The sequence below is a fragment of the Homoserinibacter sp. YIM 151385 genome (genome assembly GCF_027912415.1).
Taxonomy (GTDB): domain Bacteria; phylum Actinomycetota; class Actinomycetes; order Actinomycetales; family Microbacteriaceae; genus Schumannella.
Genome location: NZ_CP115175.1, coordinates 2,080,134 through 2,134,407, shown reverse-complemented (window position 1 = coordinate 2,134,407; position 54,274 = coordinate 2,080,134). Strand labels below are relative to the sequence as shown.

At 72.9% G+C, this 54,274-nt stretch carries 58 protein-coding genes and 1 tRNA gene (2 of these 59 only partly in view); 21 read left to right on the top strand and 38 right to left on the bottom strand.

Annotated elements, in window-relative coordinates:
• The 6 genes from OF852_RS10420 to acs form a co-directional block, all read left to right on the top strand.
• Positions 1-587 carry the 3' portion of an arginase family protein gene (locus tag OF852_RS10420; RefSeq protein ID WP_271119094.1) on the top strand. Its footprint begins 235 nt before the window's first position, so only the last 587 of its 822 coding nucleotides appear in the window; its start codon lies off the left edge, out of view; the stop codon is at positions 585-587.
• A 126-nt stretch (positions 588-713) separates the two neighbouring features.
• Entirely contained in the window at positions 714-2,126 is a 1,413-nt protein-coding gene (locus OF852_RS10415) for a DUF6421 family protein (RefSeq protein ID WP_271119093.1), read from the top strand.
• On the top strand, positions 2,123-2,746 hold the full coding sequence (locus tag OF852_RS10410) for an SDR family NAD(P)-dependent oxidoreductase (RefSeq protein ID WP_271119092.1): 624 nt from the start codon (positions 2,123-2,125) through the stop codon (positions 2,744-2,746). Before OF852_RS10415 ends, OF852_RS10410 begins: the two co-directional genes overlap by 4 nt.
• A gap of 59 nt (positions 2,747-2,805) precedes the next feature.
• On the top strand, positions 2,806-3,873 hold the full coding sequence (locus OF852_RS10405) for a threonine aldolase family protein (protein ID WP_271119091.1): 1,068 nt from the start codon (positions 2,806-2,808) through the stop codon (positions 3,871-3,873).
• Between the two features lie 61 nt (positions 3,874-3,934).
• A complete protein-coding gene (locus OF852_RS10400; RefSeq protein ID WP_271119090.1) occupies positions 3,935-4,840 on the top strand; it encodes a TerC family protein in 906 nt (301 codons plus the stop codon).
• Positions 4,841-4,948: 108 nt separating this feature from the next.
• Positions 4,949-6,949, top strand: coding sequence for an acetate--CoA ligase (acs, locus tag OF852_RS10395; protein WP_271119089.1), 2,001 nt, complete (start codon positions 4,949-4,951; stop codon positions 6,947-6,949).
• A 52-nt stretch (positions 6,950-7,001) separates the two neighbouring features.
• On the opposite strand, the gene OF852_RS10390 is transcribed toward acs, so the two are convergent.
• Positions 7,002-9,659, bottom strand: a complete 2,658-nt coding sequence (locus OF852_RS10390; RefSeq protein ID WP_271119088.1) for a fibronectin type III domain-containing protein — start codon at positions 9,657-9,659, stop codon at positions 7,002-7,004.
• A 186-nt stretch (positions 9,660-9,845) separates the two neighbouring features.
• Here OF852_RS10390 and OF852_RS10385 point away from each other — a divergent pair, with 186 nt between their 5' ends.
• Together OF852_RS10385 and OF852_RS10380 are read left to right on the top strand one after the other, a co-directional pair.
• Positions 9,846-11,537 (top strand): long-chain-fatty-acid--CoA ligase, encoded by a 1,692-nt coding sequence (locus OF852_RS10385; protein WP_271119087.1) that lies wholly within the window; start codon positions 9,846-9,848, stop codon positions 11,535-11,537.
• Positions 11,534-12,031, top strand: coding sequence for a hypothetical protein (locus OF852_RS10380; RefSeq protein WP_271119086.1), 498 nt, complete (start codon positions 11,534-11,536; stop codon positions 12,029-12,031). The genes OF852_RS10385 and OF852_RS10380 overlap by 4 nt, the downstream gene beginning before the upstream one ends.
• Before the next feature lie 35 nt (positions 12,032-12,066).
• On the opposite strand, the gene OF852_RS10375 is transcribed toward OF852_RS10380, so the two are convergent.
• A complete protein-coding gene (locus OF852_RS10375) occupies positions 12,067-13,326 on the bottom strand; it encodes a CPBP family intramembrane glutamic endopeptidase (protein ID WP_271119085.1) in 1,260 nt (419 codons plus the stop codon).
• Positions 13,327-13,437: 111 nt separating this feature from the next.
• Between OF852_RS10375 and OF852_RS10370 the strand changes: the two genes are divergently transcribed.
• Positions 13,438-14,322 (top strand): LLM class flavin-dependent oxidoreductase, encoded by an 885-nt coding sequence (locus OF852_RS10370; RefSeq protein WP_271119084.1) that lies wholly within the window; start codon positions 13,438-13,440, stop codon positions 14,320-14,322.
• A gap of 11 nt (positions 14,323-14,333) precedes the next feature.
• Here the strand turns inward: OF852_RS10370 and OF852_RS10365 are convergent, their stop codons facing one another.
• The 8 genes from OF852_RS10365 to dnaK form a co-directional block, all read right to left on the bottom strand.
• Positions 14,334-14,816 (bottom strand): heme-degrading domain-containing protein, encoded by a 483-nt coding sequence (locus OF852_RS10365; RefSeq protein WP_271119083.1) that lies wholly within the window; start codon positions 14,814-14,816, stop codon positions 14,334-14,336.
• Positions 14,817-14,855: 39 nt separating this feature from the next.
• Entirely contained in the window at positions 14,856-17,060 is a 2,205-nt protein-coding gene (locus tag OF852_RS10360; protein WP_271119082.1) for an ATP-dependent Clp protease ATP-binding subunit, read from the bottom strand.
• A gap of 39 nt (positions 17,061-17,099) precedes the next feature.
• Positions 17,100-17,849 carry a DUF2510 domain-containing protein gene (locus OF852_RS10355; RefSeq protein WP_271119081.1) on the bottom strand — a complete coding sequence of 250 codons (750 nt, stop codon included), beginning with the start codon at positions 17,847-17,849 and terminating at the stop codon, positions 17,100-17,102.
• Complete coding sequence (locus OF852_RS10350) at positions 17,842-18,543, bottom strand: hypothetical protein (protein WP_271119080.1); 702 nt, start codon at positions 18,541-18,543, stop codon at positions 17,842-17,844. Before OF852_RS10350 ends, OF852_RS10355 begins: the two co-directional genes overlap by 8 nt.
• Positions 18,540-18,968, bottom strand: coding sequence for a heat shock protein transcriptional repressor HspR (locus tag OF852_RS10345; RefSeq protein WP_271119079.1), 429 nt, complete (start codon positions 18,966-18,968; stop codon positions 18,540-18,542). The genes OF852_RS10350 and OF852_RS10345 overlap by 4 nt, the downstream gene beginning before the upstream one ends.
• A gap of 66 nt (positions 18,969-19,034) precedes the next feature.
• The gene (locus OF852_RS10340) at positions 19,035-20,030 is read right to left on the bottom strand and encodes a DnaJ C-terminal domain-containing protein (protein WP_271119078.1); all 996 of its coding nucleotides are present in this window, start codon (positions 20,028-20,030) and stop codon (positions 19,035-19,037) included.
• A 9-nt stretch (positions 20,031-20,039) separates the two neighbouring features.
• Positions 20,040-20,696 carry a nucleotide exchange factor GrpE gene (locus tag OF852_RS10335; RefSeq protein WP_271119077.1) on the bottom strand — a complete coding sequence of 219 codons (657 nt, stop codon included), beginning with the start codon at positions 20,694-20,696 and terminating at the stop codon, positions 20,040-20,042.
• A 2-nt stretch (positions 20,697-20,698) separates the two neighbouring features.
• Positions 20,699-22,567, bottom strand: a complete 1,869-nt coding sequence (dnaK, locus tag OF852_RS10330; protein ID WP_271119076.1) for a molecular chaperone DnaK — start codon at positions 22,565-22,567, stop codon at positions 20,699-20,701.
• 242 nt (positions 22,568-22,809) lie between these two features.
• On the opposite strand from dnaK, the gene OF852_RS10325 reads away from it, so the two are divergent.
• The 3 genes from OF852_RS10325 to OF852_RS10315 are packed head-to-tail and all read left to right on the top strand — an operon-like array spanning position 22,810 to position 24,868.
• Complete coding sequence (locus OF852_RS10325) at positions 22,810-24,105, top strand: MFS transporter (protein WP_271119075.1); 1,296 nt, start codon at positions 22,810-22,812, stop codon at positions 24,103-24,105.
• 34 nt (positions 24,106-24,139) lie between these two features.
• On the top strand, positions 24,140-24,457 hold the full coding sequence (locus tag OF852_RS10320) for a putative quinol monooxygenase (RefSeq protein WP_271119074.1): 318 nt from the start codon (positions 24,140-24,142) through the stop codon (positions 24,455-24,457).
• Between the two features lie 9 nt (positions 24,458-24,466).
• Positions 24,467-24,868 (top strand): MarR family transcriptional regulator, encoded by a 402-nt coding sequence (locus OF852_RS10315; protein WP_271119073.1) that lies wholly within the window; start codon positions 24,467-24,469, stop codon positions 24,866-24,868.
• A 20-nt stretch (positions 24,869-24,888) separates the two neighbouring features.
• Here OF852_RS10315 and OF852_RS10310 read toward each other — a convergent pair whose 3' ends face one another.
• A complete protein-coding gene (locus OF852_RS10310) occupies positions 24,889-25,536 on the bottom strand; it encodes a MarR family winged helix-turn-helix transcriptional regulator (RefSeq protein WP_271119072.1) in 648 nt (215 codons plus the stop codon).
• Between the two features lie 70 nt (positions 25,537-25,606).
• Between OF852_RS10310 and OF852_RS10305 the strand changes: the two genes are divergently transcribed.
• Positions 25,607-26,368, top strand: a complete 762-nt coding sequence (locus OF852_RS10305) for a hypothetical protein (protein WP_271119071.1) — start codon at positions 25,607-25,609, stop codon at positions 26,366-26,368.
• 346 nt (positions 26,369-26,714) lie between these two features.
• Here the strand turns inward: OF852_RS10305 and OF852_RS10300 are convergent, their stop codons facing one another.
• The 6 genes from OF852_RS10300 to OF852_RS10275 are packed head-to-tail and all read right to left on the bottom strand — an operon-like array spanning position 26,715 to position 31,746.
• A complete protein-coding gene (locus tag OF852_RS10300; RefSeq protein WP_271119070.1) occupies positions 26,715-27,584 on the bottom strand; it encodes a prenyltransferase in 870 nt (289 codons plus the stop codon).
• Positions 27,581-27,904, bottom strand: a complete 324-nt coding sequence (locus OF852_RS10295; RefSeq protein ID WP_271119069.1) for a lycopene cyclase domain-containing protein — start codon at positions 27,902-27,904, stop codon at positions 27,581-27,583. Before OF852_RS10295 ends, OF852_RS10300 begins: the two co-directional genes overlap by 4 nt.
• On the bottom strand, positions 27,901-28,260 hold the full coding sequence (locus OF852_RS10290; protein ID WP_271119068.1) for a lycopene cyclase domain-containing protein: 360 nt from the start codon (positions 28,258-28,260) through the stop codon (positions 27,901-27,903). The genes OF852_RS10295 and OF852_RS10290 overlap by 4 nt, the downstream gene beginning before the upstream one ends.
• Positions 28,257-29,810: a phytoene desaturase family protein gene (gene crtI / locus OF852_RS10285; RefSeq protein WP_271119067.1), complete on the bottom strand. Its 1,554-nt coding sequence runs from the start codon at positions 29,808-29,810 to the stop codon at positions 28,257-28,259. The genes OF852_RS10290 and crtI overlap by 4 nt, the downstream gene beginning before the upstream one ends.
• Complete coding sequence (locus tag OF852_RS10280; RefSeq protein ID WP_271119066.1) at positions 29,807-30,667, bottom strand: phytoene/squalene synthase family protein; 861 nt, start codon at positions 30,665-30,667, stop codon at positions 29,807-29,809. The genes crtI and OF852_RS10280 overlap by 4 nt, the downstream gene beginning before the upstream one ends.
• An 8-nt stretch (positions 30,668-30,675) precedes the next feature.
• Entirely contained in the window at positions 30,676-31,746 is a 1,071-nt protein-coding gene (locus OF852_RS10275; RefSeq protein ID WP_271119065.1) for a polyprenyl synthetase family protein, read from the bottom strand.
• A 20-nt stretch (positions 31,747-31,766) separates the two neighbouring features.
• On the opposite strand from OF852_RS10275, the gene idi reads away from it, so the two are divergent.
• Positions 31,767-32,315, top strand: a complete 549-nt coding sequence (gene idi, locus OF852_RS10270) for an isopentenyl-diphosphate Delta-isomerase (RefSeq protein ID WP_271119064.1) — start codon at positions 31,767-31,769, stop codon at positions 32,313-32,315.
• 99 nt (positions 32,316-32,414) lie between these two features.
• On the opposite strand, the gene OF852_RS10265 is transcribed toward idi, so the two are convergent.
• Positions 32,415-33,437 carry a serine/threonine-protein kinase gene (locus OF852_RS10265; protein ID WP_271119063.1) on the bottom strand — a complete coding sequence of 341 codons (1,023 nt, stop codon included), beginning with the start codon at positions 33,435-33,437 and terminating at the stop codon, positions 32,415-32,417.
• 139 nt (positions 33,438-33,576) lie between these two features.
• On the bottom strand, positions 33,577-34,182 hold the full coding sequence (gene dcd, locus OF852_RS10260) for a dCTP deaminase (RefSeq protein WP_271119062.1): 606 nt from the start codon (positions 34,180-34,182) through the stop codon (positions 33,577-33,579).
• A gap of 67 nt (positions 34,183-34,249) precedes the next feature.
• Between dcd and OF852_RS10255 the strand changes: the two genes are divergently transcribed.
• Positions 34,250-34,320 (top strand) — tRNA-Gly (locus tag OF852_RS10255).
• Between the two features lie 21 nt (positions 34,321-34,341).
• Here the strand turns inward: OF852_RS10255 and OF852_RS10250 are convergent.
• Positions 34,342-35,235: an alpha/beta hydrolase family esterase gene (locus OF852_RS10250; RefSeq protein WP_271119061.1), complete on the bottom strand. Its 894-nt coding sequence runs from the start codon at positions 35,233-35,235 to the stop codon at positions 34,342-34,344.
• Between the two features lie 79 nt (positions 35,236-35,314).
• On the opposite strand from OF852_RS10250, the gene OF852_RS10245 reads away from it, so the two are divergent.
• Positions 35,315-35,668 carry a MerR family transcriptional regulator gene (locus OF852_RS10245; protein WP_271119060.1) on the top strand — a complete coding sequence of 118 codons (354 nt, stop codon included), beginning with the start codon at positions 35,315-35,317 and terminating at the stop codon, positions 35,666-35,668.
• 16 nt (positions 35,669-35,684) lie between these two features.
• Here the strand turns inward: OF852_RS10245 and OF852_RS10240 are convergent, their stop codons facing one another.
• A complete protein-coding gene (locus OF852_RS10240) occupies positions 35,685-35,975 on the bottom strand; it encodes a DUF1905 domain-containing protein (protein WP_271119059.1) in 291 nt (96 codons plus the stop codon).
• A 44-nt stretch (positions 35,976-36,019) separates the two neighbouring features.
• A complete protein-coding gene (locus OF852_RS10235) occupies positions 36,020-36,403 on the bottom strand; it encodes a hypothetical protein (protein ID WP_271119058.1) in 384 nt (127 codons plus the stop codon).
• A gap of 135 nt (positions 36,404-36,538) precedes the next feature.
• On the opposite strand from OF852_RS10235, the gene OF852_RS10230 reads away from it, so the two are divergent.
• From OF852_RS10230 to OF852_RS10220, 3 genes are read left to right on the top strand one after another with little or no spacing between them, the layout of a single operon-like run.
• Complete coding sequence (locus OF852_RS10230) at positions 36,539-37,042, top strand: SRPBCC domain-containing protein (RefSeq protein ID WP_271119057.1); 504 nt, start codon at positions 36,539-36,541, stop codon at positions 37,040-37,042.
• Between the two features lie 3 nt (positions 37,043-37,045).
• Complete coding sequence (locus OF852_RS10225) at positions 37,046-37,699, top strand: dienelactone hydrolase family protein (RefSeq protein WP_271119056.1); 654 nt, start codon at positions 37,046-37,048, stop codon at positions 37,697-37,699.
• A 42-nt stretch (positions 37,700-37,741) separates the two neighbouring features.
• Complete coding sequence (locus OF852_RS10220; protein ID WP_271119055.1) at positions 37,742-38,158, top strand: DUF4383 domain-containing protein; 417 nt, start codon at positions 37,742-37,744, stop codon at positions 38,156-38,158.
• Between the two features lie 207 nt (positions 38,159-38,365).
• Here the strand turns inward: OF852_RS10220 and OF852_RS10215 are convergent, their stop codons facing one another.
• Positions 38,366-39,673, bottom strand: a complete 1,308-nt coding sequence (locus OF852_RS10215; protein ID WP_271119054.1) for an ATP-dependent DNA helicase — start codon at positions 39,671-39,673, stop codon at positions 38,366-38,368.
• Positions 39,674-39,731: 58 nt separating this feature from the next.
• Between OF852_RS10215 and OF852_RS10210 the strand changes: the two genes are divergently transcribed.
• Positions 39,732-40,715, top strand: coding sequence for a hypothetical protein (locus OF852_RS10210; protein ID WP_271119053.1), 984 nt, complete (start codon positions 39,732-39,734; stop codon positions 40,713-40,715).
• Here the strand turns inward: OF852_RS10210 and OF852_RS10205 are convergent.
• From OF852_RS10205 to OF852_RS10145, 13 genes are all read right to left on the bottom strand, one after another.
• A complete protein-coding gene (locus tag OF852_RS10205; RefSeq protein WP_271119052.1) occupies positions 40,712-42,700 on the bottom strand; it encodes a cytochrome c oxidase assembly protein in 1,989 nt (662 codons plus the stop codon). The two genes, OF852_RS10210 and OF852_RS10205, sit on opposite strands and share 4 nt — an antisense overlap.
• A 220-nt stretch (positions 42,701-42,920) precedes the next feature.
• On the bottom strand, positions 42,921-43,205 hold the full coding sequence (locus tag OF852_RS10200) for an HU family DNA-binding protein (protein WP_271119051.1): 285 nt from the start codon (positions 43,203-43,205) through the stop codon (positions 42,921-42,923).
• A gap of 113 nt (positions 43,206-43,318) precedes the next feature.
• A complete protein-coding gene (gene rpsN, locus OF852_RS10195; protein ID WP_271119050.1) occupies positions 43,319-43,624 on the bottom strand; it encodes a 30S ribosomal protein S14 in 306 nt (101 codons plus the stop codon).
• 4 nt (positions 43,625-43,628) lie between these two features.
• The gene (gene rpmG / locus OF852_RS10190) at positions 43,629-43,796 is read right to left on the bottom strand and encodes a 50S ribosomal protein L33 (RefSeq protein ID WP_271119049.1); all 168 of its coding nucleotides are present in this window, start codon (positions 43,794-43,796) and stop codon (positions 43,629-43,631) included.
• A gap of 1 nt (position 43,797) precedes the next feature.
• Positions 43,798-44,034 carry a 50S ribosomal protein L28 gene (gene rpmB / locus OF852_RS10185; RefSeq protein ID WP_271119048.1) on the bottom strand — a complete coding sequence of 79 codons (237 nt, stop codon included), beginning with the start codon at positions 44,032-44,034 and terminating at the stop codon, positions 43,798-43,800.
• 192 nt (positions 44,035-44,226) lie between these two features.
• Positions 44,227-44,679: a Fur family transcriptional regulator gene (locus OF852_RS10180; RefSeq protein WP_271119047.1), complete on the bottom strand. Its 453-nt coding sequence runs from the start codon at positions 44,677-44,679 to the stop codon at positions 44,227-44,229.
• Positions 44,680-44,702: 23 nt separating this feature from the next.
• The gene (locus OF852_RS10175; protein WP_271119046.1) at positions 44,703-45,575 is read right to left on the bottom strand and encodes a metal ABC transporter permease; all 873 of its coding nucleotides are present in this window, start codon (positions 45,573-45,575) and stop codon (positions 44,703-44,705) included.
• Positions 45,575-46,423: a metal ABC transporter ATP-binding protein gene (locus OF852_RS10170; RefSeq protein WP_271119045.1), complete on the bottom strand. Its 849-nt coding sequence runs from the start codon at positions 46,421-46,423 to the stop codon at positions 45,575-45,577. The genes OF852_RS10175 and OF852_RS10170 overlap by 1 nt, the downstream gene beginning before the upstream one ends.
• Complete coding sequence (locus OF852_RS10165) at positions 46,420-47,454, bottom strand: metal ABC transporter solute-binding protein, Zn/Mn family (RefSeq protein ID WP_271119044.1); 1,035 nt, start codon at positions 47,452-47,454, stop codon at positions 46,420-46,422. Before OF852_RS10165 ends, OF852_RS10170 begins: the two co-directional genes overlap by 4 nt.
• A gap of 170 nt (positions 47,455-47,624) precedes the next feature.
• Positions 47,625-49,082, bottom strand: coding sequence for a dihydrolipoamide acetyltransferase family protein (locus OF852_RS10160; protein ID WP_271119043.1), 1,458 nt, complete (start codon positions 49,080-49,082; stop codon positions 47,625-47,627).
• 22 nt (positions 49,083-49,104) lie between these two features.
• Complete coding sequence (locus OF852_RS10155; protein ID WP_271119042.1) at positions 49,105-50,082, bottom strand: alpha-ketoacid dehydrogenase subunit beta; 978 nt, start codon at positions 50,080-50,082, stop codon at positions 49,105-49,107.
• Entirely contained in the window at positions 50,079-51,194 is a 1,116-nt protein-coding gene (locus OF852_RS10150; RefSeq protein WP_271119041.1) for a thiamine pyrophosphate-dependent dehydrogenase E1 component subunit alpha, read from the bottom strand. The genes OF852_RS10155 and OF852_RS10150 overlap by 4 nt, the downstream gene beginning before the upstream one ends.
• A 23-nt stretch (positions 51,195-51,217) precedes the next feature.
• Positions 51,218-52,285, bottom strand: coding sequence for a histidinol-phosphate transaminase (locus OF852_RS10145; protein ID WP_271119040.1), 1,068 nt, complete (start codon positions 52,283-52,285; stop codon positions 51,218-51,220).
• 60 nt (positions 52,286-52,345) lie between these two features.
• Here OF852_RS10145 and OF852_RS10140 point away from each other — a divergent pair, with 60 nt between their 5' ends.
• The gene (locus tag OF852_RS10140) at positions 52,346-52,753 is read left to right on the top strand and encodes a phage holin family protein (protein WP_271119039.1); all 408 of its coding nucleotides are present in this window, start codon (positions 52,346-52,348) and stop codon (positions 52,751-52,753) included.
• On the opposite strand, the gene OF852_RS10135 is transcribed toward OF852_RS10140, so the two are convergent.
• Entirely contained in the window at positions 52,728-54,245 is a 1,518-nt protein-coding gene (locus tag OF852_RS10135; protein WP_271119038.1) for a hypothetical protein, read from the bottom strand. The genes OF852_RS10140 and OF852_RS10135 overlap by 26 nt on opposite strands.
• Positions 54,238-54,274 carry the final stretch of a hypothetical protein gene (locus OF852_RS10130; protein ID WP_271119037.1) on the bottom strand. The gene runs 272 nt beyond the window's last position, so 37 of the gene's 309 nt are visible here — the last part of the coding sequence; its start codon lies off the right edge, out of view — the gene reads right to left on this strand; it ends in the stop codon at positions 54,238-54,240. The genes OF852_RS10135 and OF852_RS10130 overlap by 8 nt, the downstream gene beginning before the upstream one ends.

Genomic DNA, 54,274 nt, shown 5'->3' with positions numbered 1-54,274 from the left:
CGGTCACGGCGCTCGGCCGGTGCGCGGCCGCGATCGCGACGCTCCCCGCCGTCGCGCAGGCGGAGCCGGATGCCGTCGTCGTCTGGTTCGACGCGCACGCCGACCTCAACATCCCGACGTCGACCCCGACCGGCTACCTCGGCGGGCTGGCGCTCTCGGCCGCGCTCGGGATGTGGGAGTCCGGCCTCGGCTCGGGGCTCTCGCGGCACCAGGCGATCCTGGTCGGCGCCCGGGATCTCGACCCGGCCGAGCTCGAGCTGACCGCCGTCGGCGGCATCCAGCTCGTCCCGGTCGGCGACGGGATGGCGGAGCGCCTCGGCGCGCTCGTCGCGGGCCGCCCAGTGTACGTGCACCTCGACTGCGACGTGCTGGAGCCGGGCCTCGTGCCCACCGAGTACCGCGTCGACGGCGGCATGCGGCTCGAGGAACTGCGCGCCTGCGCCGCGGCACTGGCCGCCGCTCGCGTCATCGGCGTCGAGATCGCCGAGCTGGAGGCGGAGCCGGGGGAGGACGCCATGGCGGCCGTCCGCGTCGTCGACGCGCTCGAGCCGCTCTGGGGCGCGCTGGGGGCGCCGGACGCGGACTGATCGCGCGATCCGTGCGATCGGCGCACGGGACGCGCGCAGATCGTGCGTCGACGCACGAAGCGTGCGTCGAACGCAACCCTCGTCGCGGCCTCCGTCCATAGGCTCGATGGCGGAAGGAGGCGCTTCATGACATCCATCGCCCAGACCCCGTCCGTCGTCGGCCAGCCGGAGGTCGTCGAGGACGCCTCCGCCGCCGAGCACAGCGCCGCCTGGCAGCAGCTCAAGGCCGCCGCGACCGCGATCCAGCTGCTCCAGATCAAGGACGGCAGCATCCCGGAGCCGGGCGACCACGTCGCCGCGCGCGAGCACGTCGCCGCGATCGTCGCCGGCATCCGCGCGCTCGCGCCCGCCTTCCCGCACGACGCCGAGTACCTCGCGCAGACCGTCGCCGACCTCGAGCGCTGGGCGGGCGAGGGATTCGGCGTGCCCGACTTCCACGACGCGCTCGTCGCCTTCCGTCCCGAGCTGCACCGCGAGGACGGCCTCCGCCACCTCGTCCTGTTCCCGATGACGACCCAGAACGGCAGCCCCGACCGGCTCGTCGAGGCGCTCATCGTCGAGGTCATCTGGCCCGAGTTCATCGCCGAGCTGGAGGCGGGGGAGTACGGCAACAAGCTCTTCGTCTCGCTGAAGCTCGTCGACTTCACGCCCGGCTACGACACGAACTCGGCCGTGCTGTTCCCCGAGACGGTCGCGATGCGGCAGCTCCCCGCCTTCACCTGGGGCGCGATCTTCCAGGACCGCGAGGCCGCACGGTTCCGCCGCGTCACCCGCGCCGCCGCCGACATCACGAAGCTCGAGCTCACGCCCGACGCCGAGCGACTCATCGGCGACCAGCGGCTCGCGGAGGAGACCTTCGTGCTGTGGGACATCATCCACGACCGCACCCACATGCGCGGCGACCTCCCCTTCGACCCCTTCATGATCAAGCAGCGGATGCCGTTCTTCCTCTACTCGCTCGAGGAGCTGCGCTGCGACCTCACCGCCTTCCGCGAGTGCGTGCGCCTCGTGCGCGACGAGGCGACCGACGAGCTCACCCGCGACCGCGCCGCGCTCGCGCAGCTCGCGATCCTCTTCGACCGGCTCTTCCGCTTCCCGCTGACGGGCACGCGCGTCCGCAACTACGACGGTCTCGGCGGCCAGCTGCTGTTCGCGTGGCTGCACCAGCGGGGCGTCCTGCACTGGACGGACACGCAGCTCGCCTTCGACTGGGACGCCGTGCCGGACGTGGTCGTCGAGCTGAGCGACGCCATCAACGAGCTCTACTGGCGCTCCATCGACCGCCCGAAGACGGCCCACTGGCTCGCCGCCTACGAGCTCGTGCGGGCGACGGTCGCGCCGCACCCCGCATCCCGCTGGGCGCGCGGGCTGCCGGACGAGGTGCTGAGCGGACCGCCGAAGGGCTTCACCGACGCCGTCCTGGATGACGAGTTCCCGCTGTCGATGTTCTACGAGGCGCTGTCGAAGAAGATGACCGAGGTCATCGAGTCGACGCGCGGCATCACCGCCCGCGACGCCGACGCGCCCGCGGCCGCGTGAGCGCGCGCGTCGTCGTCCTCCCGGGGGCGACCGGCACGACCGGGCGCGCCGTGGCCGCGGCGCTGCGGGATGCCGGTCACGAGGTCGTCGCGGTCGGGACGGATGCGGAGCGCCTCGCGACCGTGCCGGCCGCCTCCCGGGAGGTCGCCGACCTCGTGGATGCGGAGCAGGCGGCCCGCCTCGCCGAGCGCGTCCTCGAGCGCCACGGCCGGGTCGACGGGCTCGTCCACCTCATCGGCGGCTGGAAGCCGGGCTGGAGCGACGAGACCGCGGACTGGCTGAACGCCCGCCTCGTGACGAGCCTGCTGCACGCCTCCGCGGCGTTCGAGCCGGCGCTGCTCGCCTCGGACGCCGGGCGTCTCGCGATCGTCTCCTCCACGGCGGTCACGCACGACGGCCCGCCCGCCTCCGCCTATGCGGCGGCGAAGCTCGCCGCCGAGTCGTGGGTCGGGCAGCTCGCCACGCGCTGGCGGGAGACGCCGGCCGCCGCCGTGACCTGGGTGGTGCGCTCGCTCGGCGACGGCGAGCAGGACACCGCACCCGCGGTCGTCGCGGCAGCGGCGGTCGACCTGTGGGAGGCGCCGCTCGCCTCCATCGCCGGGGCGCGCATCCGGCTCTGAGCCGGCCGCCGCCCGCGGCGCCGTGCGCGACGCCGCACCAGACACGAGAGGATGGCGGGATGCAGCGACTGCACGACACCGAGACCCGCGGCTTCGCGAGCGACAACTACGCGGGCATCCACCCCGAGACCCTCGAGGCGATCGCCGCCGCGAACGGCGGCCACCAGATCGCCTACGGCGAGGACCATTACACGGCCCGCCTGTCCGAGGTGGTGCGCGAGCACTTCGGCGACGCCGCCGAGACCTTCCCGGTGTTCAACGGCACCGGCGCGAACGTCACCGCCCTCACCGCCCTCATGCCGCGCTGGGGCGCCGTCATCGCGACCGGCACCGCCCACATCCACACCGACGAGGCGGGCGCGCCCGAGCGGGTGCACGGCCTGAAGCTCCTCACCGTGCCGACCCCCGACGGCAAGCTCACGCCCGAGCTCATCGAGACGGAGGCCTGGGGCTGGGGCGACGAGCACCGCGCCCAGCCGCTCGCCGTGAGCATCACCCAGACCACCGAGCTCGGCACCCGCTACACCGTCGACGAGGTGCGGGCGATCGCCGAGCTCGCCCACGCGAAGGGCATGGCCCTCCACATGGACGGCGCCCGCATCTGGAACGCGGCCGCGGCGCTCGACGTGCCGTTCCGGGAGTTCACCACGGAGGCCGGGGTCGACATCCTGAGCCTCGGCGGCACCAAGAACGGCCTGCTCGGCGTCGAGGCGATCGTCGCCCTCGACCCCTCCCGCGCGCCCGGGCTCGTCTACCTCCGCAAGCTCGGCATGCAGCTCGGCTCCAAGATGCGGTTCATGAGCGCGCAGCTGCTCTCGCTCTTCGACGACGGGCTCGGGCTCCGCTCGGCCGCCCACGCGAACGCGATGGCCGCGCGCCTGCGCGGCGCGCTCGAGGCGGGCCTCGCCGACGGCACGATCAGCGGGCTCGGCTTCAGCCAGGCGACCGAGGCGAACGCCGTGTTCGCGGTGCTCGACAACGCGGTCGCGGACCGCATCCGCGAGCGCGTGCGCTTCTACGACTGGGATCGCGCGGCCGGCGAGGTGCGCTGGATGACCTCGTGGGACACGACGGAGGCCGACATCGACGCCTTCGTCGCCGTCATCCGCGAGGAGCTCGCGCGCTAGCGAACCTGCACCCACTGCACGATCCGGGCGTTCCCCCAGCCGGCCTCACCAGGATCGCCTGGTGGACCTCGCATTCGAGCTGACCCCCGACCTCGTCGTCGCCTTCCTCACGCTCTTCATCCTCGAGATCGTGCTCGGCGTCGACAACGTCATCTTCATCTCCATCCTCGCCTCCAAGCTCCCCGTGGAGCAGCAGGCGAAGGCGCGGAACCTGGGCCTCCTGCTCGCGCTCGTGACGCGCATCGGCCTCCTCTTCGCGGCCTCCTGGATCATCGGCCTCACCGACGACCTCTTCGCCGTGTTCGGCATGGGCTTCTCGGGCCGCGACCTGATCCTCATCGCGGGCGGCCTCTTCCTCGTCTACAAGGCGGTGAAGGAGATCCACGAGAAGCTGGAGGGCACGGAGTCCGGCCACGGCCCGAAGGCCGGCTCGGTGAGCTTCGCGGCGATCATCCTGCAGATCGTGCTGCTCGACATCGTCTTCTCCTTCGACTCCGTCATCACCGCGGTCGGCATGGTCGACGAGATGGCGGTCATCATCGCGGCCGTCGTCCTCAGCTTCGGCATCATGATGCTCTCGGCGAAGGTCATCTTCGGCTTCGTGAACAAGCACCCCTCGGTGAAGATCCTCGCGCTCGCCTTCCTCGTGCTCATCGGCGCCTTCCTCATCGCGGAGGGCTTCGACGTGCACGTCGACAAGGGCTTCATCTACGGCCCGATGGCCTTCGCGGTCGTCGTCGAGGGCCTCAACCTCGCGTACCGCGCACGCCAGCGGAAGGCGCACGGGGAGGCGGATGCGCCGGTCGCGCTCCGGCAGTCCACCTCGCGCGCGGACGACGCCGACGCGACCGCCGCCGCCCTCCACCTCGGCGAGGGCCGGGTCGAGCTCTCGCGGAAGCCGATCAGCTCGGCCGGCACGCGTGGCACGGACGGCGGATCGGCTCAGGCGGCCGACCGCGACGCCTGACGCCGCGGCTCGCCGTCTGAGCCGGCGTGCGGTACGGCGGCGGCTCGACGTGACGCCCCATGACGCCCCCGCCCACGGCCCCCGCGCCGCCGCCCTAGCGTGGGAGCGATGACGACCGACGCGCCCTTCCGCGAGCTCCTGCCCGAGACGCGGTCCTTCCCGCCGCCCGCCGAGCTCGCCGCGACGAGCAACGTCGACGCCGGCGCCTGGGATCGCGCCGCGGCCGACCCGGTCGCGTTCTGGGAGGAGGCGGCCCGCCGCCTCGACTGGGCCGAGCCGTGGACGACCGCGCACCGCTGGAGCCCCGCGCTGCAGGCCGACGGCACGCTCGCGCCGCCGGAGGCCGAGTGGTTCGCGGGCGGCCGGCTCAACGTTGCCGTCAACTGCGTCGACCGCCACGTGGAGGCGGGCCTCGGCGAGAAGGTCGCCTACTACTTCGAGGGCGAGCGCGGCGACCGCCGGGTGCTCACCTTCGCCGAGCTGCGGCGCGAGGTGTCGAAGGCGGCCCACGCGCTGACCGAGCTGGGGATCGGGCAGGGCGACCGCGTCGTCGTCTACCTCCCCGTCATCCCCGAGACGGTCATCATCGCGCTCGCGGTCGCGCGCGTGGGCGCCATCCACTCGCTCGTCTTCGGCGGCTTCTCGGCGGAGGCGCTGCGCTTCCGCGTCGAGGACACGGCGGCGAAGCTGCTCGTCACGAGCGACGGGCAGTTCCGGCGCGGCAAGGCGGTTCCCGTGAAGGCGAACGCGGATGCCGCGGCCGCCGGGCTCGAGCACCTCGAGCACGTGCTCGTCGTGCGGCGTACCGGGGAGGAGACCCCCGACCTCGCCTGGACGGACGGCCGCGACGTGTGGTGGCACGAGCTCGTCGACCGCCAGCCGGAGGTGCACGAGGCGGAGGCCTTCGACGCCGAGAACCCGCTCTTCATCATCTACACGAGCGGCACGACGGGGAAGCCGAAGGGCCTCGTGCACACGAGCGGCGGCTACCTGACGGGCGCGAGCTGGACCCACTGGGCCGCCTTCGACGCGAAGCCCGACGACGTGCACTGGTGCACGGCCGACCTCGCCTGGGTGACGGCGCACACCTACGAGCTCTACGGCCCGCTTGCGAACGGCACGACGCAGGTCATCTACGAGGGCACGCCGGATGCGGGGGAGGCCGGGGCCGCCGACCGCGAGCGGCACCTGCGCATCATCGAGCGCTACGGCGTGACCGTCTACTACACGGCGCCGACGCTCGTCCGGACGCTCATGACCTGGTTCCCGGACGGCGTGCCCGACGGCCACGACCTCTCCAGCATCCGCCTCCTCGGCTCGGTGGGGGAGTCGATCAACCCCGAGGCGTGGATGTGGTTCCGCGAGCAGCTCGGGCGCGGCGAGACGCCGATCGTCGACACCTGGTGGCAGTCGGAGACGGGGGCCGCCGTCATGGCGCCGATCCCGGGGCTGTCGACGCTCAAGCCGGGTTCTGCGACGAAGGCCCTTCCCGGGCTCCGCACGCTCGTCGTCGACGATGCGGGCCGCGAGGTGCCGCCCGGCGCCGGCGGCTACCTCGTCGTCGCCGGCACCTGGCCGTCGATGGCGCGCACCGTCTGGGGGAACCCGCAGCGCTACCTCGACTCCTACTGGGCGCGCTTCGCCGAGCAGGGCTACTTCTTCTCCGGCGACGGCGCGAAGGCGGATGCCGACGGCGACATCTGGCTGCTGGGCCGCGTCGACGACGTCATCAACGTCTCCGGGCACCGCCTCTCGACGATCGAGATCGAGTCGGCGCTCGTCGCGCACCCGCTCGTCGGGGAGGCCGGCGTGACCGGCGCCGACGATCCGACCACGGGGGAGGCGGTCGTCGCCTTCGTGATCCCGGCACGCGAGGGGCTCGACGAGGATGCGGTCGCGGCCGAGCTGCGCGCCCACGTCGCGCAGGTGATCGGCCCCATCGCGAAGCCGCGCGCCATCCACCTCACGCCAGAGCTCCCGAAGACCCGCTCGGGGAAGATCATGCGGCGGCTCCTCCGCGACATCGTCGACGGCCGCCCCCTCGGCGACACGACCTCCCTGCAGGAGCCCGAGGGCCCGGCCCGCATCGCGGCGCGGCTGCGCGGCTGATCCGGGCCGGCCCCGGGCGGTCGTGCCGCCGGCGGTCCGCCGCCGTCAGCCGTCAGGCGGCCGCCCGGCGCCGCGCCCTCCGCACGAGGAGGACGCCGAGGCCGAGGAGCAGCGCCGCGAGGCCGAGCGGCGCCGCGTCGCCGCCCGTGCTGGCGAGCCGCTCCGCGCCCGCGTCGGCTCCGGCTGCCGGCGCCGCCGGATCGACGCCGGAACCTGCGGGCTGGTCCGAAGGGGACGTGTCCGATCCGCCCGGGCCGATGACCCGGATCGGCAGCTCGGCGTTGCGCGGCAGCGAGCCCTCGGCCACGAGCGTCAGGACGATGCGGTGGCCGGCGAGCTCGGCGTCGTCGGGGATCACGCCCTCGAGCACGAGCAGGCCGTTCGGCCCGATGACCGCCTCGCCGAGCGGGCTCGGGTTCGAGTGGAACTCGGCCTCGACGGTCGCGCCCTCCGGCAGGCCCGCGGCGCGGAGCACGATCCGCTCGCCGCGGCGCGTCTCCCGGATCTGCGCGCCCGCCAGGTCGTGGACGGTGGGCGCGAAGGCGAAGGGGCTCGCGGTCGCGGCGGCCGCGGCTCCGGGGCCGGCGGCGGTCACCGCGCGCACATCGAAGACGACCGGTGCGCCGTTGCCGAGCCCGCGGATGCGGGTGCTCGTGCCGATCACGATCTGCGTGCCGCCGCTCGGCGTGCCGGGCGTCCCCCAGCGGACCTCGTAGCGGGTCGGCTCGGAGCCGCCGGTCGATGTCGGCGGCAGCCAGCTCAGGGCGACCTCGCCGTCGCCGGCGAGCGCCGTCACCGAGCGCGGCTCCCCGGCGGCGACCGCGAACCGCGCCTCGACGAGCTGCGACGGCTCGCCCCGCCCGGCCGGGTTCTCGGCGCGGACCCTGAACTCGTACAGCGTGCCGGGCTCGAGATCCTCGAACGTCGTCGACCTCGTCCCGACGGGAAGGGTCGCCGACTGCTGCCACTGGCCGGAGCCGCCGGCTGCCCGATGCTCGAGGATCCAGCCCTCGATCGCCCGCCCGCCGTCGAAGGCGGGTGCAGTCCAGCCGAGCTCGATCGTGCCGTCGCCCTGCCCGCGGAGCTGCAGCCCCGGCGCGTCGGGCGCGCGGAACGGGGTCTCCTGCCGTGCCGAGGAGGGGGCGCTCGCTCCCGCCGCATTGTGTGCGCGGATGCGGAACTCGTAGCCCGCGCCGTCCTCGAGGCCGGAGACCACGAGGGAGCGCGCCGCGGCCGCCAGCGACTCCGAGCTCTGCCACACGGCCGCGCCGAGCCTCCGGTGCTCCACCGTGTAGGCCGTGATCGCCGCACCGCCGTTCCAGCTCGGCGCCGTCCAGGCGAGCTCTACCCGCCCCGCGCTGGGCGAGAGCGTCGACACGGCGGGCGCGTCGGGCACCGTGCGGGGGATGCCCCGGGCGATGACGTGCGCACCCGACCGCGAGCGGTTGACCGCGTAGATGCGCGTCGAGATGCCCACGCCGTTGGCGCCCTCCACGCGGTACGGCGACGTCACGGTGCGTGTCGGCTCCCCGGGCCAAGCTGCCTCGTAGCGGAGGATGGGCGAACCGCCGTCGGAGACCGGTGGCTCCCACGTGACGACGATGTAGCCGTCGTGCTCCTCGACGGCCATCGAGCGCGGCGCGCTCGGCGCCGCGGGCGGCGAGGCCGCGATGGCGCTCGCGCCACCCGCGCCGAGGTCGTTCACGGCCGTCACCTCCAGGCGGTAGTCGTGCGCGTTGTCGAGCCCCGCGAGCGTGATCGCGTTCGCCGTGGTCTCCTCGTCCACGGCGAGCGAGGAGGTGGTCGTGTCGATTGCGCGGACGCGGTAGCGCAGTGTCCCGGCGTTGCCGGAGTCCGTCGGCGCGGACCACGTCACGCGGATCCCGCCGTCGAGCCCCGAGGCTGCGAGCTGCGTCGGAGCGCCGGGCACCGAGCGGACCTCGAAGCCGACCGTGCGCTCGGTGGAGAAGCCCGTGGGTGTCAGGGCGCGGAGTCGGGTGGTGAAGGAGCCGTTCGCCGTCGGCGTGCCGGTGACGTACCAGCCGTCCTCGAGGCGCTGCAGCGAGAGCCCCGCGGGGAGCTTCGAGTTCGGGGCGACCGTGAGGTTCGCCGAATCGGGGGTCGCCTGCAGCCGGGCGCCGCTCGCGGGCTCGCCGCGGCGGAGCTCGAAGCTCGCCGCCGCGATCGTGGGCCGATCATCGTCGAGGTAGACGCGGAAGATCAGATCCGCACCGACATCCGTCCAGCCTCCCCCGTCCTCGTCGAGAAGCGCGCCGCCGGGGTAGTCGCTCACCTCCGGGTCGCTCACGGAGATGCTGCCGGTGCCCAGGATGGCGTACTGCTGCCCGGCGATGACCTGGACCGGGGAGTCGTTGTAGATGTAGCGGAAGAACCCGTCGCCGTTGGCTCCCGCGTACTGGGCGTTCGCAGGGAAGCCGGACGGCTGGCCCCCCGAGACGGCGACCACCGCGATCGATCCCCCGCCGTTGTTGCGGACCTCGAGGCTCGTGAGGGACCCGCTCCGCTGTGCCGTGAACGTCTGCGCCCACCGGGACATGAACGTCCTCTGCGCCGCGACCGGGCGCTCGTTCGACGCGTCGAGCGTCCGCGCGGCATGCGCCGCCGTCGCGGGGACGAGCAGCGCCCCGGCGACGATCGCGGCGGTCGCGGCCACCGCCGCGACCCGGCGGGGGAGGAGTCTGAGGTTCACGGCTGGTCCTCTCGGTCGTTTTCGTGCACGTGGTCGGCCTGGGCGGCCGGGAGCATAGCAGCACGCGACAAGTCCTCGCATCCGAGAAGGCGTCTCCGACGATCCATCCCCGGAGCGGTGCAGACGGACGAGCCGCACGACCCCGAATCCCGATGCCTCCTCGCCTCCGCCCCGTAGGCTGGCCGCGTGACCATCGAGACGCCCCGTCCCTGGCTTCGCTCCTACGCTCCCGGTGTCCCGGAGGAGATCGAGGAGGTCGTCGACACCCTCGGCGATCTCATCCGCGGCTCGGTCCGCGAGTTCGGGTCGCGCGTCGCCCTCGAGTTCTTCGGCGCGACCACCACCTACGCGGAGCTCGGCGGGCAGATCGAGCGCGCCGCCGAGACGCTCCGCAAGCTCGGGGTCCGCAAGGGCGACCCCGTCGCGATCGTCCTGCCGAACTGCCCGCAGCACGTCGTCGCCTTCTACGCGGTGCTGCGCCTCGGCGCGATCGTCATCGAGCACAACCCGCTCTACACGCCGCGCGAGCTCCGCCACCAGTTCGAGGAGCACGGCGCGAAGGTCGTCATCGCCTGGGACAAGACGGTCGAGACGATCCAGGCCTTCCCCGCCGATGTCGCCGTCGACCACATCGTCTCGGTCGACATGACGCGCGCCATGCCCGCCCGCACCCGCTTCGCCCTCCGCCTCCCCGTGAAGCGCGCCCGCGAATCCCGGGCGGCGCTCACGACCCGCGTGCGGAACACGATGCCCTGGGAGGATGCGGTCGCCGGCCGGCGGATCAAGAAGTCGGTCCCCGCCCCCACCGTCGACGATGTCGCCCTCATCCAGTACACCTCGGGCACGACCGGCTCCCCGAAGGGCGCCACCCTGACCCACCGCAACCTGGTCGCGAACGCCGCCCAGGCCCGCGCCTGGGTGCCGGAGATCACGCGCGGCGACTGCACCGTGTACGCCGTGCTCCCCCTCTTCCACGCCTACGGGCTCACCCTCTGCCTCACCTTCGCGATGAGCATGGGCGCACGCCTCGTGCTCTTCCCGCGCTTCGACCCGGACCTCGTGCTCCCCGTCATCAAGAAGCGGCCGCCGACCTTCCTGCCCGCGGTGCCGCCGATCTACGAGCGCCTCACGGCGGCGGCGGAGCAGAAGGGCGTCTCGCTCGACGGCATCCGCATCGCCATCTCGGGCGCCATGCCGCTCAGCGAGAAGGTCGTCGCGCCCTGGGAGGAGGCGACCGGCGGCTACCTCGTGGAGGGCTACGGCCTCAGCGAGACGAGCCCCGTGCTCATGGCCAACCCCGTGCACGAGAACCGCCGTGCGGGCACCATCGGGCTGCCGCTGCCGAGCACCGAGGTGCGGGTCGTGTCGCAGGACGACCCGACGAAGGATGTGGCGCCCGGCGAGTCGGGCGAGCTCGTCGTGCGCGGACCCCAGGTCATGTCGGGCTACTGGCGCAAGCCCGAGGAGACCGCGGCCGTGTTCGTCGACGGCTGGTTCCGCACGGGCGACATCGTGTCGATCGACGAGGACGGCTTCATCCGCATCACCGACCGCATCAAGGAGCTCATCATCACGGGCGGCTTCAACGTCTCGCCGAGCGAGGTCGAGGATGCGCTCCGCGGCTTCCCGGGCGTCGCCGACGTCGCGGTGGTCGGCCTCCCGAGCGAGCGCGACGGCGAGCACGTCGTCGCGGCGGTCGTGCCGGCGGCGGGCGCGAGCGTCGACGAGGACTCGCTGCGCGCCCATGCGCGCGACGCGCTCGCCGCCTACAAGGTGCCGAAGCGGGTCGTGATCGTCGAGGAGCTGCCGAAGTCGATGATCGGCAAGGTGCTGCGCAAGAAGGTGCGCGAGCAGCTCATCGCGGACGGCGTCTCGTGAGCGGCGAGGTCTCGTCCGAGGGACTCGACCCGGCGCAGCGGGCGGAGGCGGAGGCCTCGGTCGCCGAGCAGGAGGCCGCCGCCGCGGTCCTGCCGCCGCTGCTCGCCGCGGCACGCGACGAAGGCGCCGCCCCGGAGCATCGCCGGGCGTTCTGGGAGGCCGTGTTCCGCCTCCCGCACTGGATCTTCGTGGCGCGCGGCGAGAGCGACAGCCCCGCCCCGCTCGTCGTCTACGCGGGCCCGGACGGGCAGACGCCGACCATGCTCGCCTTCAGCCGGCCCGAGGATGCGGTGCACACCGCGCGCGCGGCCGGGCTCTCCGAGGAGGAGTCGTCGCTGCTGCTCGCGGTGCCGATGCCCGCGGCCGCCGAGTGGGCGGCCTCCTTCGCGCAGTCGGGCGTGCGGATGCTGCAGGTCGAGGCGCACGACGAGGGCGGGCTCGTGATCCCGCTCGAGTTCCTGCCGCGGATGCGCGCGGACCTGCTCGGCGGGTAGCGCGCGTACGCGGCTGCGCGGCTGCGCGGCTCGGCTCAGCTCGGCGGCGCGAAGCCGCCGTGGCGGGGCGCGGACTCGGCGGGCTCCGGTGCGGGCGCCGGCGCAGACGGCGCGGGCATCGCCGGCTGCGGCTGCGCCGTCGGGGACGCCGGCACGGGCGCGGGCGGCATCCCGTACGCGGGCATCGGCACGGGCGAGCCGAACACGCCCGCCGGAGCCGGGGCGGCCTCCGGGACCCAGCCCGCGGCGGGCGCACCGAGGCGCCGCACCTTGCCGAGGCGCGCCCAGAGCACGATGAGTCCGGCCGCGATGAGGAGACCCGCGAGCGAGATGAGCACCTCGGGGCCGGCCGCCCCCGCCTCGCGCTGGAAGGACTCCTCGAGCCCGCCGAGGAACGCGATCGGCAGGAGCGCGACGAGGTTGTTGACGACGTGGATGGCGACGGACGCCTCGAGCCCGCCGGTGCGCCAGACGACGACGCTGAGGAGCATGCCGAAGGAGAAGTAGAAGATGTTGAGCCACAGGTCGGCGGCCCCGTGGAGGAGCATGAACACGAGGTTCGCGGGGATCGCGCCGACGATGAAGGCGACGCCGGAGTTCGGGATCCACGAGCCGACGACGCGGGGGATGAGCCCGCGGAACGCGTACTCCTCGCCGGCCGCCTGGAACGGGGTCGTGAGGAGCACCGCGATCAAGAGGAACAGCCCCCGACCGTCGAGCTGGGCCTCACCTGGCGGCTCCAGCAGGAAGCCGAGCCCGAGGACGAGCAGCCAGAGCGGCACCACGACGGCAAGACACCGGAGGAGCCACCCCCAGCGGAAGCGTCCCGTGACCGAGGACAGCCAGCCGGGCCGCTGCCCCGTGATCGCCCACTGCAGCAGCATCGACGCGGGGATGAAGGCCGCGAGCGCGAGGTTGTTCGCGAGGAACAGCCACGGGCCCACGGGGACGCTGTCGAGCGTGATGTCGGCCTCGTCGACCCACCCGACCGCGACGTCGAGGAAGAGCGCGAAGGAGGCGAGGACCGAGATGACGAGGAAGGCCGCCCCGACCGCGAGGAGCAGCAGCAGGCTCTTCCACCAGCGCCCGCGCGGGGTGCGGAGGAAGTGGTGGTGCGCGCGCTCGACGACGGGGACGGCGGGCGGCTTCTCGGCGCCGGGGCGGTGGAGCGCGTAGCCCGCGGCCGACGGGACCGCGACCGGCGCCGGCGCGACCGGCACGGGCGCGACGGGCACCGGCGCGACCGCCTGCTCGGGGATGCGGGCACCGGGGTCGGGGGGCGGAGGAAGGCTCACCCGCCCATCCTCCCGTGCCTCGACGACACGGGCGTCCCGGCGGCCGCGACTCGGAGCGCTTCGTCAGCCGCATCCCGCCCGGATGTCCGCGGCTCGTGCCACCGTGGGACCATGAGCTCCCCCCGACTCGGGTTCGCCTTCGTCCCCGCCGCCCCGCCCGAGCGGCTTCCCTCGCTCGCCCGCGCCGTCGAATCCGCCGGCTTCGACGACCTCTGGGTGTGGGAGGACTGCTTCGCCGAGGCCGGCATCGCGCAGGCGGCGATCGCGCTCGCCTCGACATCGCGGATCTCGGTCGGCATCTCGCTGCTGCCGGTGCCGCTGCGCACGGCGCCGCTGCTCGCGATGGAGATCGCGACACTCGCACGCGCCTTCCCCGGGCGCTTCCTCCCGGGGATCGGGCACGGCGTGCAGGAGTGGATGGGGCAGGTGGGCGTCCGCGCCGCCTCGCCGCTCACCCTGCTGCGCGAGCATGCGGCCGCGCTGCGGGCGCTGCTCGACGGGGAGCGGGTCACGACCGACGGCCGCTACGTGAAGCTCGACGACGTGGCGCTCGAATGGCCGCCGGTCGAGCGGGTCCCCCTGTGGATCGGAGCGGGCGGGCCGAAGTCGCTCGCGCTCATCGGCGAGCTCGGCGACGGCCTGCTGATCGGCGCCGCGGCGCCGACCCGCGTCATCGAGGAGGCGATCGCGACCGCGAGGTCGGCGCGTCCGGCCGAGCGGGGCGAGCTGCCCGTCGTCGCGGCGCTCGTCGTCGCGAAGGACGACCCGGCCGCGGGCGATGCCGCGCAGCGCGCGGCTCGGGATGCGGCGAAGTGGCACCCGGAGGCCGACGAGACCACGTGGGCGGCCGGCTCGGCCGAGCGGATCGCGGCGGGCGTCCGCGGACTGCTCGCAGCGGGCGTCACGACGGTGCAGCTCCAGCCGACGGGCGACGAGCCCGACCTCGAGGGTCTCGTCGAGTTCCTCGGCCGCGAGGTGCTGCCGCTCCTGCGCTGAGCCGGCCCGCCCTATCCCGCCAGCCGCGCCTTCAGCGCACGCAGGTGCTCGACGACGAAGGCGTGATCCTCGGCCTGCGGCAGCCCCGAGATCCCGACCGTCCCGACCGGCCCCACGCCGTCGACGACGATCGCGACGACCCCGCCGTGCGCGGCATAGTGCGCCGGGTCGAGGCGCGCATCCTCGTCGAAGCGCTTGCCGGCGGTTCGGAAGGAGGCGCCGACCCCGTACGACGAGCGCCCGTAGCGGCGTGCGACGCGCGTCTTGCGCTCGAGCCAGCCGTCGTTGTCGGCGCTCGACCCGGGCAGCGCGGCATGGAACGCGCGCTGCTCGCCGAGCGAGATCCCGATCGCGACGGGATGCCCCGCGACGAGCGCGGCCTCCCGCATCCGCGAGCCGAGCTCCCACGCCTCGTCGAGTCCGAACCGCGGCAGCACGAGCTCGCGCTCCTCGGCCTCGATCCGCTCCAGCAGCTCCCGCGCCTCATCGCCCATGCCGCGAGCGTAGCCCGACCGGCACGAGCGCGCCCGCGCCTAGGCCGGGCTCGAGGGGGAGGCCGCGTCCGGGTCCGGCGCGGGGGCGGAGCCCAGGTCGAAGCGCGTGACCGTGAGGCCGTCGACGCCGAGCGCGACATCCACCTTGACGGTGTCGCCGTCGCGGATGGCGCCGCCGAGGAGCGACTTCGCGAGCTGGTCGTCGATCTCGTGCTGCATGAGCCGCCGCAGCGGCCGCGCGCCGTAGATCGGGTCGTAGCCGCGCTCCGCGAGCCAGGCACGCGCATCGGGCGTGACCGCGAGCTGCAGGCGCCGGTCGACGAGCCGGCGCTCCAGCCGGTCGATGTAGAGCGACACGATCTGCCCGAGGTCGTTCTCCGAGAGCGGCGAGAAGACGACGATGTCGTCGAGGCGGTTCACGAACTCCGGCTTGAAGGACTTCTGCACGAGCTCGTGCACCGCCGCCTGCTTCGCCTCCCACTCGAGCGTCTGGTCGGTGAGGAACTGCGAGCCGAGATTCGAGGTGAGGATCAGGATCGTGTTCCGGAAGTCGACGGTCCGCCCCTGCCCGTCCGTGAGCCGCCCGTCGTCGAGCACCTGGAGGAGGAGGTCGAAGACCTCGGGGTGCGCCTTCTCGACCTCGTCGAGGAGCACGACCGAGTACGGTCGGCGCCGGACGGCCTCCGTGAGCTGACCGCCCTGCTCGTAGCCGATGTAGCCGGGAGGGGCGCCGACGAGCCGCGAGACGGAGAACTTCTCGCCGTACTCCGACATGTCGATGCGCAGCAGCGCCTTCTCGTCGTCGAAGAGCTGCTCGGCGAGCGCCTTCGCGAGCTCCGTCTTGCCGACGCCGGTGGGGCCGAGGAACAGGAACGAGCCGGTCGGCCGGTCGGGGTCGCTGATGCCGGCCCGCGTGCGCCGCACCGCCTCCGAGACGGCGCGGACGGCATCCTTCTGGCCGATGAGCCGCTTGCCGAGCTCGGCCTCGAGCTGCAGCAGCTTCTCGGTCTCGCCCTGGCGGAGGCGGTCGACGGGGATGCCGGTCCACGCGGCGACGACGGCCGCGATGTCCTCGTCGGTGACCTGCTCGCTGACCATGCGCGGCCCGAGCTGCTCGACCTTCTCCGCCTCGGCGAGCCGCTGCTCGATCGAGGGGATGACCTCGTAGTTGAGCTTCGAGGCCTTCTGGTAGTCCTGCTCGCGCATCGCGCGGTCGAGCTCGATGCGGGCGTCGTTGAGGCGGCTCTTGAGGTCGCCGACGCTGTGCAGGGAGGTCTTCTCGGCCTGCCACTGCTTGTCGAGCCGGTCGCGCTGGTGGCGCTTCGCGGTGAGCTCCTCGCGGACCTTCGCGAGCCGCTGGCGGGAGCGCTCGTCCTTCTCCTTCTTGAGCGCGAGCTCCTCGATCTCGAGGCGGGTGACCGCGCGCTTGAGCTCGTCGAGCTCGACGGGGGAGGAGTCGATCTCCATCTTGAGGCGGCTCGCGGCCTCGTCGATGAGGTCGATCGCCTTGTCGGGCAGCTGACGGGCCGAGATGTAGCGGTTCGAGAGGGTGGCTGCGGCGACGAGCGCGCTGTCGGCGATCGCGACCTTGTGGTGCGCCTCGTAACGCTCCTTGAGGCCGCGGAGGATCGCGACCGTGTCCTCGACGCTCGGCTCGCCGACGTAGACCTGCTGGAACCGCCGCTCGAGCGCGGCGTCCTTCTCGATGTACTCCCGGTACTCGTTGAGCGTGGTGGCGCCGATGAGCCGCAGCTCGCCGCGCGCGAGCATGGGCTTCAGCATGTTCGCGGCCGCGACGGAGCCCTCGCCGCCGCCCGCGCCCATGAGGGTGTGGAGCTCGTCGATGAAGGTGATGACGCGGCCGTCGGACTCGTCGATCTCCTTGAGCACGGCCTTGAGCCGCTCCTCGAACTCGCCGCGGAACTTCGCGCCGGCGACGAGCGCGGCGAGGTCGAGGGAGACGAGCTGCTTGTCCTTGAGGGAGTCGGCGACATCCCCCGCGACGATGCGCTGCGCGAGGCCCTCGACGACGGCCGTCTTGCCGACGCCGGGCTCGCCGATCAGCACCGGGTTGTTCTTGGTGCGGCGCGTGAGCACCTGGCTGATGCGCCGGATCTCGGCGTCGCGGCCGATGACCGGGTCGAGCTTGCCGCTCTTCGCGATCTCCGTGAGGTTGACGCCGTACTGCTCGAGGGCGGTCTGCTGCTCCTCCTGCGTGGAGGGCGCGCCTTGCATGTTGGCCATGTTCGAAGAGGTCCGTTCGGTGATGGTGGTGCGTCCGGGTCAGCTGGGGATGCCGCCCGGCATCGTCTGCTCGAACGCGACCGAGAAGGCGATGGCGAAGATGACGATCTGGACGACGACCTCGAGCGCCATGCGCGCGATCGCGACCGCCATGGGGGCCCAGCCCGGCGCACCGCGGCGCTTCGCGACGACGCACCGGCCGATGACGTAGACGAGGCTCACGGGGATGAATGCGAAGGCCCAGTGGAAGGGGCTCTGGATGCCGCGGGCGGCGAGGGTGCGCCAGTCGAGCCAGGCGAGGAGGACGGTGGCGCCGTAGATGAGGAAGCCGAGGACCCAGCCGAGGAGGTCGGCGGCGGTGAAGGCCGTCGTCTCGCCGAACAGGGGGTCGTACGGATCGGAGGCGGCGACGGCTCCCTGGATGAGGGCGTCCCAGTCCTGCAGCGCGAGCGGGATGAGCGCGAGGAGCGGCAGGAGCACGATGAGCCAGATGCTCCAGGTCGAGCTGCTCGTGCCGGCGGGGGCGGGGGCGGGGGCGTCGAAGGGCGAGCGGCCCGGCACCATGCCGTAGGGCTGCTGCTGGGCCGGGGCGCCCTGGCCGTACGGCTGCTGCTGCCCGTAGCCCTGCTGGGTCCCGTACCCCTGCTGCGGCGCGACCGGGGCCGCGGGCGCCGCCGGGGCCGCGACGCCGCGCTGCTCCGTCCACGCGATCCCGTTCCACCAGCGCGTGCCGCCGGGCACCTCCGGGTCGGGGTACCAGCCTGCGGGGATCGACTGCGGGTCAGACACGGGGAGCTCCGTTCGGATCGGGGAGGGGGTGTGCGGCGGGGCGCATGGCGTGCGCCATCCACCACCAGCTGAGGACGCCGACGGCGACCGTCAGCGCGAGGGAGACGAGGCCGCCGACGACGATCGTGAGGGCCCAGGGCGCGAGCGCGGCGACGACGGTCGACTCGACGCCGCCGTCGGAGGTGCCGACCGCGCCGATCTGGCCGATGGTGGCGACCGTCTGGAGGATGACCGAGAGGATCGACTGCAGCACCCAGGAGGCGACGACCGCGATGCCGGTCGCGGCCCAGGTGACGCCCCAGGGTCGCGGGTGCCCGCTGCGCTTGAGGATGCCGGCGCTCGCGAGCAGGCCGAGCGTCCAGATCCCGGCGCCGACGACGATCGCGACCACGAGCAGCCCGGCGATCGCGGCGACGTCGATGCCGGCGAGCATCCGCTCGAGCCGCGCGACATCCTCGGCGTCCTGCCCGGAGCGGGCGATCATCGAGAAGAGGAAGCCGAAGAACGCGCCGAAGGCGAGGAGGCCGGCGGCGGCCGCGAGGAGCGCCCAGCCGAGGCTCATGAGGGTGAAGCCGAGGCCGCCGGCGACGCGCGAGGACCGCGCCAGGCGCGCCTCGAGGGCCGGCCGCGGCGGGCGCGGCGGCAGGTAGCCGGTCGGAGCGGAGGCGTCCGGCCCGGGAATGCTCGCGGTCATGATCGTTCCCCTCTCAGCAGCATCGGCCGCCATACGACCAGCTGGTTGGACCGCTGCGCGCGCTCCCCGGCGCGCAGCGAGATGACGTCTCCGGACTCGCCGGCGGCGAAGACCCGGCGGCCGGGGCGGGCGAGCAGCTCGTCGGCGAGTGCCGTCTCGAGCTCGCGCACCCGGCGGCGCAGCGCGACGACCTCGTCGTCGAGCTGGAGGATCCGGCGGATGCCCTCGAGGTTGAGCCCCTCCTGGCTGAGCTGCCCGATCTCGCGCAGCTTCGCGATGTCGCGCATCGAGTAGCGCCGCGACTTCCCGGCGGTGCGGCTGGGGCTCACGAGGCCGAGGCGGTCGTACTGGCGGAGCGTCTGCGGGTGCATGCCGGCGAGCTCGGCCGCCATCGCGATCGCGAACACCGGGGTCTGCTCGTCCATCGCTCCTCCTCTCCTCGCCGTGTCGATCGCCGCTCGCCACGGCTCGCCGCCGTGCCCGGTCCCGCGCTAGTCGCGTGCCCGGTCGAGCAGCTCCTCGCGGGGGTTCTCCTCCGGCATCGACGCCGCGAAGGCCTCCAGCTTCTCCCGGGCGTCGCCCGGGAGGTGGCTCGGCACCGCGACCATGACGGTCGCGAGCAGGTCGCCGGTGCCCTTCGAGGTCGAGACCCCGCGGCCCTTCAGCCGCAGCACGCGCCCGCTCGGGGTGCCGGCCGCGACCTTGAGCTTGACGGGGTCGCCTCCGAGCGTCGGCACCTCGATGGTCGCGCCGAGCGCGGCCTCCGCGAAGGTGACCGGCACGTCGAGACGCAGGTTGAGCCCGTCGCGGTGGAAGACGGGATGCGGTCGCACGCTCACCTGGAGCACGAGGTCGCCCGCCTCGCCGCCGTCGGGGCTCGGGGCGCCCTTCCCGCGGACGCGGATCTTCTGCCCGTCGGAGACCCCGGCCGGGATCTTCACCTTGACGCTCGTGCCGTCGCCGGTCGTGAGCTGGACGGTGTCGCCCTGGATCGCGGTGAGGAAGTCGAGCGCGGCGGAAGCGCCGATGTCGCGCCCGGGGGTGGGCCCGCCGTAGCCGCGGAAGCCGCCGCTCGACTGACCGAAGCCGCCGTTGCCGAACAGCCCGCCGAGCACGTCGTCGAAGCCGCCCTGCCCACCCGAGTACTGGTACTGGGCGCGCCCGCCGCGACCGCCGGGGCCGAACATCCCGCCGAAGACGTCCTCGAATCCGCCCTGACCGCCGGCGCCGCCCGCGGTGAAGCGGGCACCGGAGCCCATGGCGCGCATCTGGTCGTACTCGGCGCGCGAGCTCGGATCGGAGAGGACCGAGTTGGCCTCGCTGATCTCCTTGAAGCGGGCCTCGGCGGCGGCATCGCCCGGGTTGGAGTCCGGGTGGTACCGCCGCGCGAGCTTCCGGTACGTCTTCTTGAGCTCGGCGTCGGACACATCCTTCTTGACGCCGAGCACGGCGTAGAAGTCCTTGTCGAACCAGTCCTGACTGGCCATGCGGACTCCTTACTGCTGAGGGGTGTGCACCGCGACCTTGGCGGCGCGGATGAGGCGGTCGCCGAGCGCGTAGCCCGGCTCGATGACGTCGGCGATCGTGTTGACCTCGACGTCGGCGCTGGGGATCTGGACGATCGCCTCGTGGAGCTTCGGGTCGAAGACCTCGCCCAGCTCGCCGACCCGGTGCATCCCGTGGCGGTCGAAGCCGCCGCGGAGCTTCTGGGCGATGAGCGCGAGCGGGGTGCCCTCGGTGAGGTCGCCGTGCTTCTCGGCGCGATCGAGGTCGTCGATCACGGGGAGGAGCGAGCGGATGACCTCGGCGATGACGGCCTCGCGGTTCGCCTGCCGGTCGCGCTCGACGCGGGTGCGGAAGTTCTTGAGCTCCGCCTCGGCGCGCGCGGCGCGGTCGCGGTACTCCGCCACCAGGTCGCGCTCGGCCTCGGCGAGCAGCTCGACGAGCTCCTCGTCCGTCGCGTCGGGCGTGCCGGGCCGGTCCTCCGGCGAGGCGGCCGGGCCGGCCGAGTCGGCGGAGGCCTCCTCGGCCTCCGCCTTCTCGCCGCCGGCCGATCCGCGAACCTCGCCCGTCTCCGGATCGATGCGACGCTTGTCGCTGAACTTCGACTCGCCCTTCGGGTCCGTCTCGTCGTGGTTCTGCTGGTCGGCCATCGCTACTTCTTCGGCTCCTCGTCGTCCACGATCTCGGCGTCGACGATGTCCTCGTCGTCGGCTTTCTCGTCGGCCGGGCGGGGGCCGCCGGCGGCGCTGTCCTGCGCCGCCTGGGCGTCCTGACCGGACTGGTAGATGGCCTCGCCGATCTTGGTCTGGCTCGTCGAGAGGTTCGCGAAGGCGGTGCTCACGGCCTCGTCGTCGTCGCCCGAGAGCGCCGTCTTGAGCGCGTCGACGTCCGTCTGGACGCTCGTCTTGACGTCCTCGGGGATCTTCTCGGCGTTCTCCTGGAGGAGCTTCTCGACCGAGTAGACGAGCTGCTCGCCGTTGTTGCGGGTCTCGGCGGACTCGCGACGCGCCTTGTCCTCGGCGGCGTGCTCCTCGGCCTCCCGGACCATGCGCTCGATGTCCTCCTTGGGCAGCGAGGAGCCGCCCGTGATCTTCATCGACTGCTCGGCGCCGGTGCCCTTGTCCTTCGCCGAGACGTGGACGATGCCATTCGCGTCGATGTCGAAGGTGACCTCGATCTGGGGCACGCCGCGCGGGGCGGGGGCGATGCCGGTCAGCTCGAAGGTGCCGAGGTTCTTGTTGTCGCGGGTGAACTCGCGCTCGCCCTGGAAGATCTGGATCGCGACCGAGGGCTGGTTGTCGTCCGCCGTCGTGAAGGTCTCCGAGCGCTTCGTCGGGATGGCCGTGTTGCGCTCGATGAGCTTCGTCATGATCCCGCCCTTCGTCTCGATGCCGAGGCTGAGGGGGGTGACGTCGATGAGCAGGACGTCCTTGCGCTCGCCCTTGAGGACGCCGGCCTGGAGGGCCGCGCCGACCGCGACGACCTCGTCCGGGTTGACGCCCTTGTTGGGCTCCTTGCCGCCCGTGAGGCGCTTGACGAGCTCGGTGACCGCGGGCATGCGGGTCGAGCCGCCGACGAGCACGACGTGGGCGATGTCGCCGACCTGGATGCCAGCCTCGCGGATGACGTCCTCGAAGGGCTTCTTGGTGCGGTCGAGCAGGTCGCTCGTCATCTGCTCGAACTGGGCGCGGGTGAGCGTCTCGTCGAGGTTCGCGGGGCCGTTCTCGGTGAGCGAGAGGTACGGCAGCTGGATGTTGGTGGACGTCGAGGAGCTGAGCTCCTTCTTCGCCTGCTCCGCGGCCTCCTTGAGGCGCTGCTTCGCGATCTTGTCGTTCGAGACGTCGACGCCCGTCGACTCCTTGAAGCGCTTGACGAGGTGGTCGACGATGCGCTGATCCCAGTCGTCACCGCCGAGGCGATTGTCGCCGGAGGTCGAGCGCACCTGGATGGTGGAGAAGTCCTCGTCCTTGCCGACCTCGAGGAGCGAGACGTCGAAGGTGCCGCCGCCGAGGTCGAAGACGAGGATGAGCTCGTCCTCCTTGCCGCGGTCGAGGCCGTAGGCGAGCGCGGCCGCGGTGGGCTCGTTGATGATGCGGAGCACGTTGAGGCCGGAGATCTCGCCGGCCTCCTTCGTGGCCTGGCGCTCGGCGTCGTTGAAGTAGGCGGGCACGGTGATGACGGCGTCGGTCACGTCCTCGCCGAGGTACTGCTCGGCGTCGCGCTTGAGCTTCGCGAGCGTGCGGGCCGAGATCTCCTGCGCGGTGTACTGCTTGCCGTCGATCTCCTGCTTCCACGTCGTGCCCATGTGGCGCTTGACGGAGGCGATGGTGCGGTCGACGTTCGTGACGGCCTGGCGCTTCGCGGTCTCGCCGACGAGCACCTCCCCGTCCTTCGTGAAGGCGACGACGGAGGGCGTCGTCCGGAAGCCCTCGGCGTTCGCGATGACGGTGGGCTCTCCGCCCTCGAGCACGGCCACCACCGAGTTGGTGGTTCCGAGGTCGATCCCTACTGCACGAGCCATGGTGTGGGTGTTCTCCTGTGCTTGCCGATCCGGGCGAGCTGCGTCCCCCGGCTGATCCTGAGACTCGACTTGAGTCGAGCGATGTCAAGTCTGCGGCGGCCCCGCGGCCGTGTCAAGCCGAGACCGTCGAAGTTGAGTCCGATTGACTCAACTCACAGCTTCGCGGCCGTGCGGAGGGGTGCGGCGCCGCGACGTTCACCTCGTCGTCGCCCGCCCGTTCCCCCCGCGGCTAGTCTGCGAGCATGAGCGACACGACGAGCGCGCCCGCAGCGGTCACGCGGAGGCAGGTGCTCTCCTGGGCCCTCTGGGACTGGGCCGCCCAGCCGTACAACACCGTCATCCTCAGCTTCGTCTTCGCGCCGCTCTACCTGCAGTCGGAGCTGTTCCTCGCGCCGGGCCAGACGGAGGACGACCTCTCCGGCCAGATGGGCCTCATCATCGGGATCGGCGGCTTCGTCATCGCGGTCCTCGCGCCCGTCCTCGGCCAGCGCACCGACGCCTCCGGCCGCGGCAAGCTCTGGCTCGGCGTCTGGACCGGCCTCCTCATCGCCGCGACCGCGGCCCTCGTCCTCGTCGAGCCGCTGCCCTCGTATTTCCTGCTCGGCGCGATCCTCGTCGCGGTCGCGAACATCATCAGCGAGTTCGCGAACGTCAACTACTACGCGATGCTCGCGCAGGTCTCGACACCCTCGACCATCGGGCGCGTCAGCGGGCTCGGCTGGGGCTTCGGCTACCTCGGCGGCATCATCATGCTCGCGCTCGTGATCGCGGTGCAGCTCGCCGGCTGGTTCGGCCTCCCGCAGGAGACGGGGCTGCGGCTCGTCGCGGTCGGCTGCGCGCTCTGGACGCTGCTGTTCTGCATCCCGCTCTTCCGCGACGTGCCGTCGGCGGCGCCCGCCGCCGGGCGCGAGCGGGTCGGCTTCCTCCGCTCCTACGTCGTGCTCGCGCAGGACATCCGCCGCCTCTGGCGCGAGTCGCGCAGCACCTTCTGGTTCCTCCTCTCGAGCGCGGTGTACCGCGACGGGCTCGCCGGCGTCTTCACCTTCGCGGGCTCGATCGCCGCCATCACCTTCGGCTTCGACTTCTTCGGCGTCGTCGTCTTCGGCGTCGTCGCGAACATCGTCGCGGGCGTCGTCACCATCCTCGCGGGGCGCCTCGACGACCGGATCGGGCCGCGACGCGTCATCCTCGGCTCCCTCACCGGGCTCGTCATCGTCGGCCTCCTCGTCTTCCTGCTCCGCGACCTCGGCCCCGCCGTGTTCTGGGTGGGCGGGCTCACCCTCGCCGCCTTCGTCGGCCCCGCGCAGACCGCGAGCCGCTCGCTCCTCGCGCGGCTCGCGCCCGCCGACCGCCAGGGCGAGATCTTCGGCCTCTACGCGACGACCGGGCGGGCGACGAGCTTCTTCTCGCCGGTGCTCTGGGGAGCCCTCATCGCGATCGGCGGGTCGCAGGCCTGGGGCATCCTCGGCGTCCTGCTCATCCTGCTCGTCGGGCTCGTGCTCACCGCACTCGTCAAGCTGCCGGAGGGCGCCGGCTGATCGGGATGTCGGCGGCTCCCCTGAGGATCTCGGCATGACCTTCGTGAACGTCGGAACCCTCGGCACGCTGCCCGGCCGCCGGGATGAGCTCGTCGCCCTCCTCACCCGCCCCTCCGTCGAGCTGCGCGCGGCGGGGTGCCTGCGCTACGACGTCGGCATCTCCGACGACGAGCCGGATGCGGTCTTCGTGAGCGAGCTGTGGGAGTCGGCCGATCACCACCGGGCCTCGCTCGAGCTGGCGTCCGTGCGGACCGCGATCGCGGAGGCGCGGCCGCTGCTCTCGGGCGAGATGTCGGGGCTGCGCTTCGAGGTCGCGGGCACGCCTCTCGACGGAGGCGGCATCCCGCAGTAGCGTCGGGGCATGACGGAGCCGTCGCATCCCCTCGGATTCTGGGTCGCGCTCGTCGGCCGGATGCTCGACGAGCGGCTCGAGACCGCGCTCGAGGAGCACGGCGTGACGCACGCGCAGTGGCAGGTGCTCGCGCTGCTGCGCCGCGGGCCCGCCGACGCGCAGCAGGTGCAGGATGCGGCAGACGACTCCGACGATCTCGGCGAGCTCATCGAGAGCGGCTGGATCCTCCACGGCGAGATCGTGACGCTCACCGACCGCGGCCGCACCGCCACCGATGCGCTCGCCGAGGTGCTGGAGTCGATCGGCTCCCTGCTGGAGCGGGTCGTCGCCCCCGAGGATGCGGATGCCGTGGCGCGCACCCTGGAAGCCGCCGCGCGCGAGCTCGGCTGGGCGGAGCAGCCCCCCGCCTGACGCGTCGCCGCGGGCGCAGCTCAGGCTCGCGGCCAGGCGGCCACGAAGCGCGTGAGCAGCTCGGCGAAGGCGGCACGCTCGGCGTCGCTGAAACCCTCGACGGCGGTTGCAACCGCATCCCGTCGTGTCTCGTGAGCGGCGTGGAGGCGCGAGCGCCCGGCTTCGGTGAGCTCGACCACCGCGCGGCGTGCATCCGCCGGGTCGACGCCTCGGCGGGCGAAGCCGTGGTCGACGGCCTCCGCGACGAGCCGGCTCGCGCGCGGCTGGTCGACGCCCACGCGGGCCGCGAGATCGGAGACCGTGCTCGGCCCCGCCTCGAGCGCGTCGAGGAGACGGAAGCGGGCCGCCCCGCCGAGACTGCGGTCGCGGGGGCCGTGCCCGTGGTGGCCGTGGTGCCCGCCGTGGCCGAGGTGATCGCGCTGCTCCGCGCTGCCGGTGCTGCCCGCGCTGTCGGTGCTGTCCGCGTGCGCGTCTCGCCGGCTGAGGCCGTCGGGGCCGAGGCGTCCCCCCGATCGGCCACGGAACCCGGGCCCGCCCGGGAAGCCGCCCGGTCCGCCTCGACCGCGCTGCAGCATCCTCGCCTGCTGGTCGCGCCGCATCTGCATGAGCGCCTGCTCGATCGCGACGATCGGGTCCGAGGGGTCGGGGTCTTGACGCGTCCGGGCCATGTATGTCATCTTACATTTGTTTGTTACAGTACATGCAATGTCGAGCGGACCGCTCGACGAAGGAGGACCCATGAACGACACCACCATCCCCACCGACCGCCGACCCCTCGGCTTCTGGATCGAGACCATCGGCCCCCGCCTCCACGCCGGCACCGGGCGCGCGCTCCGCGCGTCCGGTATCCGCCGCCGCGAGTGGCGCATCCTCACCACGCTGCAGCGCGGGCCCGCCACCTTCGACGAGCTCCGCGAGGCGCTGCCGGGCCGCGGCGAGCGCCGGCATCCGCGCGGCTCCGGCATCGGCCGCAGGCAGCGCTTCGGGCTCGCGCACCGCCCCGCGCGCGGGCACGGCCTCGGGCACCACCCGGGTCTCGGATTCGGGCACCCGGGTGTCGTGCCCGGTCACCCCGGCATGGGCCCGGACGCCGCGCACCAGCACGGCGGCCCGCGACGCCACCGCAGCCTCGGCGACCTGCTCGCCGGACTCGTGACCCGAGGCTGGGTCGATGCGAGCGACGGCCGCTACCACCTCACGGAGCAGGGCCTCGCCGCGCACGATGCGCAGCACGCCCGGATCTCCGAGTTCCGCGCCTCGGTGCGCGAGGGCATCGACGACGCCGACTGGGCGACGACGATGGCGACCCTCGAACGCATCGCCGAGAACCTCGCGGCGGCGGAGCCCGACAGCGACAGCGACAGCGAAGCGGATCGCGGCCATGGCGGCGAGCCGAGCCGCGACGGCGAGCGTCCCGAGCGGGGCGCGGACCCGCGAGGCCCGTGGCACGAGCGCGGCGGACGCACGCCCCACCCCCGTCGCCCGCGCGAGGAGCGCTAGCCGCGACGTACGGCGGACATCCGCTCCCGAGCCGAAGCCGTCAGCGCTTCCGGGGGCGGTCGTCCGCCGTCGCACCCGCCGCGAGCGGCGTGGAGTCAGGAGCAGGCACCCGCACCGACCCGGAATTCGCGCCAGCGCGCTCGCACAACGCCTCGGATCCTGAATCCGCGCCGGCCCGCACCCCACCCCCTCCCGAGCCGCCCCCTCCCGAAATGCAGGATGGGACGACTCCGTCCGCAGCTGGGGCCCAGCACCTGCGGGATCACCCAGCCGCCGATCCTGCATTTCGGAAGAGGGGGGCGGCGCGGGGGCACCGAGCGCGGGATGCGGGATGCGGTCCGGCGCGTCAGCCCGCCAGCGCGAACCAGATGAGCAGCATCGTCGTGCCGAAGCCGGCCGCGAAGTTCAGCCACAGGAAGCGCCGCCACCCCCGGTTCGCAGTCGCCGCATCCTCATCCCGCACCGACCACCACGGCAGCGCGTTCACCGCGTACGGCAGGGCGAGCAGCGCCGCGAGCGGCCCCGGCCAGAGCGTCGTGAGCAGCAGCACCGCGGCGAGCAGGTAGGCGCCGACCGACAGCCGCACGGTCGCGCGGCCGCCGAACACGGTCGCGATGGAGGCGATCCCGCCCTCCCGGTCGGCCACGATGTCCTGCACCGCCCCGAAGGCGTGCGAGGCCATGCCCCAGAGGAAGAACGCGGCGAGCACCGCCCAGAGCTGCGGCGTGAACTCGGCGCCCGCGAGCACGAGCCCGAACACCGCGGGCGAGACGAAGTGCGTGCTCGAGGTGAGCGAGTCGAGCACCGGGCGCTCCTTGAAGCGCAGCCCCGCCGCCGAGTAGGCGACGACCGCGAACAGGCTCACGGCGAGCACCAGCCAGCTCAGCGGCCGCCCTGCCAGCGCTCCCGCGACGACGAGCGCGACGACGAAGGGCACGACCGTGACGATGGATGCCGTGATGGTCGCGCGGTGCAGGGAGCGGTCGAGCAGCGCCCCCTCGACGCCGCCCTTGCGGGGGTTGCGCAGGTCCGACTCGTAGTCGAACACGTCGTTGATGCCGTACATCGCGAGGTTGTAGGGCACGAGGAAGAAGAGCGTGCCGACGACCAGCACCCAGTCGATCTCGCGCGTCGTCATGACGTACGCGGCGGCGAAGGGGTAGGCCGTGTTGACCCAGCTCAGCGGGCGGCTCGAGACGAGGAGGGCGCGGATCACGCGGCCGGCCTCTCCGCGCGGGCGGGCAGCAGCGCCCAGAGCGAGGGCAGGAGGACGAGCGCCGCGACCGTGTAGGTGAAGTCCTCGAGCGGCGCGATGCCGATCATGACGCCCGAGATGCGCTCACCCGAGTAGGCGACGAGCCCGACGCCGATCATCAGGTTGTCGAAGATCGCCGTGAGGATCAGCATGGGGATCGCGGCGAGCCCGATCGCGCGCCAGCGGACGCGCCGCGGGGTGCCGCGGCGGGCGAGGACCGCGGCGACGGCGACGAGCGCGACGATGCCGAGGAACGCGGCGTTGAGGAGCCAGTAGGTCATGCCGGGGTGCTCCCGTCTCGAGACGCGTCCGGCTCCGCCTGGCGCGCCCCGGCGAGCAGGGTCCGCGCCGCCCCGTGCAGGTTCATCGTGAGGTAGCAGAGGAAGGTCAGGAAGACGACCTCCTCGACCGGCAGCTCCGGGCCCACGAGCAGCCCCGTCATGAACTCGGTCTCGCCGCGGAAGAACACGCCGAGCCCGATGCCGGCGACATCCCAGGCGAGGAAGAACAGCACGCCCGCGACGAGGACGATCGCGCCCCGCCGCGCATCCCGCCACAGGAACAGCCGGAACCGCCGGTCGAGCACGACCATCCCGGTCAGCGACACGGCGAGCGCCGCGAGGTAGAGCACGCTCACCGCAGCGGCTCCGGGAGGGGGCCGGCGGTCGTGTCGCCGCGCAGCTGCTTCACGACGAGCTCGGCGCTGATGAGGCACATCGGCAGCCCGATGCCGGGGATGGTGGAGCCGCCCGCGTAGAGCAGCCCGCGCACCTTCCGGCTCCGGTTGCGGGCGCGGAAGAAGGCGCTCTGCCGCAGCGTGTGCGCGGGCCCGAGCGCGGTGCCGCGCCAGGCGTTGAGGTCGACCTCGAAGTCGCCGGGCGCCATCGTCCGGCGCACCACGATGCGCGAGGCGAGGTCGGGGATCCCGGCCCAGTCGGCGATCTGCGCGATCATGCGGTCGCCCAGCTGCTCGATCGCGGCATCCCCGGCGCCGTCGACGCCGCCGCGTCCCAGCGCCGGGTCGGCGGGGAGGGGCACGAGCACGAACAGGTTCGTGTCGCCCTCGGGCGCGACGCCCGGGTCGATGCCGCTCGGCTTGCAGATGTAGAGGGAGGGCGTGTCGGGGATGCGCGCGCGGCTGCCGAAGATCTGCTCGAAGTTGGCGTCCCACTCGCGCGCGAAGAGGAGCGTGTGGTGCTGCAGCTCGGGCACCTCGCCGCGCACGCCGAGGAAGAGGAGCAGGGCGCTCGGGCCCGCGATGCGGCGATCCCAGTAGGCCTGGTCGTAGCTGCGGTCGGCGGGGTCCTCGAGGAGGCGCGTCTCGGTGTGGTGGAGGTCGGCGGCGGAGACGACGAGCTCCGCCTCGAGCACGGTCTCGCGGCCGTCGGCGCCGCGGACGGCGACACCGTGCGCCTCGCCGCCCTCGACGAGGATGCGGGCGACCTCCTGGCCGGTGCGGATCTCGGCGCCCTGCTCGCGGGCGAGCACCTCGATGCGCTCGATGAGCCGCGCGAAGCCGCCCATCGGGTAGCGCACGCCGTCGACCATGTCGAGGTGGCTCATGAGGAAGTACATGCTCGGCGCGAGCTTCGGCGAGGCGCCGAGGAACACGGCCGGGTAGCCGAGGATCTGGCGGAGGCGGAGGTCGCGGACGGTCCGCGTCACGAGCGAGCCGAGCGGCTCGAGCAGGAGGCGCACGAGTCGCGCCGAGCGCGCCCGCACCTCCGGGTCGAAGACGGGGCCGAGCTTCTCGAAGGTCGAGTAGAGGAAGCGGCGGGTCGCGAGGTCCGAGGTCTCGCGGGCGCGCTCGAGGTAGCGGCGCAGGCGCGAGCCCGAGCCCGGCTCGATCCGCTCGAACAGCTCGATCGTCTCCTCGACCTCGGCGGGCACGTCGACGGGCTCCGTCTCGCCCTCCGCCCAGACGCGGTAGGCGGGGTCGAGCTGCACGAGCTCGAGCTGCTCGGCGGAGCTCGTCCCGAGGAGACGGAAGAAGTGCTCGAAGACCTCCGGCATGAGGTACCAGGAGGGGCCTGTGTCGAAGCGGAAGCCCTCGTGCTCCCAGCTGCCCGCCCGGCCGCCGACGGCCTCCCGCTTCTCGAGCACGACGACCTCGTGACCGTCGCGCGCGAGGAGCGCCGCGGTCGCGAGCCCCGCGATGCCGGCGCCGATGACGATCGCGCGGCTCATGCGACGCGTCCCGTCGCGGCGCGCGCGAGGATGCGGAGCTTGACCGGGTCGGGCACGCGCACGCGCGCCTCGATGAGCCGCTCGGCGGGGGTCGCGCGGATGCGGGTCGAGAGCTCCTGGAAGAGCCCCTGCGCGAGCGCGACGGCGCGACGCGAGCTCGCGGGCAGCTGCGGGATGGTCGCGGCGGCGAGCTCGAGCTCCCCGTCGATCTCGGCGAGCAGCCGGAGCTTGTCGGCCTCCGTGAAGGCGTCGACGCGGATGCCGGGGAAGTAGGAGCGCCCGAGCTCGCGGAAGTCGGCGGCGAGGTCCCGCAGGAAGTTCACTTTCTGGAATGCGGAGCCCAGCGCCCGCGCGCCCGGGGTCAGCGTCGTGTACCGCGTCTCGGCATCCGGCTCGTCGCGCAGGAACGCCCGCAGGCACATCAGCCCCACGACCTCCGCCGAGCCGTACACGTAGCGCTCGAAGCTCGCCTGATCGTGCTCGGCACGCTCGAGGTCCATGCGCATGGAGGCGAAGAAGGGCGCGGTGAGCTCGGCGCCGAAGCCCGACCAGCGGGCGCTGCGGGCGAAGGCGTGGACGACGAGGTTCGCCGAGTAGCCGGCCTCGATCGCCGCCGCCGTCTCCGCCTCCAGGGCGTCGAGGAGGCGGGCCGCGACCTCCGGCGAGGCGCCCGCCTCGGCCGCCCCGCCGTCGACGATCTCGTCCGCCACCCGCACGAGCGCGTAGATGTTCTCCACGTGCTGGCGCACACCGCGTCCGAGCAGCCGCGACGCCATCCCGAAGCTCGTCGAGTAGCGGCGGATGACGACGCTCGCGGTCTCGTCGGCGACGCGGTCGTAGAGGGACAGCCGGCTCACGCGGGGCCCTACCGGACCCTCGAGAGCACCGCGTCGGCGACGGGGTGCAGCTCCTCGCGGAGCGCGCGGGGCACGTGCGGCTCGACGAGGCGCGCGAGCGCACGGTTCGCGTAGTAGCGGGCGAGGCCGTCGGCGAAGTCGCGCGCGCCGCTCGTCACGAGCACGGCGCGCACCTGCTCGGCCTCCTCCTCCGTGAGGTCGGGCTTGCCGACGAGACCGCGGATGCCCTCCCAGCCGTGCGCGGAGGTCGCGTAGGAGATCAGCACCGTGCGCTTGCCCTCGCGGAGGTCGCCGATCGTCGTCTTGCCGGTCAGCGTCTCCTCGCCGAACACCCCGAGCACGTCGTCGACGATCTGGTAGGCGATGCCGATCTCGCGGCCGAAGTCGGCGAGGGTCTGCACGGTGGCCTCGGGGGCGCCCGCGAGCACGGCGCCCGCCATGAGCGGGCCCTCGAAGGAGTAGACGGCGGTCTTGAGGCGCTCCATCGTGAGGATGTCGTCGACGTGGGGCATGTCGGGTGCGGCCGCGTAGTCGATGTCGATGAGCTCGCCGGCGGCGCTCGCGAAGATCGCGTCGTCCATGAGCTCCAGGAGGCGGTGGCGCGTCGCGTGGGCGGCGCCCGAGCGGTCGATGAGCCGGTAGGCGTTGAAGAGCGCGAGGTCGCCCGCGATGACGGCGGCGCTGATGCCGCGATGCTGGGCGGCGTCCTCGTCCGCGCCGGCGGCGAGCGCCCGCTCGCGGTACAGGCCTGCGAGGTTCGGGCCGCCGCGACGGCTGAAGTCGCGGTCGATGACGTCGTCGTGCACGATGAGCGCCGTGTGCAGCAGCTCGAAGGCCGCGCCGACGTTCGCGGCGGCCTCCAGGTCGTCGCCGCCGAGTGCCGCGTAGGCGCCCATCACCATGCGGGGCCGGAACCGCTTCCCGCCCGTCGTGCTCTCCTCGAGCCGGCGCCAGAGCTCGACGTAGGAGGAGCCCATCGACGCGGCCCGCAGCTTCGCGAGCTGGAAGAAGCAGTCGAGCACGCCGTCCACCTGCGCCTGCCGCTCCCGCGCGACCGCGAGCAGGTCGGGGGCGTCCATGCTGTGAGACTATCGGGCACATGACCGACCTCCTGGAGCCCTCAGCCGACGTGGAGCAGGTGGTCCTGCTCGACGACGCCGGGGCCCCGATCGGCGTCGCCGACAAGGCCACGGTCCACAGCGAGGACACCCCGCTGCACCTCGCCTTCTCGTGCCACGTGGTCGGCCCCGACGGCCAGGTCCTCGTCACCCGCCGCGCGCTCGGCAAGCGCGCGTTCGCCGGCATCTGGACGAACGCGTTCTGCGGCCACCCGTCCCCGGGCGAGCGGATCGAGGATGCGGTCGCGCGTCGGGCGGAGCGCGAGCTCGGTCTCGTGCTCGACGAGCTCGAGCTGGTGCTGCCCGACTTCCGCTACCGCGCCGTCGACGCCGGCGGCATCGTGGAGCACGAGATCTGCCCCGTGTTCCGTGCCCGCGTCTCGGCGGACCCGCGACCCGCGGCCGACGAGGTCGCCGACTGGGCCTGGGTGCAGCCGGCGCAGCTCTCGGCGGCGGTCGCGCTGACGCCGTTCGCGTTCAGCCCGTGGCTGGCGCTGCAGCTGCGCGAGTGGGAGCTCTACCCCGGCTGATCGCGCGGCGCGGTGCGCGCAACGGCGGACATCGGAGCCTCTCGGCCTCCGGACGCGGTTCCGGCGGCGGATGTCCGCAGTTCCGCAGGCGCCTCGCGCCTAGTTCGCGCCGACGAGCGTCCCGACCAGGAACGACGCGACGAGCCCGCCCGCGACGAGGAGCCCGCCCAGCGTCCACATCAGCGCGAGTCGGCGCCGGCGCACCTTGAGCCCGCGGAACGAGGCCTTGCGGTGGGCGCGCGGCGCGCGGGTCGAGCGGCGCCCGGTGCCGGTCAGCTCGGGGGCCGGGCGGCCGTGGAGGATCGCGGCGACCTCGAGCGCGGTCGGCCGCTCCTCGGGGATGCGGGAGGTCATGGCGCGGAGCAGGTCCCGCCACTCCTCGGCGAGGTCCTCGGGGATCGTCGCGTCGCGGTTGACGCGCGCGACGGCCGACTCGATGACGGTGCCGGGGAACTCCTGCACGCCGGTCAGGCACTCGAGCAGCACCAGGCCGAGCGAGTAGACGTCGCTCGCGACGCCGACGTCGACGCCCGTGACCTGCTCGGGGCTGAGGTAGCCGGCGGTGCCGAGGATGGTGCCGTCGGAGGTGAGGCGGTTCGCCTCCACGAACTGCGCGATGCCGAAGTCGCCGAGCTTCGCCGTGCGCCGGAAGCCCTCGGCCGCGGCGTCGTTGATGAGGATGTTCGCGGGCTTCACGTCGCGGTGGACGATGCCGCGCGAGTGCACGTGGGAGAGCGCGTCGGCGATCTGCCCGCCGATCGCGGCGGCCTCGTGCGCGAGCAGCGGCCCCTCGCCGAGCCGCTTCTCGAGCGAGGTGTGGGAGACGAGCTCCATGACGAGGTAGCGGCGGACGCTCCCGTTGAAGTTGTGCCGCCCCGCGTCGAAGACGTTGATGAGCCCGGGATGCTGCAGCGAGCTGAGCAGGCGGATCTCGCGCTCCTGGCGCACCAGATCATCGGCCATGACGGTCTCGGCGCGGAACACCTTGACGGCGACGTCGCGCCCGAGCACCTGGTCGACGGCGCGGTAGACCGACCCCATGCCGCCCGAGCCGATCGCCTCCGCGAGCTGATACCGACCCGAGACGAGGGTGTTGACTGCTGCCGCAGCGACCTGCGTCATGATTCCCCCACCGTCCGCGAGACGGACGCCCCGATATCTCCGAACTTTAGCGCGGACGGGCGTCGAGTGTGGGGGCTTGTGCGGATGAATGGACTGTGCGCGGGCTGTGATCCCGCGGGCGGACGGTCCGCCCCGCGGTCTACTGTCCGGGCGATCCCGCGTCCGTCGAGCGCACATCCACCTTGTGGAAGCCCTGCCAGGAGCGCGAGGCGGTCGGCCCGCGCTGGCCCTGGTAGCGGTTGCCGTAGGCGCCCGAGCCGTAGGGGTTGTCGACCGGGGAGCTCGTGCGGATGAAGCAGAGCTGCCCGATCTTCATGCCCGGCCAGAGCTTGATCGGGAGGGTGGCGACGTTGCTGAGCTCGAGCGTCACGTGACCCGAGAAGCCGGGATCGACGAAGCCGGCGGTCGAGTGGGTGAGGAGGCCGAGCCGGCCGAGGCTCGACTTGCCCTCGAGGCGGGCGGCGACGTCGTCGGGGAGGGTGACGAGCTCGAAGGTCGAGCCGAGCACGAACTCGCCGGGATGCAGGATGAAGGGCTCGTCGGGCTTCGTCTCGATGAGGCGGGTCAGCTCGGGCTGGCTCTCGGCCGGGTCGATGAACGGGTACTTGTGGTTGTCGAAGAGCCGGAAGAAGCGGTCGAGCCGGACGTCGATGCTCGACGGCTGCACCATGTCGAGATCGAGGGGCTCGAGCCCGATGCGGCCGGCCGACAGCTCGGCCCGGATGTCGCGGTCGCTGAGGAGCATGGGCAAGAGACTAGCGGGATGCCGTTCTTGGTAGGATGGGTGGGTGCACTCCTCTGAGGAGCGCTTCGGGGATGTAGTTCAATGGCAGAACTTCAGCTTCCCAAGCTGATAGCGCGGGTTCGATTCCCGTCATCCCCTCCGATTCGCAGCCACTCACGCTCACGCCGTCGGCGGGAGCCGATCCAGCACCTCCTCCGTGAGGCGGTCGATCGTCAGGTCCCGCCCGGTGCGGCCGAGGACCGCGGGTGCGGCCTTCTCGGCGGGGACCGTGTGACCGCCGCCGCGCACGGTCACGAGCGTGACGGTCGGAGCGCCGGGCTGCCCGTAGTCGGCGCGCTCCATCGCCACCCGGCTCGTCCGTCCGTCGGCGGACGGGATGCCGCTCAGCGCGGGAGCGGTGCGGATGCCGTTGCGCGCCGCGAAGTACTCGGCGGACTCGACCGCCGAGAGCGCGGTCCCGTCGACGGCGAACAGCTTCCGAGCCCACCACGCCATCCGCCCGCCGTCGTAGGGGACGATCCGGTCTGAGGTGCCGGCCACGATGGCGATGGGCGCCGGCCGGCCCGCCGTGGGCGAGAACCCTGCCGTGAACCCCGCGGCATCCGGCATCGTGGCGGCGGCGACCACGGCGCCGGCGGCGAGCTCGGGTGCCTCGTGCAGCAACCGGTACGCCATCTGCCCGCCGTTCGAGTAGCCGACGACGAGCACGCGCTCGATGTCGATCCCGTGGCTCGTCGCCAGCCGCTCGACGACGGCCCGGACGAATGCGACGTCGTCGACGTCCTCGGTGCGCGCCGGGAACGAGCTCTCACGGCGGGCGTCGTTCCAGTTGCCGCGGTAGCCGTCGAGGTAGGCGACGACCGCGCGACCCTCATCAGCGAGGCGGTCGAGCGCGCGCCCGGTGAACTCGCGATGCACCGCACCCGTCTGCTTCGAGCCATGGAGGACGATGACGAGCGCGCGGCCGGGCGGGTCGGGCCGGCCGACCAGCGTGAAGCTGCGGGTCCGATCGTCGACCTCGATGAGCTCGCGGCGCTCGGTGGATGCGGGCATGTGCTTCTCCTCGATCGCGGCCGGCCCTGACGCCGACGCGATCCGACGCTAGACTCTGACATCGTGTCAAGGTCAAGTCGTGAAGATCGGTGAGCTCAGCCGGCGCAGCGGCGTGAGCCCCCGCTCCCTGCGCTACTACGAGGAACATGACCTCATCCACGCCGAGCGGCTGGCGAACGGCTACCGCGACTACGACGACTCGACGGTGGAGCGGGCCAGCGCGATCCGGCTCCTCTTCGAGATGGGCTTCTCGCGAGAGGTCGTCGCCTCCGCGCTGACCTGCCTCGGCGACGTGCCTGACGCCGTTCACGAACCGGTGATCGACCAGCTCCGGCTCGTCCGCGACGACCTGGCCGTGCAGATGGAGAAGCTGGCCGCGACGCACCGGCTCGTGAGCGACGTCATCGACGGCAGGTCGCAGCCCGCCCGCTGAGCGACGCTCGGCGCCATCAGCGGGTCCGCGCCGTCAGGCGGACCGCGACCTCGTCGCCGACCTCCTTGCCGAGCCGCTTCCGGATCGCCGCGCTGAGCGAGAGCATGTGCCCGCCGGCACCGGTCGGCATCAGGCCGACATCACGGAGCTCGATCGCGTCGACGACCGCATCCACCCGCACGGCGCGCCCCGTGCCGAAGAACTCGGCCGAGCCGGGCATCTCGACGCACGACCACGTCTCGCCCTTCACCTCGACGCCGATGGGCGCCGTGAACTCGTGGTCGAGCGGTCCGATCTCGTGCGGCATGGGGCCTCCTCGGGGGATGCGGCCCAGACTAGGGGATGCCGGTGTCAGCGGTCCCAGCACGAGATCGTCTCGAGGTCCTCGAGCGAGAGCGGCTCGTCGTTCTCATCGACGAGCTGCACGACGCAGGTACCCGACTCGCATTCGGGCAGAGGGTCATCGCAGTCGAGACTCGCGGCATCGTCGTCCTCGATCACGCCCCACTCCACGACATCCCACGCCGTCCCGTCCGCCGCGGGCTCCTCGCACGCCCACGTGACCGGGTCGTCCGCATGGCGGCACGTCCCGGGGTCCGGGCCGCGGACGATCCCCGGGTCGCCGAGCGTCGGCGGCGGCGGCGGCGGCGCGAGCACGACCCCCACGCCCCAGGCGAGCGCACCGACCACCGCGAGCGCGATGAGCACCCGCGCCGTCCAGCCGAGGCGCCGCATGCCGCCATCCTCGCCGGGGATCCCGCGCGACGCCATCCCCGGAACGCGGCACAACATCCCCGCCCTCTCAGACGCCCGGACTACGCTCGGCGGGAGAGCGACGCCGCACCACGAGCGGGGAACGGGGACGACGCCATGCCGACCGAGGTCAGGATCGACCGGAGCGCGGGCGGGCTCGCGCTCGAGCTCGCGCGCGAGCTGGCGTACCCCGTCGACCGGGTCTGGGATGCGCTCACGGTGCCCGCGCAGCTCTCCGTCTGGTTCCCGTGCGACGTCGAGCTCGAGCAGATGGCGGGCGGGCGCATCGCCTTCGCGTTCCCCGACGACGACGAGCCGGAGGTCGCCGAGCTGCTCGAGTTCGCCGAGGTGGGCGAGCCGCGCGTCATCGCCTACATCTGGTCGGACGAGCACCTGCGCTGGACGCTCGAGTCCGGCGCCGCGGCCGCCGACGGCATCAGCACCCTCCGCCTCCGCGACGAGATCGCCGACCCGAAGACGGTCGCGCAGATCGCCGCCGGCTGGGATGCCTGCCTCGACGACCTCGCGGCGCTCCTCGACGGCCGGGAGGACGCCGGCACCCGCATCCCCGGCGACGGCGACGTCGCGCGGTTCCGGGCCCTGCTCGGGCTCGAGGGCTGAGCCGTGGACGACGCGCTCATCCCGCTGCCGAGCCCCGGCATCCCGCTCGTCTACGGCGAGGAGGGACGTCCCCTCGCCGTCGTCGTGCACGACATGTACGGACGGCTGCCCTGGCTCGAGTCCTACGGGGCGGCGCTCGCCGACCGCGCGGGGCTGCGCGTCGTCGTGCTCGACCTGTACGGCGGCATCGCGACCGCCGAGGAGCGCGAGGGCGCCCGGCTCATGGACGAGCTGCTCCTCGCCGACGCCGACGAGGCCATCGACGGCGCCATCCGCGAGGCGCGCGCGCAGGGGACGACGCGCGTCGGGCTGGTCGGCTTCGCGATGGGCGGGTGGATGGCGCTCCGCCACGCGCAGACCGGGCAGGCGGATGCGGTGGTCGCCTACGCGGCGGCGCTCGAGCAGTCCGCGCACACCGTCATCCCGTGCCCCGTGCTCCTCCACCTCGCGGAATACGACGAGTGGCCCGAGGGCGACGGGCCCGAGGTCTTCACCGCGGCGCTCAAGGATCACGGCACCCCCGTCACGGTGCACCGCTACCTCGGTACGCAGCACTCCTTCGCGAACGCGAGCCTGCCGGAGCGCGTCGACCGGAACGCCGCCGCGCTCGCCTTCGCCCGCACGGCCGTGTTCCTCGAGCAGCAGCTCGACGGCTGACCGGCGCCGTCGCTAGCCTGAGCCGGGGGAAGGAGACCCGACATGCGCCGCTCGCCCAACCGGATGCTCGCCGTCATCATCGGCGCCGCCTTCGTGCTCATCGGCATCCTCGGGTCCGTCGCCACCTCGAACGCCGGGGTCGGCCTCGTCGCGACCGAGGGCGGGCTGATCCTCGGCATCTTCGAGGTCAACGTCGCGCACAATCTCGTGCACCTGCTCCTCGGCCTGGTGCTGCTCGCCGCCGGCATCGCGGGTCGCCGCGCCGCGAAGACCCTCAACGCCATCGTCGGCACCGGCTGCCTCGTGCTCGGGATCGCCGGGCTGTTCCTCATCACGAACAGCGACCTCAACGTCCTCGCCATCAACGCGCCCGACAACGTGCTGCATTTCGCGAGCGCCGTCGCCCTCCTCGCGGTCGGCCTCGGCGCCGAGCGGGAGGTCCGCAGCCCGGTCTCCTGAGCCGGCCGCGGCCGGCGTGCCCCGGCCGCCGCCGCATCCCGCCCCGCCGCCCCGCCGCACCACCTTCCGAAATGCAGGACGAGCACGTTTCCGGACGAGCGTCGGCCCCGGATTCCCCGGGCGAGCCCGCCGCCCGTCCTGCATTTCGGAAGGTGGTGGAGCCGCGAGGCGGAGGCCGGGGGCAGGGGCAGTGGCCGGACCGCAGGCTCAGATCAGCCGGTCGCTCGCCGCCTCGATGCCGGGCACCCGCTCGGCGCGCGCCATGAAGCGGCGAACGTGCTCGTCAACGATGACGTCGCGCGGGCGCAGCGGGCGCGACAGGTAGAGCCCGTCGAGCGCGGTGATCCGCGAGAGCGCGACATAGGTCTGCCCCGGCGCGAAGCTCCGCTCGCCGAGGTCGACGATCGCGCGATCGTAGCTCTTGCCCTGCGACTTGTGGATCGTCACCGCCCAGGCGAGCCGCAGCGGGAACTGCGTGAACTCCGCGACGACGTCCTTCTGCAGCTCCTTCGTCGAGGGCGAGTAGCGGTACCGGTACTTCTCCCAGACCGAGGGCAGCACCTCGAAGTCCTCGCCGTCGACCTCCACGACGACGGTGTCGCCGATCGACACGACCTCGCCGATGGTGCCGTTCACCCACCGCCCGTCGCCACCGGTGTCGTTGCGGAGGAACATGACCTGCGCGCCGACCTTGAGCTCCAGCTTCTCGTCGGCGGGGTAGGCGCGGCCGCCGAAATCGCCCTCGAGCGCGGCCACGGCGGTGCGGATGCGGCCCGGCAGCTGGGCGAGCCGGCGGGCGTTGATGCGGGTGACGGTCGCGTTCGTGGTCGCGAGCGTGATCGCGTCGTCGGGTGCGGGGCGCGCGCCGACGGTGTTGAGCCGCTCCGCCATCTCGGCGGTGACGCTCCCGTGCCGCACCGCCGTGAGGAGCTGCTTGAACTCGAGCTCATGCTGGCGGTGGATGGCGTGGAGCTCGTAGATGCGGAGCTCGGCCTCCTCCCACACCCTCGCGTCGAAGAACCACATCGAGCGGTAGCGATCCTCGAAGTAGGCCCGCTCGTCGCCGTCGCCCGGCACCGGGGCGAGCTGGTACGGGTCGCCGAAGAGCACCACCTGCACGCCGCCGAAGGGGTCGTGCGGGCGGGCTCGCGCCTGCCGCAGCGCGCGGTCCATGGCATCCACGAGGTCCGCGTTCACCATCGACACCTCGTCGATGACGAGCGTGTCGATCGCACCGAGCAGCTTGCGCAGGTCGGGCCCCTGCGTGAGCTCGTGGTCGGCGATGACGCCGATCGGGAGGCGGAAGAGCGAGTGGATCGTCTGCCCGCCGACGTTGAGGGCCGCGACGCCGGTCGGGGCGCAGATGACGATCTGCTTCGAGGTGTTCCAGGAGAGGTGCTCGAGGAGCGTCGACTTGCCGGTGCCCGCACGACCCGTGACGAAGATGTGCTCGCGGGTGGACTCGATGGCCCGGAAGACGGCGGCCTGCTCGGGCGCGAGCTCGGGCAGGGACACGGAAGCGGGCTCCTCGGGGGTCGGGGTGGCGGCCCTTCACACTACATAGGATGGCCGCGTGCGGCGTCGAGTTCTCCCCTGGGTCGCGGGGAGCGCCGTGCTCGCCCTCGTCCTGGTGGGCGGGGTGGTCGCCGCGAACGCGACCGTGCTCTCCGCGAGCGCCTTCGTCCGCACCTATCTCGACCTCGTGGCGCGCGGCGACGCGGCCGGCGCCCTCGCGCTTCCCGGCGTCCGCCTCGACGGCGCGCAGCGCACGCTCCTCGACCGACGCGCCATGCCCGGTCTCGAAGAGGTGGAGATCACGGGCGAGGAGGCGGATGCGGCGGGCGTCCACCGGGTCACCGCCGAGTGGGTCTCCGACGGGCGAGCCGGCCGCTCGACCTTCCAGGTGGAGCGCTCGGGATCGCGGCTCGGCCTCTTCCCGCGCTGGCGCTTCGCCGTGACGCCGCTGGCGGTCGCCGACCTCACCGTCCAGCACGACCTCCGCTACCGGGTGGGCGGCATCCTCGCGAACACCCCGGGTCGGGAGGCGGCGGCCGGCACGGCGGCGCGCCTCGCCCTCTTCACCCCCGGGCGCTATGTGCTCGAGCACGAGACGACCTACCTCGAGGCGGACCCGCTCGAGCTGCTCGTCGCGGAGCCGGGGGAGGAGTTCGCGGTCGAGCTCGACGTGCGCGCCAACGAGCGCTTCCGCGAGCAGGTGGACGCGCAGGTGCGCGAGTACCTCGACCGCTGCGCCGAGCAGACCGTGCTCATGCCGAGCGGCTGTCCCTTCGGGCTCGAGGTGACGAATCGCATCGAGTCGGAGCCGAGCTGGTCGATCGCGGAGTATCCGGAGATCGAGATCGCGCCGGCGCGCGAGCTCGGCACCTGGGAGGTGCGGGATGCGGCGGCGGAGGCCCGCGTGAAGGTCCGCATCCAGTCGCTCTTCGACGGCAGCGAGCGCGACGCCGACGAGCGCGTCGACTTCGACGTGTCGTTCCGCATCCAGTTCGGCGAGGGGGAGGCGCTCGCGATCCGCGCGATGCCGGCGGAGGGCTAGACGCGCCCCGCGCCGCCCGCGCCGCCCCGCGAGCGCTTCGCGAGCATCTCGTTGTAGGCCTCCAGCTCGGCGTCCCCATCGCGCTCCGCCTTGCGGTCGACGCGCTTCTGCTCGCGGGCGTCGCTGCGGCTCCAGAGGAACGCGACCAGAATCGCGAGCGAGACGGTCGGGATCTCGCCCACGCTCCACGCGATCCCGCCGCCCGCCTGCTGATCCTGGAGCGGCGGATCGCCCCAGGTGCGGCCCATGGCGCCGTACCAGTCGGCGAGCAGCAGCGACTCGGTCGACATGATCGCGAGGCCGAAGAAGGCGTGCATCGCCATCGTCGCGAGGAGCAGCAGCAGCCGGAGCGGGTACGGCGGGCGTCCCGCGACGGGGTCGATGCCGACGAGCGCCTGCACGAACAGGTAGCCCGAGATGAGGAAGTGCACGACCATCCACATGTGGCCGACGTGGTCCTCGGTGGCCCAGCGGAACAGCGGCGAGTAGTAGAAGACCCAGAGGGATGCGGCGAAGATCCCGGCGGCGACCCCCGGGTTCGTGAGCACCTTCGCGACGGGGTGGTGCACCGCGAACAGGATCCACTCGCGCCCGCCACGGCTGCCGTCGTCGCGCCTCGCGATCGCCCGCGACGCGAGCGTGACGGGCGCCGCGAGCACGAGGAAGACCGGGATCGCCATGCTGAGCAGCATGTGCGCGAGCATGTGGGCGCTGAAGAGGTACTGCTCGTAGACGTTCAGCGCGCCGTTCGTCACCCAGAAGAAGAGCAGCATCCCGGCCACCCACAGCACGGTGCGGTGCCACGGCCAGGTGTCGCCGCGGCGGCGGAGGCGGAGGACGGCCGCGATGTAGAAGAAGATCCCGAAGGCGGCGAGCAGCAGCCAGAGGAGGTCGATGTTCCAGCTCGTGATCCAGCGCTCGGGGGTGAGCTCGGGCGGCAGCGGCTTGTCGGTGAGGAGCTCGGCGGGGGTCGGGGCGGGGAGCTCGGCCGTGCCCGTGTCCGGGACGGGCGTCGGCGTGCGGGCGAGCGCCGCGGCGACCCCCGAGGCGAGACCCATGAAGGCGATCTCGAGCACGACGACGCCCCAGAAGGCGGGCGTGCCGCTGCCGCGCCCGAGCTTCCCGATGAGCAGGCGCCGCTGCGCCGCGCCGAACAGGCCGAGCGCGAGCAGCAGCGCCGACTTCGCGAGGACGAGGATGCCGTAGGGGCTCAGCAGACCCTCCGGCTCGCCCACGCGGATCTGCGCGCTGAGGAGGCCGCTCGCCGCGACGACCACGAAGGAGACGAGCGCGAGGCTCGAGTAGCGGCCCATGATCGCCGCCAGCCGACCCCGGTCGAGCACCGGCCGCAGGGCGACGATCGTGACGAGGCCGCCGAGCCAGAGCCCCGCGAAGATCATGTGCAGCCAGATCGCGGTGACCGCCTGGTCGTGGCTCGCGCTGTCGCCCGAGTGCCCCTCGTTCGACAGCCGCAGCAGGGCGAGCGCGGCCCCGACGACGAGCAGCGCGAGGAGCGTGCGGCTGCGGATCGCGAAGCACAGCACCGTGAGCGCGGCGCCCGCGATCGACATGATGAGCCAGCTCTGGCCGAGCTCGACGGTCGTGAGGAAGGTGCCGAGCGCATCCCCGTACGCCGGGTCGAGGGTGATCGGCTGGTTGTAGACGCTCGCGAAGACGAAGAAGGCGGTCGCGGTCGCGCCGACGGTCCAGACGGCGGCGCCGGCGGCGGCGACGTCGACGGCGCGGCCGAAGGCGCGCTCCGTCGGCGTCAGGGCGAAGCAGGCGAGGACGAGCGCGCCGATCGCGACGCCGACCCCGAGGTTGACCGCGAGCTTCGCGATCGGCTGCCCCCAGCGCACGGCCGCACCCGGGTCGAAGACGAGGGGGGCGTCGGCGCCGCCGCCGAAGGCGAGCGAGCCGAGGAGGGCGAGGAGGGATGCGGCGAGCAGCGCCGCGGGGCCGGACACCCAGAGTACGCGCTGCACCGCATGATTCTACGGGCCGCCGCCTCCGCATCCCCTCCGTCTGCCTCGTCCGCAAGAGACATGTCTGCGGCGAGAGGGACGGCGGCGTGGCGGGGTCCGCGGCGCCGGAGACATGTCTCTGGCGGGCAGCACAGCCGGTGCGGGCCCGGGCGGCACACGGCGCGGACGCACGAGAGCCCCCGACCGTCGTGGTCGGGGGCTCTCGCTGAATTCAGGAGACTTACTTGGCGGCAGCCTTGAGCTTCGAGCCGGCCGAGACCTTGACGCCGTAGCCGGCGGGGATCTGGATGGTCTCGCCCGTCGCGGGGTTGCGGCCCTCGCGCGCGGCGCGGTGAGTGCGCTCGACCGACAGCCAGCCGGGGATCGCGACCTTGGTGCCCTCGCCGACCGACTTGGCGAGGATGCCGAAGAGCGAGTCGATGACGCCGGAGACGGCGGCCTGGCTCTGGCCCGACTCCGCGGCGATGGCGGCGACCAGCTCGGTCTTGTTGAGTGAATCAGCCATTGGGTGTCCTCCTGGACGTGTTCGTGGCGAACTTCGTTGGGGTCGGTGAACCCGTTGACGAAGGTCCACCATGTTCAAAGGCGGCCCGGGGTCGCCCCCGAACCGCCTCGAACCTACCAGGAAGACTTGGTGATTCCGGGCAATTCGCCGCGGTGCGCCATGTCGCGGAACCGCACACGCGAGATCCCGAACTTGCTGAGGACACCGCGGGGGCGCCCGTCGATCGAGTCGCGGTTGCGGAGGCGGACCGGCGACGCGTTGCGCGGGAGCTTCTGCAGCCCCTGGCGCGCGGCCTCGCGGCTCTCGTCCGTCCCGTTCGGATCGATGAGGGCCTTCTTCAGCTCGAGGCGCTTCTCGGCGTAGCGCTCGACGACAGCCTGGCGCTGCTTGTTGCGCGCGATCTTGCTCTTCTTGGCCATGCGATCAGCGCTCCTCTCGGAATTCGACGTGCTTGCGGATGACCGGGTCGTACTTCTTGAGCACGAGGCGGTCGGGGTCGTTGCGGCGGTTCTTCTTGGTCACGTAGGTGTAACCCGTGCCCGCGGTCGACCGGAGCTTGATGATGGGACGGACGTCCTGCTGCTTCGCCATCTCAGATCTTCTCCCCGCGCTTCAGGAGCTCGGCCACGACCGACTCGATGCCCCGGGCGTCGATCACCTTGATCCCCTTCGCGCTGAGCGTGAGGGTGATCGTGCGCTTGAGCGACGGGACGTAGTACTTCTTCTTCTGCACGTTCGGGTCGAAGCGGCGCTTCGTCCGGCGGTGCGAGTGCGAGATGTTGTGTCCGAAGCCGGGAACGGCTCCGGTCACCTGGCACACAGCTGCCATGGTTCTTTCCTTTTCTGGCTACCGTGGGGCGAGAGCCCCACCCAAGGTCACTTGTCGGCGCGCCGAGACCCGATCCGAGGATGCAGGCGGCGCACAAGAAGCTGCACGGAGTCCGCGCAACCCTCCGAGGGTACACGAGGGATCGGGCGCAGGTCCAGCCGAGGCGTTCGGGGCGCTCGGAGCTGTCGAGGGTCAGGGGGCGGGTGCCGGGGGCGCCGCGGGGGATGCCGTGCCGGCGCCGGCGGTCGCGGCGGCCGCCGCCGCGGTGCAGTCCGCGCAGAGCCCGAAGACGTCGACGATGTGCTCGGGGCGGGTGAAGCCGTGCTTCGCCGCGACATCGTGCGCCCACTGCTCGACCTCGTCGGCCGTGATCTCGACGGTCGTGCCGCAGCTGCGGCAGATCAGGTGGTGGTGGTGGCTGCCCGGCGTGCAGGCGCGGTACAGGTTCTCGCCCTCCTGCTGGAGCGAGTCCGCGGCGCCCTCCTGCTCGAGGTCGGCGAGCGCCCGGTACACGGTCGCGAGCCCAATGTGCGAGCCGGCGTCGCGGAGCGCCGAGTGCAGCGCCTGCGCGCTCACGAAGCCCTCGCGCCCGTCGAGCGCCTCGCGCACGGCCTCGCGCTGCCACGTGTTCCGCTTCACGACCATCCGGTCACCTCCGAAGTCCTCCCCTATTGTGCCCCCGCGAGGCGCCTCGCGGCACGGCGGCCGCGATCCCGGCGCCACGCGACGAGGCGGCAGACGAGGTAGATGAGGAACGAGATCGTCGTGATGTACGGGCTCACCGGCAGTGTGCCGCCGAGCGCGAGCAGGATGCCGCCCACCGCCGAGCCGAGCGCGAAGACGATGCTCAGCACCGGCACGAGCACCGGATTCGCGGACACCCGCAGCGCGGCCGCCGCGGGCGTCACGAGCAGCGCGAGCACGAGCAGCGCGCCCGTCACGTGGACGGCCGCCGCCACGACGAGGCCCAGCATCGCCATGAACAGCAGGGAGAGGGCGCGGCTCGGGACCCCGCGTGCCGCCGCGACCTCCGGATCCAGGCTGTCGAAGCTCAACGGCCGCCAGACGAGCAGCAGCACGACGGTCACCGCGATCGCGACGCCCGCGAGCCAGCCGAGCTGCGGGTCGTCGACCGCGACGATCTGGCCGGTGAGGAGCCCGAACTTGTTGCCGCTGCGCCCCGGATAGAGGGCGAGGAGCAGGATGCCGAGGCCCAGCCCGAACGGCATGAGCACGCCGATGATCGAGTTGCGGTCCCGCGCCCGCGCCCCGAGCACGCCGATCAGCCCCGCCGCGATGAGCGAGCCGACGATCGAGCCGAGCACGACATCCGCGCCGATGAGGAGCGCCGCGGCCGCCCCCGCGAAGGAGAGCTCGCTGATGCCGTGCACCGCGAAGGCCATGTCGCGCTGCATGATGAAGACGCCGATGAGGCCGCCCACGACGCCGAGGAGCGCCGCCGCGATGATCGAGTTCTGCACGAGCGCGAGGAGCGCGCCGTAGTCGCGGAAGTCGAAGACCTGCGAGAGCCAGTCGCCCATCAGCGCAGCTCGCCGCCGTGCTCGGGGGCGTGCTCGTGACCGTGGCCGTGATGCACGTCCGCTTCGGGGACGCCGACCACCGCGACGCGGCCGGCCGCGCGCAGCACCTCGACGCGCGTGCCGTACAGCTCCGAGAGCACCTCCGAGCGCAGCACCTCCGCCGGCGTCCCGATCCGGAAGCGGCCGTTCGCGAGGTAGAGGATGCGGTCGACCATGTCGAGCACCGGGTTGACGTCGTGCGTCACGAAGAGCACCGCGGTGCCGGCCTGGCGACGGCGGCCGTCGATGAGGGAGGCGACCGTCTGCTGCGAGGGGAGGTCGAGGCTCAGCAGCGGCTCATCGCAGAGCAGCAGCACGGGGTCGCCGACGAGCGCCTGCGCGACCCGCAGCCGCTGCTGCTCGCCGCCCGAGAGCTCCGAGACGGGCGTCGAGGCGAGGTGGGCGGCGCCGACCGCGGCGAGCGCCGCATCCACCCGCTCCCGCGTCTCGCGCGAGCGGAGGGGGAGGCCGAAGCGGTGGCCGTCCGCGCCGAGCGCCACGAGGTCCCGGCCGCGCAGCGGCGTGCCGAGCGGGAGCGGTCGCTGCTGCGGGATCGTGCCGATCCGGGCGTCGCCGCGGCGCGCCGGCTCTCCCGCGACCCGGACCTCGCCCCGGTCGAGGGCCCGCTGGCCGAGGATCGCGCGGAGCAGGCTGGTCTTGCCGGAGCCGTTCGCGCCGAGGACCGCGAGGAACTCGGCCTCCGCGACCACGAGGTCCAGCTCCCGCCAGAGCTCGCGGTCGCCGACGCGCAGCGACGCCCCCGTCAGCTCGAGGACGGGGGCGGTCGGGGATGCTGCGGCTGGGCTCACGCGGTCAGCGCCTGCTCCAGGCGGTCGACGTTGTCGTCCATCCAGCTCACGTAGTCCTCACCCTCGGGCAGCGTCTCCGAGAAGTCCACGACCGGGATGCCGGCCGACTCGGCGGCCTCGCGGACGCGCTCCGTCTCGGGGCTGCTCGTCTGGGAATTGTAGGCGAGCAGGGCGAGGTCGCCGGCGTCGATCGTGTCGAGCAGCTCCTGGAGGGCGAGCGGGGGGACGTCGGCGCCCTCCTCGATGGCCTCGCTGAACGCCTCGGGGGTCGCGTTGCCGAGACCGGCGTCGGCGAGGAGGTAGAGCGGCACGGGCTCGGTGATCGCGGCGTCGCGACCGGCGGCGAGCTCCTCGAGGCCGTGCAGGCGGTCGTGCACCTCGTCGAGGCGGTCGGCCAGCTCGGCCGCGTTCTGCTCGTAGGTCTCGGCGCCCTCGGGGTCGAGCTCGCCGAGCTCGTGGGCGATCTCGTGCGCGAGCGCGTCCATCGCGTGGAGGTCGTACCAGACGTGCTCGTTGACGCCCTCGATGTGGTCGTGGCCCTCGTGGTCGTGCTCGTCCTCGGCGTGCTCGTCGTCCTCGGCGTGCTCGTCGTCCTCGGCGTGGGCCTCGTCGGCGTGCTCCTCGTCCTCGGCGTGCTCGTGGTCCTCGGCTCCCTCGGCGACGCCGGAGACCTCGACCGCGTCGATCACGGGGGTCTCGCTCGCATCCGCCTCGAGCAGCTGGGTCGCGAAGGCGTCGTACCCGCCCCCGTTGACGATGACGAGGTCGGCGCGGCTGAGCGTGAGGCGGTCGCGGGCGCTCGCCTCGTAGGAGTGCGGGTCCTGCGCGGCGCCCTCGATGAGGCTCGTGACGTCGATGCGGTCGCCGCCGACCGAGCTCGCGAGGGAGCCGTAGACGTCGGTCGAGGCCACGACCTGCAGCGTGCCGTCGCCGGACTCCGCGGGGGTGCCGCCCGCGCATCCCGCGAGGGCGAGCGCCGGGAGGGCGAGCAGGGCGGGGAGGGCGAGGCGGCGGGCGCGAAGTCGGGTCACGAGAGGGAACGCTACGCCGAATCGAGAACCATTGTCAAAACGGTTCTCAATAAGCCGCTCGCCCCTCCTCGCCATAGACACGTCTCTTGCGTTGCAGACACCCGTCTACGAGCGTCTGCGGCGCAAGAGACGTGTCTCTTGCGCCAGGGCGGAGGGGCAGCGGGGCGGGGTCAGTCGAGGAGGAGGGCGGGCTCCTCGAGGACCGCCGCGATGTCCGCGGTGAAGCGGCTCGCGACATCCCCGTCCACGACGCGGTGGTCGAAGGAGGCGCCCACCGTCGTCACGAACGCCGGTCGCACCTCGCCGTCGATCACCCACGGCTTCTGCTTGATCGCGCCGAGCGCCACGATCCCGACCTCGCCCGGGTTCAGGATCGGGGTGCCCGTGTCCATGCCGAAGGAGCCGAGGTTCGTGATCGTGATGGTGCCGTTCGCCATCTCGGCCGGCTGCGTCTTGCCGTCGCGAGCCGTGAGCGTCATCTGCTCGAGCGCCTGCGCGAGCTCGCGGAGCGACATGTCCTGCGCGTCCTTGAGGTTCGGCACGATGAGGCCGCGCGGCGTCGCCGCCGCGATCCCCAGGTTCACGTAGTGGTGGACCACGATCTCCTGGTCGGTCCACGTCGAGTTCACGCTGGGGTTGCGCTGCACCGCCCAGATCACGGCCTTCGCCATGACGAGCAGCGGGCTCACGCGGATGCCGGCGAACTGCGGCGAGGCCTTGAGGCGCTTCACGAACTCCATCGTCCGGGTCGCGTTGACGTCGCTGAAGACGCTCACGTGCGGCGCTGTGAAGGCGCTCTTCACCATGGCGGCCGCGATCGCCTTCCGGACGCCCTTGACGGGGATGCGCTCCTCGCGCTCCTCGCCCCACTCGGGCGTCTCGATGTTGCGGAACACGCTCGCCTGCTGCGCGTGGCGGATGACGTCGTCGCGCGTGATCTCGCCGACGAGGCCGGTCGCCTGCACGGTCGCGAGGTCGACGCCGAGGTCCTTCGCCAGCTTGCGGATCGGGGGCTTCGCGATGACGGGGGTCGCGGATGCGGCGGGCACGGATGCGGGACGCGCACCCTGCCCCGCGGCCTCCGCACCGGCCGGCGCGCCCTCGGCGGCAGCCCCTGCGGCCTCCGCGGCGTCGGCCTGCGCGGACTCCGGTCGTGCGGGCCGACGGCGGCGGGTGCTGGCGTGGCCGCCCTTCGTGCCGTAGCCGACGAGGACGGCGCCGCCGCCCTCCTCCGCCGCGGGCGCCGCCGGCTGGGGCGCCTCCGCGGCGTCCGCGACGGGTGCCGGCGCGGACGGCTCGGTCGGGGCGGTGTGGCGGGCGTCCGCCCGGTCGGTCACGTGGCCGGTCGGCTCCTCGTCGCCGGGCGCCTGGAGCTCGATCGAGCCGGCCGCGGAGTCCACCCGGATGATCGGGGTGCCCACCTCGACGGTCGCCCCCTCCTCGACGAGGAGCTCCGACACGGTGCCCGCGAAGGGGGAGGGCAGCTCGACGAGCGACTTGGCGGTCTCGATCTCGACGAGGACCTGGTTGACGCGGACGGCATCCCCCGGGGCGACCTTCCAGTGCACGATCTCGGCCTCGGTCAGTCCCTCCCCGACATCGGGAAGCGGGAACTCCGACACAGTCATGTGGTCTCCTCGTCGGCGGCGGCTAGTAGGCGAGCGCGCGGTCGACGGCCTCGAGGACGCGATCGGCATCCGGGAGGTACGCCGACTCGAGCTTCGCCGGGGGGAAGGGGGTGTCGAAGCCGCTGACCCTGAGGACGGGGGCCTCGAGCGAGTAGAAGGCGCGCTCCGCGACGGTCGCGGCGATCTCGGAGCCGACGCTGACGTTGCCGGGCGCCTCCTGGGCGACGATGAGCCGACCCGTCTTCTGCACGCTGCGCACGATCGGCTCGAAGTCGATGGGCGAGATCGAGCGCAGGTCGACGACCTCGATGCTGGTGCCCTCCTGCGCCGCGAGCTCGGCGGCCTGCAGGAGGGTCGCGACCATGGCGCCGTGGCCGACGACCGTCACCTCGGTGCCCTCGCGGACGATGCGCGACTCGTGCAGCTCGCCGGGGTCGCCGTCGACGTCCACCTCGCCCTTCGGCCAGTAGCGGCTCTTCGGCTCGAGGAACAGGACCGGATCCTGGCTGCGGATCGCCTGCTGGATCATGTGGTAGCCGTCGTGCGGGGTCGCGGGGCTCACGAGGCGGAGGCCGCCGGTGTGCGCGAAGTAGGCCTCGGGGCTCTCCTGGTGGTGCTCGACGGCGCCGATGTGGCCGCCGTAGGGCACGCGGATGACGACCGGGAACGCCTGCTGCCCGGCATGCCGGGCGGTGAGCTTCGCGAGCTGGGTCGTGATCTGGTCGAAGCCGGGGAAGATGAAGCCGTCGAACTGGATCTCGCAGACCGGGCGGAAGCCGCGCATCGCGAGACCGATCGCCGTGCCGATGATGCCGGCCTCGGCGAGCGGGGTGTCGAGCACGCGGTCGCCGCCGAACTCGGCGTGGAGGCCCTCCGTCACGCGGAAGACGCCGCCGAGCGGCCCGATGTCCTCGCCCATGAGGAGGACGCGGTCGTCATCCAGCATGGCCTTGCGCAGGCCGAGGTTGATGGCCTTCGCCATCGTGAGCGTCTGGCTCATGCGTCGCCTCCGAAGCCGGCCTCGTACTGCTCGAGCCACGCCTGCTGCTCGCGCATGCGCACGTGCGGCTCGGTGTAGACGTGCTCGAAGATCTTCGACAGCGGCGGATCCGGCGCGTCGAGGGTGCGCCGCCGGGTGTCGGCGGCGAGGTCCTCCGCCTCCTGCGCGATCCCGGCGAAGACCTCGTCGCCGGCGCCGCGCTCGCGGAGGAAGGCCTCGTATCGCGTGATCGGGTCGCGCTCGCCCCAGTAGTGGAGCTCCTCGTTCTGACGGTATTTCGTGGGGTCGTCGCTCGTCGTGTGGGCGCCCATGCGGTAGGTGAGCGCCTCGATGAAACGAGGGCCCTCGCCGGCACGGGCGGCATCCATGCTCGCCCGGGTCACGGCGTAGCTCGCGAGCACGTCGTTGCCGTCGATCTGGACGGACGGGATGCCGAAGCCCGCGGCCCGCAGATAGAGCGGCGTGCGCGACTGGCGCTCGACGGGCACGGAGATCGCCCAGTGGTTGTTCTGCAGGAAGAACACCTGGGGCGTCTGGTAGCTGGCGGCGAAGACATAGGCCTCGTTGACGTCGCCCTGGCTGGTGGCGCCGTCGCCGAAGTAGACGATGACGGCCTCGTCGCGGTCGGGGTCGCCCGTGGCCATCGCCGTGTCGAGACGGAGGCCCATGGCGTAGCCGGTCGCGTGGAGCGATTGCGAGCCGATGACGAGCGTGTAGAGGTGGAAGTTGTTGTGCGCCTTCGGATCCCAGCCGCCGTGATCGAGGCCGCGGAGCATCTCGATGATGCGCATGAGGTCGACGCCGCGGATGCGGGCGACGGCGTGCTCGCGGTAGGCGGGGAAGACGTGGTCCTGGCGGCGCGCGCCGTAGCCGGAGCCGACCTGGGCCGCCTCCTGACCGAGGCTGGGGATCCAGAGCGCGAGCTGCCCCTGCCGCTGGAGGTTGCCGGCCTCGATGTCGAATCGTCGCGTGACGACCATCTGGCGGTGGAGCTCCTGGAGCTGCTCGTCGCTCAGCGCCTCGACGAGGGGGAGATAGGACTCGGTCGCCGCGTTCCGCACGATCCGGCCCTCGGGCGAGAGCAGCTGGATCGTCGCCTCCGTGGTGGACATGCTGACTACCCTATCCGCGCGATTCAGCCTCGTTCTGTCGAACTCCGCCAAACCTCGGCGGCAGCCTGTAGGAGCTTCTCGACAGATGCCTCCTCCCCGATGGAGACCCGGACGCCGTCCGGCGGGAAGACGCGGGCGACGATCCCGTGACGCTCGAGGACCTCGGCGGCGGCCGCCGTGTGCTCGCCCGTCGGGAGCCAGACGAAGTTGCCCTCGGGACCCGCGATCGCCCAGCCCTGGGCCCGGAGCGCCTCCGCGACGCGCTCGCGACGCTCGACGAGCTCGGCCACGCCTTCGAGGATCTCGCCCTGGTGGTCGAGGGCGGCGCGCGCGGCGCGCTGCGCCGGCTCCGTGACGGAGAGCGGGATGGCGGCGGAGCGGGCCGCGTCGAGCAGCGTCTCCTCGCCGAGGGCGTAGCCGACGCGGAGGCCGGCGAGGCCGTAGGCCTTCGAGAAGGTGCGGAGCACGACGAGGTTCGGGTGCTCGGCGAGCAGCCCGATCCCGTCGACCGCCTCCGGGTCGGTGACGAACTCTCGGTAGGCCTCGTCGAGGATGACGAGCAGCGTCTCGGGGACCGCGGCGAGGAAGGCGCGGAACTCCGCCTCGGTGACGATGGCGCTCGTCGGGTTGTTGGGGGAGCAGACGATCGCGACCCGGGTGCGCTCGGTGACGGCGGCGGCCATCGCCTCGAGGTCGTGGCGCGCGCCCTCGAGGAGCGGCACCGTCGTGCTCGTCGCACCCGCGACCGTGACGAGCCCGGGGTAGGCCTCGAAGGAGCGCCAGGCGTAGAGCACCTCGTCGCCGGGGCCGGCCGCGGCGAGGATGAGCTGGCCGAGAATGGAGACCGAGCCGGCGCCGACGTGGACCTGATCGAGCGCGAGCCCGTGACGGGCGGCGAGCTGCTCACGGAGCGCGACGGCGGCTCCGTCGGGGTAGCGGTTGAGCTCGGAGCGGCCGATCGCCTCGAGCACGGCCGGGTGCGGGGGCGCCGGGTTCTCGTTGGAGGAGAGCTTGAACGCGTCGGCCGCGGCCGGCCGGCCCTGCCGATAGGGCGTGAGCGCGGCGATCTCGGGACGCAGGGTGACGGCCATGGGCCCAGCCTAGAGCGGCGGCGCGCGCCATCCGCGGTCGCGCCTGCGAGAATGGTCGACATGGGTCGGTTCATCCTCAGGCTCGTCATCAACGCCTTGGCGCTCTGGCTGACGACGCTGCTGCTCGGCGGCCACGTCGCGGTGGTGCCGTTCGCGCCCGGCGACACGCTCGCGAGCGTGCTCACCTTCCTCCTCGTCGCGCTCATCTTCGGCATCGTCAACGGGGTCATCGGCAACTTCGTGCGCATCGTGGCGTTCCCGCTGTACCTCCTCACGCTCGGTCTGCTCGCCCTCGTGGTCAACGGCCTCCTGCTGCTGCTCGTGGCGTGGATCTCCTCCCTCTTCGGCTTCGGCCTCCGCGTGGAGTCCTTCTGGTGGGGCGTGCTCGGCGCGGTCGTGCTCGGCCTGCTCAGCTGGCTGATCGGCGTCCTCCTCCGACCGCTCATGGGCCGTCGGGAGACCCGGTAGACCAGGGCGTCGCGGGGGCGCTCCGCGGGCTCAGCACCACATCCCGCTCGTCGACGAGCCGCTCCGCGCGGTACGTGACCGCCTCGACCGTGCCGCCGCGCTCGGGGGAGTAGCGCGCGAGCGCGTCGTCGATCCCGTCGACGCGGTCGCGCACGGCGGCGGAGCCGGCACGGTCCACCGCCCCGGCGGTCTCGAGGTAGCCGGTGATCTGGTGGCCGGGCACCGGCTCGTCGGCGGCCGGGGACCGCCCGGCGAACAGCTCGCGCTGCACGAGCGTGCGCCCCTCCGCGACCGGCTCGCCCGCGAGCTTCGGCACGAAGTCCTCCCGGTGCTCGATGCTCACGCCCGCGAGGTCGCCGTCGAGGGGGATGCCGCCGATGGGGGCGCCGGCGGTCTCGAGACCGGTGACGTTCCACCCCGGCGATGCGGCGATGTGCGCCGCGACGAGCCCGCCCTGCGAGAAGCCGATCATCGTCACCTCGTCGTCGGCGCCGATCCCGGCCTCCGCCATCGCGAGCTCGGTCGCGCGGAGCGAGGCGGCCGGCTCGCCCGCGACGCCGCCGACGTTGCTCGCGAGATCCCAGGGCTCCGAGGTGAGCTCCGGGCTGAAGGTGCGCGTCGGCGCGACGTACACCACGAAGCGCTCCGGCTCGCCCGGCGCCGTGTACCGCTCGATGCGCACCTGGTCGCCGCTCGCCGGGACGCGCTCGAGCCGCTCCCGCATCCCGATCGCGGGCGTCGCGGCTCCCGTCCGGCCCCGCTCGATCGAGACCGGCGAGTCGCGCAGGAGGCCGACGGCGCGAGCGGCGCCCAGCACGATCGCGCCGGAGGCGGCGGGCCCGAGCCCGAGCAGGCTCAGCGCGAGCATCGCCTCGCGGCCCCCGCCCGGCATGAGCAACCCCGCGATCGCCTCGTCGACGCCCCCGCGCGCGATCCCGACGAGCTCGGCGAAGAGCGGGTTCGAGAGCAGCTCGGGGTGCTCGCCGATGAAGCGGCCGACGGCGGCGAGCGCGGGCCGGTCGTCGTCACCGCCCGCGAGCCATCCCAGGATCCGGTCGGCCGCCGTCGCGCCCACCGCACCCGCGATGAGCACCGGCAGCAGGAGCCGGACCGAGGGGCCGAGCATGAGCGAGAGCAGGCCGACGAGCCCGCCGGAGGTGCCGATCAGCCCCTCCTCGGCATCCTCGTAGGCGCGGGCCGCGGCGGCGAGCCGGGTCCGGAGCTCGGCGGCGGCGTCGCGTGCGGCCGCCGTGCGGTGCTCCGCCTCGAGCGCCGTGGGCTCCGGGGCCGGCACGGCCATGGCGGAGGCCGCAGCGGCGGAGCGGGTCGAGGCCTCGTCCAGCTCGACCACGACCGCGATCAGGCGGCGGACCCGCTCGTCGAGGCGATCCTCGACCTCGGCGAGGCGGTCGGCGCACTGCAGCATGCGGTCGGTCGAGACGCCCAGGTGCCCGCCGCCGCGGACGAGCAGGGGGCCGCCGTCCTCAGCCACCGAGCGCCGCCACGCTGCGGTCGATCGCG

Excerpts from the sequence above, each read along its gene's own strand:
- OF852_RS10350 (WP_271119080.1), bottom strand. The coding sequence starts at position 18,543 with ATGACCGCGAGCATTCCCGGGCCGGACGCCTCCGCTCCGACCGGCTAC.
- idi (WP_271119064.1), top strand. The coding sequence starts at position 31,767 with ATGACCGACCTCCTGGAGCCCTCAGCCGACGTGGAGCAGGTGGTCCTG.
- OF852_RS10240 (WP_271119059.1), bottom strand. The coding sequence starts at position 35,975 with ATGCCGCACGAGATCGGACCGCTCGACCACGAGTTCACGGCGCCCATC.
- OF852_RS10275 (WP_271119065.1), bottom strand. The coding sequence starts at position 31,746 with ATGGACGCCCCCGACCTGCTCGCGGTCGCGCGGGAGCGGCAGGCGCAG.
- OF852_RS10305 (WP_271119071.1), top strand. The coding sequence starts at position 25,607 with ATGAACGACACCACCATCCCCACCGACCGCCGACCCCTCGGCTTCTGG.
- OF852_RS10265 (WP_271119063.1), bottom strand. The coding sequence starts at position 33,437 with ATGACGCAGGTCGCTGCGGCAGCAGTCAACACCCTCGTCTCGGGTCGG.
- OF852_RS10415 (WP_271119093.1), top strand. The coding sequence starts at position 714 with ATGACATCCATCGCCCAGACCCCGTCCGTCGTCGGCCAGCCGGAGGTC.
- OF852_RS10250 (WP_271119061.1), bottom strand. The coding sequence starts at position 35,235 with ATGCCCGCATCCACCGAGCGCCGCGAGCTCATCGAGGTCGACGATCGG.
- OF852_RS10220 (WP_271119055.1), top strand. The coding sequence starts at position 37,742 with ATGCGCCGCTCGCCCAACCGGATGCTCGCCGTCATCATCGGCGCCGCC.
- OF852_RS10295 (WP_271119069.1), bottom strand. The coding sequence starts at position 27,904 with ATGACCTACTGGCTCCTCAACGCCGCGTTCCTCGGCATCGTCGCGCTC.
- acs (WP_271119089.1), top strand. The coding sequence starts at position 4,949 with ATGACGACCGACGCGCCCTTCCGCGAGCTCCTGCCCGAGACGCGGTCC.
- OF852_RS10360 (WP_271119082.1), bottom strand. The coding sequence starts at position 17,060 with ATGGCCAACATGCAAGGCGCGCCCTCCACGCAGGAGGAGCAGCAGACC.
- OF852_RS10315 (WP_271119073.1), top strand. The coding sequence starts at position 24,467 with ATGACGGAGCCGTCGCATCCCCTCGGATTCTGGGTCGCGCTCGTCGGC.
- OF852_RS10140 (WP_271119039.1), top strand. The coding sequence starts at position 52,346 with ATGGGTCGGTTCATCCTCAGGCTCGTCATCAACGCCTTGGCGCTCTGG.
- OF852_RS10365 (WP_271119083.1), bottom strand. The coding sequence starts at position 14,816 with ATGGGCGATGAGGCGCGGGAGCTGCTGGAGCGGATCGAGGCCGAGGAG.
- OF852_RS10345 (WP_271119079.1), bottom strand. The coding sequence starts at position 18,968 with ATGGACGAGCAGACCCCGGTGTTCGCGATCGCGATGGCGGCCGAGCTC.
- dcd (WP_271119062.1), bottom strand. The coding sequence starts at position 34,182 with ATGCTCCTCAGCGACCGCGACATCCGGGCCGAGCTGTCGGCCGGCCGC.
- OF852_RS10335 (WP_271119077.1), bottom strand. The coding sequence starts at position 20,696 with ATGGCCGACCAGCAGAACCACGACGAGACGGACCCGAAGGGCGAGTCG.
- OF852_RS10175 (WP_271119046.1), bottom strand. The coding sequence starts at position 45,575 with ATGGGCGACTGGCTCTCGCAGGTCTTCGACTTCCGCGACTACGGCGCG.
- OF852_RS10320 (WP_271119074.1), top strand. The coding sequence starts at position 24,140 with ATGACCTTCGTGAACGTCGGAACCCTCGGCACGCTGCCCGGCCGCCGG.
- OF852_RS10325 (WP_271119075.1), top strand. The coding sequence starts at position 22,810 with ATGAGCGACACGACGAGCGCGCCCGCAGCGGTCACGCGGAGGCAGGTG.
- OF852_RS10235 (WP_271119058.1), bottom strand. The coding sequence starts at position 36,403 with ATGCGGCGCCTCGGCTGGACGGCGCGGGTGCTCATCGCGCTCGCGGTG.
- OF852_RS10200 (WP_271119051.1), bottom strand. The coding sequence starts at position 43,205 with ATGGCTGATTCACTCAACAAGACCGAGCTGGTCGCCGCCATCGCCGCG.
- OF852_RS10370 (WP_271119084.1), top strand. The coding sequence starts at position 13,438 with ATGAGCTCCCCCCGACTCGGGTTCGCCTTCGTCCCCGCCGCCCCGCCC.
- OF852_RS10310 (WP_271119072.1), bottom strand. The coding sequence starts at position 25,536 with ATGGCCCGGACGCGTCAAGACCCCGACCCCTCGGACCCGATCGTCGCG.
- rpmB (WP_271119048.1), bottom strand. The coding sequence starts at position 44,034 with ATGGCAGCTGTGTGCCAGGTGACCGGAGCCGTTCCCGGCTTCGGACAC.
- crtI (WP_271119067.1), bottom strand. The coding sequence starts at position 29,810 with ATGAGCCGCGCGATCGTCATCGGCGCCGGCATCGCGGGGCTCGCGACC.
- OF852_RS10160 (WP_271119043.1), bottom strand. The coding sequence starts at position 49,082 with ATGACTGTGTCGGAGTTCCCGCTTCCCGATGTCGGGGAGGGACTGACC.
- OF852_RS10150 (WP_271119041.1), bottom strand. The coding sequence starts at position 51,194 with ATGTCCACCACGGAGGCGACGATCCAGCTGCTCTCGCCCGAGGGCCGG.
- rpmG (WP_271119049.1), bottom strand. The coding sequence starts at position 43,796 with ATGGCGAAGCAGCAGGACGTCCGTCCCATCATCAAGCTCCGGTCGACC.
- OF852_RS10155 (WP_271119042.1), bottom strand. The coding sequence starts at position 50,082 with ATGAGCCAGACGCTCACGATGGCGAAGGCCATCAACCTCGGCCTGCGC.
- OF852_RS10145 (WP_271119040.1), bottom strand. The coding sequence starts at position 52,285 with ATGGCCGTCACCCTGCGTCCCGAGATCGCCGCGCTCACGCCCTATCGG.
- OF852_RS10405 (WP_271119091.1), top strand. The coding sequence starts at position 2,806 with ATGCAGCGACTGCACGACACCGAGACCCGCGGCTTCGCGAGCGACAAC.
- OF852_RS10340 (WP_271119078.1), bottom strand. The coding sequence starts at position 20,030 with ATGGCCAGTCAGGACTGGTTCGACAAGGACTTCTACGCCGTGCTCGGC.
- OF852_RS10180 (WP_271119047.1), bottom strand. The coding sequence starts at position 44,679 with ATGGTCGTGAAGCGGAACACGTGGCAGCGCGAGGCCGTGCGCGAGGCG.
- rpsN (WP_271119050.1), bottom strand. The coding sequence starts at position 43,624 with ATGGCCAAGAAGAGCAAGATCGCGCGCAACAAGCAGCGCCAGGCTGTC.
- dnaK (WP_271119076.1), bottom strand. The coding sequence starts at position 22,567 with ATGGCTCGTGCAGTAGGGATCGACCTCGGAACCACCAACTCGGTGGTG.
- OF852_RS10230 (WP_271119057.1), top strand. The coding sequence starts at position 36,539 with ATGCCGACCGAGGTCAGGATCGACCGGAGCGCGGGCGGGCTCGCGCTC.